At 61.4% G+C, this 57671-nt stretch carries 49 protein-coding genes and 1 pseudogene (2 of these 50 cut by a window edge); 23 read left to right on the forward strand and 27 right to left on the reverse strand.

Going from position 1 to position 57671, the window contains the following annotated elements; all coding sequences use genetic code 11:
• The 4 genes in view from mutL to ACWHVV_RS10850 are tightly spaced (at most 45 nt apart) and all read right to left on the reverse strand, a layout consistent with a single transcriptional unit that may run on beyond the window.
• Positions 1–935 carry the 5' end (the start) of a DNA mismatch repair endonuclease MutL gene (gene mutL / locus ACWHVV_RS10835; RefSeq protein WP_447926251.1) on the reverse strand. The gene continues 988 nt to the left of window position 1, outside the view, so the window shows 935 of its 1923 coding nt (coding positions 1–935); its start codon is at positions 933–935; its stop codon lies beyond the left edge, outside the window.
• A 45-nt stretch (positions 936–980) separates the two neighbouring features.
• Entirely contained in the window at positions 981–2438 is a 1458-nt protein-coding gene (locus tag ACWHVV_RS10840) for an N-acetylmuramoyl-L-alanine amidase (RefSeq protein ID WP_447929139.1), read from the reverse strand.
• Positions 2439–2471: 33 nt separating this feature from the next.
• Positions 2472–2930, reverse strand: a complete 459-nt coding sequence (gene tsaE, locus ACWHVV_RS10845) for a tRNA (adenosine(37)-N6)-threonylcarbamoyltransferase complex ATPase subunit type 1 TsaE (RefSeq protein WP_447926252.1) — start codon at positions 2928–2930, stop codon at positions 2472–2474.
• A gap of 9 nt (positions 2931–2939) precedes the next feature.
• Positions 2940–4385, reverse strand: a complete 1446-nt coding sequence (locus tag ACWHVV_RS10850; protein ID WP_447929140.1) for an NAD(P)H-hydrate dehydratase — start codon at positions 4383–4385, stop codon at positions 2940–2942.
• A 188-nt stretch (positions 4386–4573) separates the two neighbouring features.
• Between ACWHVV_RS10850 and queG the strand changes: the two genes are divergently transcribed.
• Positions 4574–5683, forward strand: coding sequence for a tRNA epoxyqueuosine(34) reductase QueG (gene queG, locus ACWHVV_RS10855; RefSeq protein ID WP_447529088.1), 1110 nt, complete (start codon positions 4574–4576; stop codon positions 5681–5683).
• On the opposite strand, the gene orn is transcribed toward queG, so the two are convergent.
• Entirely contained in the window at positions 5680–6252 is a 573-nt protein-coding gene (gene orn / locus ACWHVV_RS10860; RefSeq protein ID WP_447529089.1) for an oligoribonuclease, read from the reverse strand. The genes queG and orn overlap by 4 nt on opposite strands.
• 115 nt (positions 6253–6367) lie before the next feature.
• Here orn and rsgA point away from each other — a divergent pair, with 115 nt between their 5' ends.
• From rsgA to asd, 3 genes are read left to right on the forward strand one after another with little or no spacing between them, the layout of a single operon-like run.
• The gene (gene rsgA / locus ACWHVV_RS10865; RefSeq protein ID WP_447926253.1) at positions 6368–7387 is read left to right on the forward strand and encodes a small ribosomal subunit biogenesis GTPase RsgA; all 1020 of its coding nucleotides are present in this window, start codon (positions 6368–6370) and stop codon (positions 7385–7387) included.
• A 35-nt stretch (positions 7388–7422) separates the two neighbouring features.
• The gene (locus ACWHVV_RS10870; protein WP_447926254.1) at positions 7423–8265 is read left to right on the forward strand and encodes a sulfurtransferase; all 843 of its coding nucleotides are present in this window, start codon (positions 7423–7425) and stop codon (positions 8263–8265) included.
• A 37-nt stretch (positions 8266–8302) separates the two neighbouring features.
• Positions 8303–9169 carry an archaetidylserine decarboxylase gene (asd, locus tag ACWHVV_RS10875; RefSeq protein WP_447926255.1) on the forward strand — a complete coding sequence of 289 codons (867 nt, stop codon included), beginning with the start codon at positions 8303–8305 and terminating at the stop codon, positions 9167–9169.
• Here asd and ACWHVV_RS10880 read toward each other — a convergent pair.
• On the reverse strand, positions 9147–9806 hold the full coding sequence (locus ACWHVV_RS10880; RefSeq protein WP_447893583.1) for a TetR/AcrR family transcriptional regulator: 660 nt from the start codon (positions 9804–9806) through the stop codon (positions 9147–9149). The genes asd and ACWHVV_RS10880 overlap by 23 nt on opposite strands.
• A gap of 133 nt (positions 9807–9939) precedes the next feature.
• On the opposite strand from ACWHVV_RS10880, the gene ACWHVV_RS10885 reads away from it, so the two are divergent.
• Both ACWHVV_RS10885 and ACWHVV_RS10890 read left to right on the forward strand, forming a co-directional pair.
• Positions 9940–11100 carry an HlyD family secretion protein gene (locus ACWHVV_RS10885; protein WP_447926256.1) on the forward strand — a complete coding sequence of 387 codons (1161 nt, stop codon included), beginning with the start codon at positions 9940–9942 and terminating at the stop codon, positions 11098–11100.
• Positions 11097–12644 carry a DHA2 family efflux MFS transporter permease subunit gene (locus ACWHVV_RS10890; RefSeq protein WP_447926257.1) on the forward strand — a complete coding sequence of 516 codons (1548 nt, stop codon included), beginning with the start codon at positions 11097–11099 and terminating at the stop codon, positions 12642–12644. Before ACWHVV_RS10885 ends, ACWHVV_RS10890 begins: the two co-directional genes overlap by 4 nt.
• Positions 12645–12651: 7 nt before the next feature.
• Here ACWHVV_RS10890 and epmA read toward each other — a convergent pair whose 3' ends face one another.
• Positions 12652–13632, reverse strand: coding sequence for an EF-P lysine aminoacylase EpmA (gene epmA, locus ACWHVV_RS10895; protein WP_447926258.1), 981 nt, complete (start codon positions 13630–13632; stop codon positions 12652–12654).
• A gap of 80 nt (positions 13633–13712) precedes the next feature.
• Positions 13713–14279, reverse strand: a complete 567-nt coding sequence (gene efp / locus ACWHVV_RS10900; protein WP_263584362.1) for an elongation factor P — start codon at positions 14277–14279, stop codon at positions 13713–13715.
• 115 nt (positions 14280–14394) lie between these two features.
• On the opposite strand from efp, the gene epmB reads away from it, so the two are divergent.
• A complete protein-coding gene (gene epmB / locus ACWHVV_RS10905; protein WP_447926259.1) occupies positions 14395–15426 on the forward strand; it encodes an EF-P beta-lysylation protein EpmB in 1032 nt (343 codons plus the stop codon).
• 118 nt (positions 15427–15544) lie between these two features.
• Here the strand turns inward: epmB and ACWHVV_RS10910 are convergent, their stop codons facing one another.
• From ACWHVV_RS10910 to dapA, 5 genes are read right to left on the reverse strand one after another with little or no spacing between them, the layout of a single operon-like run.
• Entirely contained in the window at positions 15545–16315 is a 771-nt protein-coding gene (locus ACWHVV_RS10910) for a DeoR/GlpR family DNA-binding transcription regulator (protein WP_447926260.1), read from the reverse strand.
• Between the two features lie 40 nt (positions 16316–16355).
• Entirely contained in the window at positions 16356–17246 is an 891-nt protein-coding gene (locus ACWHVV_RS10915; RefSeq protein ID WP_447926261.1) for an NAD(P)-dependent oxidoreductase, read from the reverse strand.
• Positions 17246–18277: a 4-hydroxythreonine-4-phosphate dehydrogenase PdxA gene (gene pdxA / locus ACWHVV_RS10920; RefSeq protein WP_447926262.1), complete on the reverse strand. Its 1032-nt coding sequence runs from the start codon at positions 18275–18277 to the stop codon at positions 17246–17248. The genes ACWHVV_RS10915 and pdxA overlap by 1 nt, the downstream gene beginning before the upstream one ends.
• Positions 18278–18311: 34 nt before the next feature.
• The gene (locus tag ACWHVV_RS10925) at positions 18312–19586 is read right to left on the reverse strand and encodes a four-carbon acid sugar kinase family protein (RefSeq protein ID WP_447926263.1); all 1275 of its coding nucleotides are present in this window, start codon (positions 19584–19586) and stop codon (positions 18312–18314) included.
• Positions 19586–20461 (reverse strand): 4-hydroxy-tetrahydrodipicolinate synthase, encoded by an 876-nt coding sequence (gene dapA / locus ACWHVV_RS10930; protein ID WP_447926264.1) that lies wholly within the window; start codon positions 20459–20461, stop codon positions 19586–19588. Before dapA ends, ACWHVV_RS10925 begins: the two co-directional genes overlap by 1 nt.
• 312 nt (positions 20462–20773) lie before the next feature.
• Between dapA and ACWHVV_RS10935 the strand changes: the two genes are divergently transcribed.
• From ACWHVV_RS10935 to ACWHVV_RS10945, 3 genes are all read left to right on the forward strand, one after another.
• Entirely contained in the window at positions 20774–21775 is a 1002-nt protein-coding gene (locus tag ACWHVV_RS10935; protein WP_447926265.1) for a TAXI family TRAP transporter solute-binding subunit, read from the forward strand.
• A gap of 103 nt (positions 21776–21878) precedes the next feature.
• Positions 21879–23771, forward strand: coding sequence for a TRAP transporter permease (locus tag ACWHVV_RS10940; protein ID WP_447926266.1), 1893 nt, complete (start codon positions 21879–21881; stop codon positions 23769–23771).
• A gap of 169 nt (positions 23772–23940) precedes the next feature.
• Positions 23941–25260: an amidohydrolase family protein gene (locus ACWHVV_RS10945; protein ID WP_447926267.1), complete on the forward strand. Its 1320-nt coding sequence runs from the start codon at positions 23941–23943 to the stop codon at positions 25258–25260.
• Here the strand turns inward: ACWHVV_RS10945 and ACWHVV_RS10950 are convergent.
• Together ACWHVV_RS10950 and ACWHVV_RS10955 are read right to left on the reverse strand one after the other, a co-directional pair.
• The gene (locus ACWHVV_RS10950; protein WP_447926268.1) at positions 25257–26408 is read right to left on the reverse strand and encodes a hypothetical protein; all 1152 of its coding nucleotides are present in this window, start codon (positions 26406–26408) and stop codon (positions 25257–25259) included. The genes ACWHVV_RS10945 and ACWHVV_RS10950 overlap by 4 nt on opposite strands.
• A gap of 97 nt (positions 26409–26505) precedes the next feature.
• Positions 26506–28665, reverse strand: coding sequence for a TonB-dependent siderophore receptor (locus ACWHVV_RS10955; RefSeq protein WP_447926269.1), 2160 nt, complete (start codon positions 28663–28665; stop codon positions 26506–26508).
• Between the two features lie 177 nt (positions 28666–28842).
• On the opposite strand from ACWHVV_RS10955, the gene ACWHVV_RS10960 reads away from it, so the two are divergent.
• The 4 genes from ACWHVV_RS10960 to ACWHVV_RS10975 all read left to right on the forward strand — a co-directional run bounded on the left by ACWHVV_RS10960 (position 28843) and on the right by ACWHVV_RS10975 (position 33387).
• Positions 28843–29844 (forward strand): helix-turn-helix transcriptional regulator, encoded by a 1002-nt coding sequence (locus tag ACWHVV_RS10960; protein ID WP_447926270.1) that lies wholly within the window; start codon positions 28843–28845, stop codon positions 29842–29844.
• A 69-nt stretch (positions 29845–29913) separates the two neighbouring features.
• Positions 29914–30276, forward strand: coding sequence for a hypothetical protein (locus tag ACWHVV_RS10965; protein WP_447926271.1), 363 nt, complete (start codon positions 29914–29916; stop codon positions 30274–30276).
• Between the two features lie 8 nt (positions 30277–30284).
• A complete protein-coding gene (locus tag ACWHVV_RS10970; protein WP_447926272.1) occupies positions 30285–32318 on the forward strand; it encodes a pyrroloquinoline quinone-dependent dehydrogenase in 2034 nt (677 codons plus the stop codon).
• 172 nt (positions 32319–32490) lie between these two features.
• A complete protein-coding gene (locus tag ACWHVV_RS10975) occupies positions 32491–33387 on the forward strand; it encodes a ParB/Srx family N-terminal domain-containing protein (RefSeq protein ID WP_447926273.1) in 897 nt (298 codons plus the stop codon).
• Between the two features lie 36 nt (positions 33388–33423).
• On the opposite strand, the gene ACWHVV_RS10980 is transcribed toward ACWHVV_RS10975, so the two are convergent.
• Entirely contained in the window at positions 33424–34278 is an 855-nt protein-coding gene (locus tag ACWHVV_RS10980; RefSeq protein WP_447926274.1) for an ion transporter, read from the reverse strand.
• Between the two features lie 278 nt (positions 34279–34556).
• On the opposite strand from ACWHVV_RS10980, the gene ACWHVV_RS10985 reads away from it, so the two are divergent.
• From ACWHVV_RS10985 to ACWHVV_RS11010, 6 genes are read left to right on the forward strand one after another with little or no spacing between them, the layout of a single operon-like run.
• Positions 34557–37388, forward strand: a complete 2832-nt coding sequence (locus tag ACWHVV_RS10985) for a monovalent cation/H+ antiporter subunit A (RefSeq protein ID WP_447926275.1) — start codon at positions 34557–34559, stop codon at positions 37386–37388.
• Position 37389: 1 nt separating this feature from the next.
• The gene (locus ACWHVV_RS10990) at positions 37390–37722 is read left to right on the forward strand and encodes a Na+/H+ antiporter subunit C (RefSeq protein WP_447529116.1); all 333 of its coding nucleotides are present in this window, start codon (positions 37390–37392) and stop codon (positions 37720–37722) included.
• On the forward strand, positions 37719–39230 hold the full coding sequence (locus ACWHVV_RS10995; RefSeq protein WP_447926276.1) for a monovalent cation/H+ antiporter subunit D: 1512 nt from the start codon (positions 37719–37721) through the stop codon (positions 39228–39230). Before ACWHVV_RS10990 ends, ACWHVV_RS10995 begins: the two co-directional genes overlap by 4 nt.
• On the forward strand, positions 39227–39724 hold the full coding sequence (locus tag ACWHVV_RS11000; RefSeq protein ID WP_447926277.1) for a Na+/H+ antiporter subunit E: 498 nt from the start codon (positions 39227–39229) through the stop codon (positions 39722–39724). Before ACWHVV_RS10995 ends, ACWHVV_RS11000 begins: the two co-directional genes overlap by 4 nt.
• Positions 39718–39987 carry a K+/H+ antiporter subunit F gene (locus tag ACWHVV_RS11005; RefSeq protein ID WP_447529119.1) on the forward strand — a complete coding sequence of 90 codons (270 nt, stop codon included), beginning with the start codon at positions 39718–39720 and terminating at the stop codon, positions 39985–39987. Before ACWHVV_RS11000 ends, ACWHVV_RS11005 begins: the two co-directional genes overlap by 7 nt.
• A 31-nt stretch (positions 39988–40018) precedes the next feature.
• Positions 40019–40405, forward strand: a complete 387-nt coding sequence (locus tag ACWHVV_RS11010) for a Na+/H+ antiporter subunit G (RefSeq protein ID WP_447529120.1) — start codon at positions 40019–40021, stop codon at positions 40403–40405.
• Between the two features lie 56 nt (positions 40406–40461).
• Here the strand turns inward: ACWHVV_RS11010 and serB are convergent, their stop codons facing one another.
• The 4 genes from serB to pgi form a co-directional block, all read right to left on the reverse strand.
• Complete coding sequence (gene serB, locus ACWHVV_RS11015; protein ID WP_447926278.1) at positions 40462–41379, reverse strand: phosphoserine phosphatase SerB; 918 nt, start codon at positions 41377–41379, stop codon at positions 40462–40464.
• 3 nt (positions 41380–41382) lie between these two features.
• Positions 41383–43635, reverse strand: a complete 2253-nt coding sequence (gene parC / locus ACWHVV_RS11020) for a DNA topoisomerase IV subunit A (protein ID WP_447926279.1) — start codon at positions 43633–43635, stop codon at positions 41383–41385.
• 6 nt (positions 43636–43641) lie between these two features.
• Positions 43642–45537, reverse strand: coding sequence for a DNA topoisomerase IV subunit B (parE, locus tag ACWHVV_RS11025; protein WP_447926280.1), 1896 nt, complete (start codon positions 45535–45537; stop codon positions 43642–43644).
• A 158-nt stretch (positions 45538–45695) separates the two neighbouring features.
• A complete protein-coding gene (gene pgi / locus ACWHVV_RS11030; RefSeq protein WP_447926281.1) occupies positions 45696–47387 on the reverse strand; it encodes a glucose-6-phosphate isomerase in 1692 nt (563 codons plus the stop codon).
• Positions 47388–47490: 103 nt separating this feature from the next.
• Here pgi and cmoA point away from each other — a divergent pair, with 103 nt between their 5' ends.
• A complete protein-coding gene (gene cmoA / locus ACWHVV_RS11035; protein ID WP_447926282.1) occupies positions 47491–48234 on the forward strand; it encodes a carboxy-S-adenosyl-L-methionine synthase CmoA in 744 nt (247 codons plus the stop codon).
• Position 48235: 1 nt separating this feature from the next.
• The gene (gene cmoB, locus ACWHVV_RS11040) at positions 48236–49243 is read left to right on the forward strand and encodes a tRNA 5-methoxyuridine(34)/uridine 5-oxyacetic acid(34) synthase CmoB (RefSeq protein ID WP_447926283.1); all 1008 of its coding nucleotides are present in this window, start codon (positions 48236–48238) and stop codon (positions 49241–49243) included.
• A gap of 68 nt (positions 49244–49311) precedes the next feature.
• On the opposite strand, the gene ACWHVV_RS11045 is transcribed toward cmoB, so the two are convergent.
• On the reverse strand, positions 49312–49680 hold the full coding sequence (locus ACWHVV_RS11045) for a hypothetical protein (RefSeq protein WP_447926284.1): 369 nt from the start codon (positions 49678–49680) through the stop codon (positions 49312–49314).
• Between the two features lie 123 nt (positions 49681–49803).
• Between ACWHVV_RS11045 and ACWHVV_RS11050 the strand changes: the two are divergent.
• Positions 49804–50980, forward strand: a pseudogene (locus ACWHVV_RS11050) (transposase); the annotation flags it as partial.
• A 16-nt stretch (positions 50981–50996) separates the two neighbouring features.
• Here ACWHVV_RS11050 and ACWHVV_RS11055 read toward each other — a convergent pair.
• The 6 genes from ACWHVV_RS11055 to ACWHVV_RS11080 form a co-directional block, all read right to left on the reverse strand.
• Positions 50997–51335 (reverse strand): hypothetical protein, encoded by a 339-nt coding sequence (locus ACWHVV_RS11055; RefSeq protein WP_447926285.1) that lies wholly within the window; start codon positions 51333–51335, stop codon positions 50997–50999.
• Positions 51336–51642: 307 nt separating this feature from the next.
• Entirely contained in the window at positions 51643–54651 is a 3009-nt protein-coding gene (locus tag ACWHVV_RS11060) for an RHS repeat-associated core domain-containing protein (protein WP_447926286.1), read from the reverse strand.
• Positions 54652–54744: 93 nt separating this feature from the next.
• On the reverse strand, positions 54745–55149 hold the full coding sequence (locus ACWHVV_RS11065; protein WP_447926287.1) for a hypothetical protein: 405 nt from the start codon (positions 55147–55149) through the stop codon (positions 54745–54747).
• On the reverse strand, positions 55142–56107 hold the full coding sequence (locus tag ACWHVV_RS11070; protein WP_447893623.1) for a type VI immunity family protein: 966 nt from the start codon (positions 56105–56107) through the stop codon (positions 55142–55144). The genes ACWHVV_RS11065 and ACWHVV_RS11070 overlap by 8 nt, the downstream gene beginning before the upstream one ends.
• A 75-nt stretch (positions 56108–56182) precedes the next feature.
• Entirely contained in the window at positions 56183–56926 is a 744-nt protein-coding gene (locus ACWHVV_RS11075) for a hypothetical protein (RefSeq protein ID WP_447926288.1), read from the reverse strand.
• Positions 56923–57671 carry the 3' portion of a DUF4123 domain-containing protein gene (locus ACWHVV_RS11080; protein ID WP_447926289.1) on the reverse strand. Its footprint extends 175 nt past the window's final position, so the window shows 749 of its 924 coding nt (coding positions 176–924); the start codon falls outside the window, past its right edge; it ends in the stop codon at positions 56923–56925. Before ACWHVV_RS11080 ends, ACWHVV_RS11075 begins: the two co-directional genes overlap by 4 nt.

Here is a 57671-nt window from a genome sequence, read left to right on the forward strand (position 1 = left end):
TACTTGGTCGGGTGAACGTTGACGTCGACCACGTCCGGGTCGAGCTCGAGATAGAGCACGAACACCGGATGGCGGCCGTTGTAGAGCACATCGCGGTAGGCCTGGCGCACCGCGTGGGCGACCAGCCGGTCGCGCACCACGCGCCCGTTGACGAAAAAGTACTGCTGGTCCGCCTGGGAGCGCGAGTGGGTCGGCAAGCCTACCCAGCCGCTGAGCCGCAAACCGCCGGCTTCGCGTTCAATATAGCGGGCGTGCTCGATGAAATTCTTGCCTAGAAGCGAGGCGATACGCCGCTCCCGGGCCGCGGCGGCGTCCCCGGCGGGCAATTGGTGAACGGTCTTTTGATTGTGGCGCAGCACCCAGGTCACGTCGTAGCGCGACAGCGCCTGGCGGCGAAACGCCTCTTCGATATGGGCGAACTCGGTCTTCTCGGTGCGCAGAAACTTGCGCCGGGCTGGGGTATTGAAGAACAGATCGCGCACCGCCACGCTGGTGCCCCTGGGGTGCGGCGCGGGTGCAACGCGGGCCTCCATGCCGCGGCCTTCGGCGACCACGCGAAACCCATGGGTCGGGTCTTCGCTTGCGTTGGAAACGAGCTCCAGCCGCGACACCGAGCTGATCGAGGCGAGCGCCTCGCCGCGAAAACCCAGCGAGCTGACGCCTTCCAGGTCCTCGAGACTTCCGATCTTGCTGGTGGCGTGGCGGGCCAGCGCCAGGGGTAAATCCGCTTCGCTGATTCCCACGCCGTCGTCGCGCACCCGCACTAGCCGGGTGCCGCCCTGCTCGACCTCTACCTCGATACGTCGGCTGCCCGCATCGATGGCGTTCTCCATTAGCTCCTTGGTGACCGACGAAGGCCGCTCGACCACCTCGCCGGCGGCAATCTGGTTGGCTAGGCGGGGGTCGAGCACATGGATACGTGTCGTTTCGCTCACATCAGACACTCACTACCTCTCGTTAATTACGCCGCTCGCCCGAGCTTAAGAGCTTGGAATGCGCAGCACCTGGCCGACACGGATAACGTCGCCGTTCAGCTCGTTGGCCTGTTTCAACTGATTGACCGGCACGCCGTGGCGAACGGCGATCGTGGACAGCGTGTCGCCGGACTGGATACGGTACTCGTTGCCCGACGGCGCCCGGCGGTTGTCGCGCTGCCAGGCCAAAAGGCTTGCCGGAGGCGGGTTGCGCTCGAAGTGCGAACGTAGCCCGCTGAAGATCGCCTGGGCCAGCGCCTGCTGATGGGACGGGTCGCGCAGGCGGCGCTCTTCGTCCGGGTTGGAGACGAAGCCGGTCTCGATGAGCAGCGACGGAATGTCCGGTGACTTGAGCACCATGAACCCCGCCTGCTCTACCTGGGACTTGTGCAGCCGGTTGATGCCGCCGAGCCGGTCGAGCACCTCACCGCCGATGGATAGCGAATCGTTGAGCGTGGCGGTCATGGTCAAATCCAGAAGCACGCCGCGCAGCACCTGATCCTTGTCCCGCAGCGACAGCGAACCATCCACGCCACCGATCAGGTCCGAGCGGTTTTCGCTATCGGCGAGCCACTGGGCGGTTTCCGACGTGGCGCCGCGCTGGGAGAGCGCAAATACCGAGCTGCCCTGAGGCCGCGGACTGGAGAAGGCGTCGGCGTGGATGGAGACGAAGAAGTCGGCCTTCTGCTCCCGGGCGAGCTGGGTACGCTGGCGAAGTCCCAGGTAGTAGTCGCCGTCCCGGGTCAGCACCGCCTTGAAGCCCCGCGTGCCGTTGATATCCGAGGCCAGCCGGCGGGCGATATCCAGCACGATGTCCTTCTCTCGCGTCCCGGAAGGGCCGATCGCCCCGGGGTCTTCGCCGCCGTGGCCGGGGTCCACCGCGATAATGATATCGCGCTGGGGGTGTGGCTGGGCGGGCTGAACGGCGGCGGGGGCACGCTCGGCCACCGGCGCCTCTTCCGGCGCGGCCGCTTGGGCCTGGGCGGTCACGCGCTGAGCCTGAATCTCCTGCTCGCGAATCATCGCCTCGATCGGGTCGATGGGGTTTTCGACCGCACTTTCGCCAGGGTACTCCAAGTCTACTACCAGGCGGTGGCCGTACTGGTCGTTGGGTGCAAGCGTGAAGTGACGCGGGGTAATCGCACGATTGAGTTCGAGCACCACTCTAAGCCCACCGCCTTCGAGGCTGCCGGTGCGTACGGCGTCGATGGCGCTGTCGCTAAGCGGCAGAGTCGAGGCATCGGTATCGAGCTCGGTGTCGTCCAGGTCGATGACCAGACGGTCCGGGTTACTCAGCGAAAAAACGTCCGCCGTCGCTGCACCGGAAAGATCGAACACCAGCCGGGCGTGATCCGGCGCCGCCCACAGGCGCATGCTTTCGACCACCGCCGCCTGGGCGGAGGCCGACAGCGCCAAAACGCTCAGCGTGGCCGCGCCGAGCAGGCGTTTAAATGTGCCCCTCATATCCATTGAATCACACCACTCCCCTAGGGTTTATCACGTTGCAGCCTGCAAAGCCGCCAGCACCTGCTGGCCCCACTCGCTTTGCGGCGTTAGCGTTGCTGCTCTTCCCTGGCGGGCAACGCTTAGTTCGACTCGGATATCGGCGGCGGGCAGCCAGCCTGCTCCCCGGCTGGGCCACTCGATGAGGCAAAGCGCCTCGTCGCTCAAAATATCGCGCCCGCCCATGAACTCGAGCTCTTCCGGATCACCAAGGCGGTAAAGGTCCAGATGATAGACACGCTGGTTATCGAGCTCGTAGGGCTCGACCAGCGTGTAGGTGGGACTTTTAACCGCCCCTTCATGGCCGTAGGCGCGCAAAATACCGCGGGTGAGCGTGGTTTTGCCCGCGCCCAGCTCGCCTTCGAGATAGACCCGTCCGCGCCCTTCGAGCGCGCGCCCTAGCGCTTCACCAAACGCAACCTGGGCGGCTTCATCACTCAACTGCACTTGCATGGAATGCCTTCACGGGTTGATCAAAATGCGTGCATAGGATGCCAGATCACTGGCCAGCAAGCCACGCTCACCGTGCTCTTTTGCAGCGGCGTCACCGGCGAGCGCGTGCACCATCACGCCCAAACGCGTGGCAAGCTCGAGATCATCGAACTGCGCGGCCAGCGTACCGAGCATGCCGCTGAGCGCATCGCCCATGCCGCCGCTGGCCATGCCCGGGTTACCAAAGGGGCATACCACCATGCCGCCGGGCCCGACCACCAGACTCCCCGCGCCCTTGAGCACGACGACGCCGCCCCGGGCACGCTGCAGCGCCCGGGCGGCTTCCGGACGATCGGACTGAACATCGGCCACCGAGCAGTTCAAAAGCCTGGCCGCCTCGCCCGGGTGGGGCGTGAGCACCCAGTTATCCCGGACAAGCGTTGGCCAGCGCTTGGCGAGCAGGTTGAGCGCATCGGCGTCGACCACCAGGGGCTTGTCTGTGTGCAGCGCGCTTTGCAGCATGGCCTGACCCCAGGCGCCCTCGCCCATGCCGGGCCCGATCACGATGACATCCGCCGCTTCGGCAAGCTCGCAAGCGTCGGCGCCACCGGAGACGCCGCGAGCCATTACTTCCGGGCAGCGCGTCAGACTTGCGCTAACGTGTTCGGCGGCGGTGGCCAGGCTCACCTTGCCCGCCCCCAGCCGCGCGGCGGTTTGGGAGCTCAAAAGCGCGGCGCCGCCAAAGCCCGGGGCGCCGCCCATTACCAGTACGTGGCCAAAGCGGCCCTTGTGCCCGGCGCGGGGCCTCGGGGCGAACGCCGGCGCCAGCCAGCTCTCTTCCAACCGCCAGGCGGCGGGGACGATATCGAAAAACGCCTGAGCCTTGACGCCCAGTGGGCGAAAGTCGATCTCGCCGGTATAGGCCGGGGCGTCGCCGGTGTGCAGACCGATTTTATCGCCAATGAAGGTGACCGTGCAGTGCGCCTGCACCGCTGCCCCCTGGGCGGCGCCGGTATCGGTGGCGATCCCGGACGGCACGTCCAGCGCCAGCACCGGCTGCTCGGCGCGATTGATATCGTTGATGACCGAGAGCGCCTCGCCTTCTACCTCCCGCGAAAGCCCGGTGCCCAGCAACGCGTCGACGATCACCTCGCCCTCGAAACGAATGCCGGCGCGGTAGCGCTCGCAGCCGACCCCCGCGGCGCTGGCAAGCTCGGCGGCCCGGCCAACATCGTGTTCGAGGGACTCGAGCGCGCGGGTCGAAATACGCTGCACCTTGAGCCCGGACTGCATGGCCAAGGCGGCCAGCACGTGCCCATCGCCGCCGTTATTGCCGCTACCACAAATCACGGTCACGCTTTTGGCCTGGGGCCAGCGCGAACGGAAGCTGTGCCAGGCACTGGAAGCCGCGCGCTGCATCAAGGCAAAGCTCTCGATACCCGCGGCCATGGTGCGCCGCTCGAGCTCGCGTACCATGGCGGCTTTATAGAGCGGGCGTAGCGCCTGAGTGGTCAGCGCCGGGTGATGCGTTGGGCGTTGCGTCGACACAAAAACTCCTTGGTCTTGGGTAGTAAATGCCAGGACGCTTCGTAAGCGCCGGGTGCGTGTAGTGATACCGCCTAATGGGTTAGCATAGCGCGCCTATGCACCAACGTTGACGAACCATGGCGACTTCCACCGCTTTTTCACTTTCTGATGACGAGCTCGAACGCCTGGCGGCGTTGATCAAAACCTGGGGGCGTGAGCTCGGCTTTCAACAGATCGGCATTACCGATACCGAGCTTGGCGAGCACGAAGCGCACCTCGACGCGTGGCTTGCCAAGGGCTACCAGGGCGAGATGAGCTACATGGCCAAACACGGCACCAAGCGCACCCGCCCGGCCGAGCTCGAGCCCGGCACACGGCGGGTGATCAGCGCGCGCATGGACTACCTCCCCCCGGAAGTCGAAACCACCAAAGTGCTGAGTAAGCGCCACCTGGGCTATATCTCGCGCTACGCCCTGGGGCGGGATTACCACAAGCTGATTCGTAAGCGCCTGGCAAGCCTTGCCAAAAAGATCGAGCAGGAAGTGGGCGCCTTCGGCTACCGCGCGTTCGTGGACTCCGCCCCGGTGATGGAGCGGGCGCTGGCGCAAAAGGCAGGCCTTGGCTGGTTCGGCAAAAACGCCATGATATTGAACCCCAAGGCCGGGTCGCTATTCTTTCTTGGCGAGCTCTATACCGATTTACCTTTACCCGTCGATGCGCCGTTCGAGTCCGAGCACTGCGGGCGCTGCAACGCCTGCCAAACCGCCTGCCCGACCGGCGCTATCGTCGATGACAAGATCATCGATTCCAACAAGTGCATCTCGTATCTCACCATCGAACTGCACGGCGCGATCCCGGTCGAATACCGCCGGGCGATGGGCAACCGCATCTACGGCTGCGACGACTGCCAGCTGGTATGCCCGTTCACGCGCTTTACCCGGGCAAGCGCCGAGGAAGACTTCGCGCCGCGCCACGATCTGGACCGCGCCTCGCTTTTGAGCCTTTTCGCCTGGGGCGAAGAGGAGTTTCTGCAAAAGACCGCGGGTAGCGCGATCCGGCGTATCGGTTACGAGCGCTGGCTGCGAAACCTGGCCGTGGGCCTGGGTAATGCCCCCTACAGCCCTGAGGTAGAAGCCGCGCTCAACGCGCGCCGCGCCTACCCCAGTGCGCTCGTGCGCGAACACGTGGCCTGGGCACTCGACGAGCAGCGCCGTAAACGCAGCGCACGTATCGCCACCGCCGTTTAAGCCGGGTCGTCTTGCCCGCGCAGGAAGGTTTTACGGTAGTGGGCAAGCTCGGCGATCGACTCCTTGATATCGTCCATCGCCAGGTGCACGTTTTGCTTGCCAAAGCCTTCAAGGGCTTTCGGATTCCAGCGCTTGGCGAGTTCCTTCACCGTCGAGACATCCAGGTTGCGGTAGTGGAAGAACGCCCACAGTTCTGGCATTTCGCGCTCCAAAAAGCGCCGGTCCTGGTGGATGCTGTTGCCGCACATGGGCGAGGTGCCGGGTTCGACATAGCGGCTCAGAAAATCCAGGGTTTCGCGCTCGGCCTTGGCGGTATCGACCGGGCTATTTTTAACCCGGTTCACAAGTCCGGACTCGCCATGGGTTTTCTGATTCCAGGCATCCATCTGCGCCAGCAGGCTTTCGGGCTGGCTGACCGCGATCACCGGGCCTTCCGCGACGACGTTCAAGTCCGCATCGGTCACCAGTGTCGCGACTTCGATGATGCGCTCTTTCTCCGGGTCCAGACCGGTCATTTCCAGGTCGATCCAAACCAGCAGATCGCTTCTCGGGGCGGTGGTGTCGCTCATGCATTTCTCCAAATGGGCCGGGGCAAGGTGGCTCAAGATAGCGTGACTTAAGATTGTGTTACCCGGGCAACGTTAACAGGTACACTACGACTATTGTACCGAGCATCAGGTGGTCATGAGCAAACGTAAATTAAGCCGCCAGCAGCGCTGGCGCGTCGAGAAGATCCAGGCCGAGCGTACCGAGCGCGCCGAAAAGCGCGAAGTTCAGGATACTCAGAAGCTGGCCGCCGGCGAATACGGCGCGGAGCAGCCCGGGCGCGTGATGGCCCACTTTGGCCGCACCCTGGAAGTGCGCGACAGCGACAACGCCCCGGTGCGCTGCCACCTGCGCGCCAATATGGACGGCCTGGTGACCGGCGACCGGGTGATATGGCGGGCAGGCCAGGAGGGATCCGGCGTGGTCGTGGCGCGGGAGGAGCGCGATAGCGTTTTGAAGCGCCCGGACGCCCGCGGCCAGCTCAAACCCGTGGCCGCCAACATCGACCAGATTCTGATCGTGTTTGCGGTCGAACCCGCGCCGCACCCCAACCTGATCGACCGCTACCTGGTCGCCGCTGAGGCCACGGGCATCGCCCCGGTGCTGGTGCTCAACAAGATCGATCTACTGCCTGACGATGGCGGCGAGCTGGGCGCGCTACTAGAGCGTTACCAACGCCTGGGTTACCCGGTGGTGCGCACCACCACGGATAATGAAGCGGGCCTTGAAGCGCTTCGTGAGCAGCTCGAAGGGCGCACCTCGGTGTTCGTGGGCCAGAGCGGCGTGGGCAAGTCGTCCTTGATCGACCTGCTGCTGCCGGATGAGTCGCTTCGCATCGGGGCGCTCTCCGAGGATTCGCGCAAGGGTACCCATACCACCACCACCGCAAGGCTTTACGCCATGGACCGGGACGAGGTAGCAAACGGCGAGCTGATCGACTCCCCGGGCATCCGCGAGTTTGGCCTGGTGCACCTGACCGAGCAGGAGGTGACCGATGGCTTTATCGAGTTCCGGCCGTTCATCGGCTACTGCCGCTTTCGCGATTGCCGCCATCGCCAGGAGCCGGGCTGCGCTTTACTTGGCGCGGTCGAGGAAGGCAAGATTCATTCCGAGCGTTTTGCCAGCTACCGGCGAATACTCGAAAGTTTGAGCGTTTAAAAAACGCCTAAACGCCTGATTGAAAGGAGCAGTTCATGAGTGCTGATCACCCGTCCAGCGAAGCCAACCTGTTACCGCTGATCGTCGAGCCCGCCGATCTGGAGGCCCAGCTAGGCCACCCCGAGCTTTTGATCGTCGACGTGCCGACCAACCCGGACAGCTACCGCCAGGGCCATGTGCCCGGCGCGGTGTATCTGGATTTTCGCTACCTGTTACGCGGCGAGGGCCCGGTGCCCAACGACGTGCCGGACATCGACTTTCTGTCGAAGCTTTTAAGCGCCCTGGGGCTTACCCGCAACACCCACGTCGTGGCCTATGATGACGAAGGCGGCGGCTGGGCGGCCAGGCTTTTATGGACGCTGGATTATCTTGGCCACACCCGCTACTCCTACTTGAACGGTGGCATTCACGCCTGGCGCGACGCGGGCCTTGCCGAGAACACCGAGCAGACCCTGCCGACCCCTAGCGACTACCACGCCGAGGTACTCAACCCCCAGGCGCTGATTACGGCGGATGAGATCAAGGAGAAGCTCGACGATCGAGGGTTTGCCGTGTGGGATGCCCGCTCGCCGGCGGAGTATGCCGGCGAAAAAGGTAACAACAAGCACCTGGGCCACATTCCGGGCGCGGTGAGCATGGACTGGGTCAATGCCATGGACCATGAGCGGGCGCTGCGCATTCGCGACTACGCGGAACTTGTCACCGAGCTCCAGGCCATGGGCCTGACCCCGGACATGGAAGTCGCCACCCACTGCCAAAGCCACCATCGCAGTAGCTTTACCTGGCTTGTGGGCAAGGCGCTTGGTTTCAACATTCGCGGCTACGCGGGCTCCTGGGGTGAGTGGGGCAATCGCGACGATACGCCGATCGAAAAATAACGCCCCTGCGGGCTTTCCTTGACCAAAAGTAACCAACGTGTCGCTATTTCAAAAAGCTTTTTCACTGATTCAGTACCCGCTGCCCCATCACGGCATTTCGCGCTTGACCGGCTGGTTTGCGCAAAGCGACGTGCCGTGGCTCAAAAACATGCTGATCAAGGCGTTCATCAAACGCTTCGGCGTGGATATGCGCGAGGCGCTGGAGCCCGACCCCACCGCGTACAAACACTTCAACGCATTTTTCACCCGCGCCTTGAAGGCGGATGCCCGACCGCTGGGCGAGGGCCTTTTGAGCCCGGCGGACGGCGCGCTTTCGCGCCACGGTGTGATCGAAGAGGGCCAGCTGATTCAGGCCAAGGGCCACCGCTACTCGGCGCAGACGCTGCTGGGGGGCGACGCGGCGCTGGCCGCCGAATTCGCTGGCGGCAGCTTCGCCACGGTGTACCTCTCACCGAGTGACTACCACCGGGTGCACATGCCCGCTACCGGCACGCTGCGCGAAATGATCTACGTGCCGGGGCGTATCTTTTCGGTCAACCAGGCCACCGCCCGCTACGTGCCGAACCTATTCGCCCGCAACGAGCGGCTGGTGTGCATTTTCGATAGCCCCGAGGGCGCGTTTGCCATGGTGCTGGTCGGCGCCATGGTGGTCGCCGCCATCGAAACCGTGTGGGCCGGTCAAATCACGCCGCTGGCGGGCACGCCTCAGCGCACCCGCTTCGAGCGCCCCGTCACGCTTGCGCGCGGTGAGGAGATGGGGCTTTTCAAACTGGGCTCGACGGTGGTGATGTGCTTTGAAAACCCGGTCGCCTTCGGCGACTACCCGCCGGAAACCAAGGTGCAGATGGGCCAGCCGCTTGGCCGCTATGAACCTTCGCCCGTCACGACGCCGGGGCCCGCGTAACGCCGGCCAAAAAGATCGTGACGCAGCGCCGGGCTCGGGCGCTGCACTGGGCCTCGTCCAGCGCCAGGTCTCGGCCCAGTAGCGCATCCACGTGCCACTCCCCCATCAACATGCCCATGAAGATCCCCGCCGCTTCCCGGGGGTTTTCAAGCTCGAGGGTTTCGCTGGCCACCTGGTCGCTCAAGTAGCGGGCGAGTGCCTGGCGGGTCTGGTCCGGGCCGCGGGTCAAGAAAAGCTCGCCAAGCTCCGGGGCGCGCTCGGCCTCGAAGGCCAGACCGCGCACCAGACGAATAACCCCCGGGTCGAACACCAGCATCAGCATGCGCCGGCCCAGCTCGAACAGTACCTGCCCTGGCGCCTGACGGTCCCGGCGCCCCTCTTCCAGCACCGCCCAGGCGGTTTCGATATGGCGCTCCATCGCCGCGGTAAAGAGCCCCTCTTTATTGCCGAACTGCTTATAAAGCGTGGCCAATGAGCCGCCGGCGCGGGCGACTACATCGTTGACGCTGGCCCCGGCGTAGCCCTGCTCCAAAAAAACGTCCCGGGCGGCATCCAAAAGCCGCTCCCGGCGCGCCACGCCCCGGGAAGTGAGAGGCGTTTCAGCCGTGCTGCTCTGCGCTGTGGATTTTTGAACCATTGCCCCTCCAGGGCTCATCGGCGTTTCGTACCTTTCGTCAACGCCGGGATAGCTATGTAGTGTAACCTTCATTACACTATAGGCAGATTTTGTGACCAGCTCAATGCCGGATGCGACCCGGCGAGGAATCCCCATGGCCAGCGGTGAACAGCAAAACGCGCCTCTTGAACCTTCAGTCAACGCCCTCGATGAGCCGGCACCGGCCAAAAAGACGGGCCGTAAGCTACTTTTGGCGGTAATCGCCGTTATCCTGTTGGCGCTACTCGCCTGGTGGGCGTTGGGCTGGTGGCAGGTGGGCCGGTTCATCGAATCCACGGACAATGCCTATGTGCGCACCGATAGCGTCGCCGTCCGCGCCGAGCTTGCGGCGCGGGTGATCGATGTCGCCGTGGATGAGAACCAGGCCGTCAAACGCGGCGACCTGCTCATTCAGCTCGACGACGCCAGCTACCGCGACCAGCTCGAACAAGCTCGGGCCCAGCAAGCGGTCGCGGCGGCCTCCTTCACCCAGGCCCAGCGCCAGGTGGCACTCCAGCAGGCGGGCATCAACCAGGCCACCAGCCAGGTCGATGCGGCCCAGGCGGATGTCGACCGCACCCGCCAGCACGTGCAGCGCTCGCAATCACTTGCCGCCAACAACTACGGCTCGCGCCAGCAAAGCGAAGATGACCAGAGCGCGCTGCGCGTAGCCGAGGCCCACCTGGCCACTCAGCGCGCCGCCGTAGTGTCCGCCCAGCGCCAGCTGGCGGTGGCCGAAAGCGACGTAACCCGCGCCGAGGCCAACCAGCAAGCGGCGGCGGCGGATTTAGCTTACGCCCAGCACCAGCTGGATAAAACGCGAGTGACCGCGCCGCGGGACGGCGTCATTGGTAATTTACGCGTCGAGGCCGGTACACTCGCGCAGCCGTCGCTGACGCTCATGCAGCTCGTCCCCCTCGACTCGGCCTACATCACCGCCAACTACAAGGAAACCCAGCTCGAGCGCATTCGCCTGGGGCAGCCGGTGGCCGTCCATCTCGACGCTTACCCCAACACGACGTTCAGCGGCGTGGTCGAAAGCCTCTCCCCCGCCACCGGCACCGAGTTCAGCCTGCTGCCCCAGGACAACGCCACCGGCAACTTCAACAAGATCGTCCAGCGGGTGCCGGTCAGAATTCGCGTCACCGGCCCTAATGAGTCCATGAGGCTTCTGCGCGCGGGCCTGTCCGCGGTTCCCGATATCGACACTCGCGAACTCGACCCGGCGCAGGAAGGGCCGGCCAATACCGCTGACGCTGATCCCGCGCCGCTATGAGCCAGACCCCAAGCCCTGCGGCGGGCGTGAGCGACATGCCGCCCTGGCCGCAGCGCATCGGTTTTATCGCGGCGGTGTTCGGCATGTTCATGGCCATTCTGGATATCCAGATCGTGGCCAGCTCGCTCAACGAGATCCAATCCGGGCTTTCGGCAAGCCAGGACCAAATCTCCTGGGTGCAGACCGCCTATCTGGTGGCCGAGATCGTGATGATTCCGCTCTCGGGTATGCTGATGCGCATTCTCTCCACCCGGGGCGTTTTCACCCTCTCCTGCGCGGGCTTTACCCTGGCGAGTCTGGGCTGCGCCATGGCCAACTCCATCGAGCAGTTGATCGTGCTGCGCGCCCTTCAGGGCTTTATGGGCGGGGCGATGATTCCCGTTACCCAGGCGATCAGCTTCTCGATCTTCCCCCGGCGGGTGATGGGCAGCGTGCAGGCGGTGATTGGCATGGTGGTCACCATGGCGCCGTCGATCGGTCCTACCGTGGGCGGCTATATCACCGAAACCCAAGGCTGGCACTGGCTGTTTCTGGCCAACGTGATTCCCGGCATATTGGTGTGCTGGGCGGCGTGGAGCTTTCTGGATATCGATAAACCCAACCACGCGCTAGCACGCCGGCTGGATATCATCGGCCTGACGCTCATGGCGCTATTTCTGGGCTCGCTGGAGTTCGTGCTGGAAGAAGGCCCGGGCGAGGACTGGTTCGCAAGCCAGGAAATCACCCTTTTCAGCCTGCTGTGTTTGACCACCGGGGTCGGGTTTTTCGTTCGCACGCTGAAAAGCGCCCACCCGATTGTCGACCTGCGCGCCTTCGCCAACCGCAACTTCGCCATCGGCGCGGGCATGGGGTTTATCATCGGCATCGCGCTTTACGGGCTGGTCTACATCATGCCGCTGTTTTTCGGCTATGTGCGCGGCTACTCGAGCCTGCAGATCGGCCAGGTGATGTTCGTCACGGGGCTGACCATGTTCTTTTGCGCCCCGCTGGTGGGCAAGGCGACCAACCATCTCGACCTGAGAGTCATGCTGTTTGTGGGGTTCTTGCTGGTGGGCGTGGGCACGATGATGAACGCCAACCTCACCGTGGAGTCCGGCTTCTGGCAGTTCTGCGTTCCTCAGATCGTGCGCGGCATGGGGCTGATCATGTGCATCATCCCGGCCTCACGCATCGCCCTGGGCACGCTTGCGCCCAGCGAGGTGGGTAATGCCAGCGGGCTTTTCAACGTGATGCGCAACCTGGGCGGCGCCATGGGCCTGGCGCTGCTCGATACGGTGCGCGATATTCGCGAGGATTTTCACTGGAACCAGCTGATTCCGGCGATCGACACTGGCCGCGAGGTGGTGGTGGCGGAGATCGCTAAATACGAGGCGATGCTGAGTGGCTCGGTGGCCGACGCCCACCAGGCCGCCGTCGGGCTCATCGCCCAGCGGGTGGCCCAGCAGGCCCAGGTGCTCGCCTTCAACGACATTTTCACCTGGCTTGGGCTTATCTACATCGCCACGGTGCCGCTGGTGTTTTTGCTCAAGCGTATCAAGGCCTGACAAGGCATCAGCAGTTGGGCGTCGCGAAGGCCAGCACGTCTTCAAGGCGCGACTTGCCAAGCGCCAGCTGAATCAACCGGTCGACCCCCAGCGCCACCCCGGCGCCTTCCGGCATGCCGTGCTCAAGGGCCGCCAGCAAACGCTCGTCGATCGCCACCTGGGGCAGGTTCAGCCGCGCGCGTTCGGCGTTATCCGCCTCGAAGCGCGCGCGCTGCTCGCTGGCATCGGTCAGCTCGTCGTAGCCGTTGGCAAGCTCGATGCCGTCAAGATAAAGCTCGAAGCGCGAGGCCAGCCACTGGCCGTCATCGTCCTGGTGGCGCTTGGCAAGCGCGGCCTGGCTTGCCGGGTAGTCCACCACCAGGCTGAGCTCCCCTTTGCCAAGCGCGGGCTCGATGACCGTACTCATCAATAGATCGAGACAGGTTTCGCGGCTTTCGCGAGCTAGGCTTTCCAGCGGCATGTGGGCGCGCTGCCCGGCCAGACGTTTGAGCACCTCGAGCGAGGTCGTGAACGGGTCCACGGTAAGATGGGTGTGAAAAAGCTCCCGGTAGCGGTAGCGCACGACCTTTTGGCCCGCCCCGGGCATTATCGCGTCCACGAGTTCCGCGGTTTCATCGATCAGCGCGTCGAGGGAAAAGCCGGGGCGGTACCACTCGAGCATGGTGAACTCGATGTTGTGGCGTCGACCCACCTCGTTGTCGCGAAAGCTCTTCGCAAGCTGAAAAATCGGCCCGCTGTCCGCAGCCAGCAGCCGCTTCATGTGAAATTCCGGCGAGGTTTGCAGCCAAAGCATTCGCTGTCCCTTGTCGGTACGCGCTTTGGTGGCAAGGGATGCCAGGTGCACATCGGTACTGCCGCCCTGGCCCAGCACCGGCGTTTCTACTTCCAGCACCTGGCGGGCGGCAAAAAAGGCGCGCACCCGGGCCAGCAGGCGGGCACGCTCGATCAGGGTTGCCATATCGGCATTGGGGCGCCAGGTGGGCGACATTGCCTTCCTCGATCTAAAAAGCCACGCGTGAGCGTGGCTTGAACCATTCGGGACGCGACAGCCAAGCGGCTGCCCAGGAATCACGCGCGGGAGACGTACTCACCAGAGCGGGTATCTACTTTTAACACTTCCCCCTGGTTGATGAACAGCGGCACGCGTACCACCGCACCGGATGAAAGCGTTGCCGGCTTGGAGCCACCCTGGGCGGTGTCGCCCTTAAGGCCCGGGTCGGTTTCTACCACTTCCAGCTCGATGAAATTCGGGGCCGAGACGGCAATGGCTTTGTCGTTCCACAAGGTAACGGTATAAGCTACCTGCTCTTTTAGCCACTTGGCGGTGTCACCCAGGGCTTTCTTCTCGACCGCGTACTGCTCGAAGGAGCCGTCGGTTTTCATGAAGTGCCACATGTCACCGTCGGTATAGAGATACTCCATCTCGAGTTCCATGACATCGGCGCCTTCCAACGACTCGCCGGACTTGAACGTACGCTCCCAGACACGGCCGGTCATCAGGTTACGCAGCTTCACGCGGTTGAAGGCCTGCCCTTTGCCTGGCTTGACCAGCTCGTTATCGACGATCGAACACGGGTCGCCGTCGAGCATTACTTTCAAACCGCCCTTGAATTCGTTGGTAGAATAGTTCGCCATAATGCCTCTCACTAATCAGTTGCTGAATAAAGCAGGTGATAAACGCTGTGATGAAGCGCCTTTATGAATAGCGCTTTTATCGAGTGCGCGCATGATAACCCGAAGGAGGGCTTTTTTGCAGGAGAACATGATGATTGCCGCCGTTAACGAAGGCGACGCGCCGGCAAGCGCCCCGCCGAGCTGGCAGCGTCAGCTTTCCGGGGCTATTCGCGACCCCCAAACGTTGTTGACACGCCTTGGCCTGGAGCCTGCGTTGCTCGGCGGCGCCCGCGCCGGCCACGCCCTTTTCGAAGTGCGCGTGCCCGAAGCGTATCTGTCGCGCATCGCCCCGCATACGCTAGATGACCCGCTGCTCAAGCAGGTATTGCCGCTGGGTGACGAAGTGCTCACGCCCCAGGGGTTCGTGTTCGACCCGCTCAAGGAGGCCGAGCACCGCCCCGTCAAGGGGCTCATTCACAAATACGCCGGGCGCGTGCTCTTGATCGCAAGCCCGACCTGCGCGGTGAACTGCCGCTACTGCTTTCGCCGCCACTTCCCCTACAGCGACAACGCGCCGTCGCGCGCGCAGTGGCAGGACACACTCGACTATTTACGCCGCGATACGAGCATCCAGGAGGCGATTTTATCCGGCGGTGACCCGCTGGCGGCAAGCGACCGCCAGCTTGCCTGGCTTGCGGCCGAGCTCGACGCCATACCGCACCTCAAGCGCCTGCGCATCCACACCCGCCTACCCGTAGTGATCCCCGACCGCGTGGATGACGCACTGCTCGGCTGGCTAGGTCAAACGCGCCTGCAAAAGGTCGTGGTGCTGCACATCAACCACGCCAACGAAATCGACCAGGCCGTCATCGATGCCTGTAGGCGTTTAAAACAGGCCGGGGTGACGCTTTTGAATCAGAGCGTGCTACTGCGCAGTGTGAATGACAGCGTCGAAGCCCTCGCCACGCTTTCCGAACGGCTGTTCGAGGCCGGTATACTGCCCTACTACCTGCACGTACTGGACCCGGTACAGGGCGCGGCGCACTTCGACGTACCGGATCACGAGGCACGTGGGCTGGTCGATGCACTACGCCACCACCTGCCCGGCTTTTTGATGCCCCGGCTGGTGCGCGAAATCCCCGGCGAGGCGAGCAAGACGCCGCTTTGAGAGATTGATATTCAAAGCGAAACCCGTCCAGGCCAGCGGTCGATTTCCGCTTTAAATCAACGCAAGCGCCGCATCAGGCTCGCTCGAACGCGCCTGATGCGATTTTCCTGCCGCCTCTTTAGACTTCAATCGCCTCGAGCGTGACCCCACGGCGCCGCTTGAACGCCTCGAGGCGATCGTCACTCGCTTGATTATCGGTGATTAGAGTCCAGTGGCTTAGCATGGGCGTCCAGTGCTGCTGGCTCGGGTTGCCAAGCTTACTGGAATCGGCGATCACGACCACTTTCAAGGCGCGGCGCATCATCATTTCTTTCAGGTAAGCCTGCTCGGCGCTCGCCTCACAAAGCCCTAGATCCGCCACCACGCCATCGGCACTCATAAAGAGCTTATCGACTGAAAGCCTTTCGAGAGCGGCCTGAGCAGCAACGCCATACGTCGTCATACTGGCTGGACGCAAATCTCCGCCGAGCAGCGTAACGCGGCAATCCTTGATAGCTGCAAGCGCCGGCAACGCGGCCAGGTTATTGGTAAAAACGTGCAGCCCCCGGCGCTTGCCCAGTAGCGTGGCGAGCTCGGCGGTAGTGGAGCCACCGTCGAGCAGCACCGAGTCGCCGTCTTCGATATGCGCCAACGCGGCCGCCGCCAAACGCGCTTTCACATCGCCACGCTCGTGCTGGCGCTGAGTCAACGATAGCTCTGGCTCGCGTCTGCCTACCACCGCCGCAGCCCCGCCGTAGGTACGTACGATATGTCCGTCGTCGGCCAAAGCGGAAAGATCTCGCCGCACCGTGGCCTCGGAAATATTGAAACGCTCACAAAGCGTTTCGACATCGGTCATACCATTATGCACGGCCTCCAGCATGGCTTTTCGGCGATTAGTAACTTTCATGACCTCTCCTGCCAGCACCGGGAAAACGCGGGGTTGGCTATTACGATGAAAAAGAGACGCCGTGGCGCTTGGCGACGATATCGGAAAGCTCGGGAACAAAATTATCGCCGGCTCCTTCGTCGAGAGCGCTTGCATAAAGCGCTTCGATCGCGTGGGCGACCCCTGCCTGTACATTCAAGTCGTCGGCCAGGTTCGCTACATAGCGGATGTCCTTGCCCGCGTTGGCAAGCGAGAACCGATGAGCATTGCGGTCGCGCTCCAGCACGTATTGAAAAAACGTCTGGTAGAAGCCGCTATCCATCCGGCTACCACGAATGACGCTATCGAACACTTCAGGGGTCACACCGGCCTTCGCGCCAATGGTCAGTGCCTCCGAATAGATAGCGCCATAGCCCATGGCCAAAAATTGGTTCAAAAGCTTCATGGTATGGCCGGCACCCGCTGGGCCAACGTGAAGGATTTTGCTTGCCCAGCAGGCGAGCACCGGGCGCACGGCTTCGAGTGTGGCATCATCGGCACCCACAATCGCCTGCAGCTCACCGGTTTCGGCCTGAGTGGGCGTGCCGCCCAGTGCCGCATCGATAAACGTAACACCCTTGGCCGCCAGGCTTTCGTTTAACCGCTGGGTCAGCGTGGGTGCCGAAGTAGAGCAGTCCACGATGATCAAGCCTTCGTGAGCACCCTGCGCCAGCCCCTGCTCCCCCTCGACCGTCGCCTCGACCTGAGGCGCACCGGGTACGCAGATAAAGACGATATCCGAGCGCTCGGCGACTGCCTTGGGAGAATCGGCCGCTTCGCCACCCTGCTCCAAAAGCGGCGCCATGTTGTCATGGTTTGGGTCAAAGAGTGTCATGGCGTAGCCGCCCTGCAGGATATTACGAGCGATATTGGCCCCCATGAGCCCTAAACCGATAAAACCGATACGTTTCATTAGACATTCTCCTTTATGGTCGGCTGGCCCGACTTCTCACGGCGATTGGCAAGATCGATTGCTTGTTTCAACGCTTCGAGCAGGCTTCGCTCGTCGGCGATGCCTTGGCCGGCAATATCGAAGGCCGTACCGTGATCCACCGAGGTGCGGATCACCGGCAAGCCCACCGTCACGTTGACCCCGGCTTCGAGCCCCATCACTTTTACCGGGCCATGGCCCTGGTCGTGATACATCGCAACGACCACGTCGAAATCACCTCGCCCGGCTCGGAAAAACAGCGTATCGGCAGGGAGAGGCCCTTGAACGTCCCAACCCCGCGCGGCAAGCGTTTCGATAGCCGGCACGATTTTCTCTTCCTCTTCGCCATAACCGAACAGGCCATTCTCACCTGCGTGAGGATTGATTCCACAGACGCCGATACGCGGGTTATCGATACCGGCACGCACCAGTGTTTCGTGGGCGCGTTCGATAGTGCGGGTCACAAGCCCCGGCTCGATTCGATTGATCGCATCGATGAGCCCCATATGGGTCGTTACGTGAATAACGCGCAGATTGGGCGTCACCAGCATCATCGAGACTTCGTCGATACCGGTCAGGTGTGCCAGCATTTCGGTATGACCCGGAAAGATATGGCCGCCGGCATGCAGCGCTTCTTTATTGAGCGGCGCGGTGCAGATGGCGTCGAGCATACCGCCGTGGGTGAGTTCGACGGTTCGCGCAATGAATTGGTAGGCGGCGTTACCGGCCACCGGTGATACTTCACCGTAAGGTAATTCCTCGGGGATCAACGCCAGATCGATACAATCGAGCGTCCCCGTACTAAACCTGGCCTCTTCTACACGCTCGATAACGTTAAGTTCAAGCTGGCTGCCGACGATATTACCCGCCTTTTTCAACCGCCCTGCATCGCCAATCACCAGCGGACGGCAGCTTTGGTAGACACTGTCGTGGGCAAGCGCTTTCATGATGACCTCGGGGCCAATGCCTGCGGCATCCCCCATGGTGATACCTACAACTGGAAGGTAGCTCATCGTTGTTGGACTCCGAAGTAAGTAGTTCTGTGCGTCAATCGAGGGTGCGTGATTCGTCGACGAAAGAATCGCCATCACGCTGCTGCACCAAATAGCGCCAAGCCTGGTAGAGCGAGGAAGTCTCACCAAAACCGCCAGCTTTGGTCACCACGGGCAAGCCACTCGGGCCCAGCGATAGCACCACGCCGGGTTCGAGCTCATCTACGAGGCGCAACCGATCGATGCCAGCGGCGCTTAAAAGCGCTTTCGCCGTCTCGCCTCCCGTGGCGACCAGCCCGCCCAAACCATCGAGCTGGGGTCCCAGATAGTGCGCCAAACGACTCGATAGCGCGTAGCCGTTGATGGAGGGATCCGGTGTTTGCTGAGCAAGCGTTACCAGCACGTCCTCGCCCCGACCGAGCGCCATTTGCGCCATGAGTATCGCCTCGGGCGGCGTTGGGGAATTCAGTAACGCATGGATATCCACTCTAAATACGGCAAGCGCGCCGTTGGCCTGCTCGGCCAGATGATCGATCTGGCGATGGGAGATGGGCGACATGCTCCCCACGACCGTGAGTACTGGTCCGTTAACGCGCACTGGCACGGTGACGGGCGCTTCGCTGGTCACATATGCGCTCAAGGCTTGGGAAAGGCCCGCCGAGCCGACCCAAAACACCCTTTCAAGGGACTGGCTTGCCTGGGCGATGCGGTCAAGGTCGCCACTGGTTTGCGCATCGCACACGAGCGCCTCTACACCGTTTTCCTGCTGCGCAACGAGCCAATCGATCAGTACGTTCAGCGAGCAATCGCGCAGGGCGGCGAGCGTCAGGTGGGCGGTTTTAATCTTTTGCTGGGCGAGCATCCAAACGATGTCAGCCTTGCCAGCACGCTGTTCGTTGCGCCATACCTCGCTCTTTTCGACCGGCGTCTGATCGATGTACTGCCGGCCGTCACGTGTTACGCGTTGCATGGCGGGCATTGCAGGCGCGACGATTGCCATGCCGACATCGGGTATGAGTGCGGCGACCTCTTCGACCCAGTTACCGCGAAGGGTGGAGTCGATCTTTTTGTAAAGCTTGAGCTGCGGTGCAGCGACTCGTCGCCAGGCCTCGAGACATACAGAAGCTGCCTGAGCGGACGGCAAATGGCGCGAGTCGGTATCCACCACCAGGACTTGGCTCTGGGGCCGATCGGTTTGGGCAAGCTCGATCGAGGTGGGTAGATTCCTCCTGGCGTAGCTCACCGCACAGTCCGCCGCACCGGATAGATCGTCCGCTAAAATGGCCAGCCGGATCTCATGTGGCTGCGCTGACGAAACCTGTCCCGCCATTAACGGTACACCTGTAGCAGTTCGTCGAGACGCTGACGCTCCTGATGAGTCAATGGCAGCGCCGGCGCGCGTGTTGGCCCCGCGGGCATGCCTAAAAGCTCGGCGGCTGCCTTTAGCACCACCGGCATGGTCGCCATACCGAAGGCGTTGCGCAGCACGCGCAGTTTTTCCTGGGCCTGCCGGGCGGTGTCCATGTCTCCTGCCTGATAAGCGTTATAGATCGTCATGACGACGTCCGGCACGGCATTGGTCGTAGCGGCTACCGCGCCGTCCGCTCCGGCCAAAAGCCCCCAAAGGATGAGCGAATCCGTGCCCGTAAAGACCGCAAAATCATCACGCTTCAAACCGATCAACTGCGTTAACCGGTCGAAATCGCCTCCACTATCCTTAATGCCCTGCACCATCGGCAGGTGCGAAAGCTCCGCCACGGTATCGATGGCGATCGTGCCGCCGGTCTTGGCCGGAATGTTGTAGAGCATGAAGGGCAAGGCGGCTTCTTTGTCGATCGCCGTGTAGTGGGCGATCAACTCACGCTGTGAAACGGCATTGAAATACGGGGTGATAATCGAACAGGCATCGATACCTACCTGCGCCATACGCGCGTTCAGCTCGATGACACCCCGTGTCGTAAATCCACCGGTGCCTGCGATGACCGGCACGCGGCCTGCCGCCTGGTCGACGACTATTTGGGCCACCTTGAGCTTTTCATCATCCGTTAAAGCAAAAAACTCCCCGTTCGTGCCCAGCGCGAAGAGCCCGTGAACGCCCTTTTCGATCAGAATATCTACCAGGCTACGCAGCGCGGGTTCATCAACGGCCTGCTGGTCGTTCATGGGAGTAATGAGCGCGGGGATGATGCCTTTAAATAGCGTCATGGGGCTGGCTTCCTTAACGAATATGAACACGCATTTCGATCAAAACGATCACAAAAATGATCGATTCGATAAAAAACTGCAAGTTTCTATACTCAAAATCATTAGCTATTTCGTTCTAAAAACATATAAAAATTTGATTTTAATATATTTAATTAAAAGCAAACTTTGGTATATAAGACAAAAGTGTAAATGCATAAATTGATCGTTACGATCATTTTATAGTCATTAAAGGTCAGGCTGTGTCCGCTATCTGGCCTTCAATACCGCTCTCATTCTTTAATGCACATCACAATAAAAAAACCGGAGATCACTATGACGGTACGTAAATCACTCGGAGCACTTTTCGCCTCCTCGCTACTCCTTCCCATGACCGCGTGGGCCCAGGACGCCACGGTGCGCATCATCTCCCAGGACCCGGGTACCGGCTGGTACGCCTACGGCTCGGAGGTGGGCAAGATCATCAATCAGTCCGAAGGCGAGCTTGATCTAAATGCCGACGTTTTGCCCCGCGGCGGCGGCATGATGAACCCACTGGCCGTGGGTCAAGGCTCCGCCGACCTGGGCTTCGCTACCGCCAACGCCGCCCTCTGGGCCCGCGATGGCATCGGCGAAGAGTTCGAAGGTCGCGCCGCGGAAAACCTGCGCACGCTGGTCGGCGGCCTGCAGGCGGCCTACACCACCGTGGTCGCCCGCCGTGCCTATGTAGAGCGCACCGGCCAGCAGACCTTCGAAGAAATGGTCAACGCCGACAACCCGCCGAGCTTCGTGCTCAAGCCCACAGGGTCGCAGGTGCCGATCCTTGCCGACCACATGTTCGAAGCCCTCGGCACCAGCCTCGACGAGATGCGCGACCGGGGCGCTATCAACCAGATCAGCACCGCCCAGATTGCGCAAATGATGCGCGACGGCACCGCGGACGTTTATATCGAGAACGCCCCGCTTGGCCAGGCCACCATGCAGGAGCTGGCGCTGACCACCGACCTCTTCTTCGCGCCCATGTCCGACGACGTGCTCGATCATATGACCGAGGTAGGCGTGCCGCGTATTACCCTTCCTGAAGGCAGTTACGAGGGCATGGAGGGCGACTACGCCACCTCCAACACGCCGACCATCCTGATCGTCAGCGCCGAAATGGATGACGACGTCGCCTACCAGGTTACCAAGGCCATGGTGGAAGCACGTGATCGGCTCGCCGATTCTTTCCCGCCGCTGGCCGGCTGGGATCCGGAAGCCGGCGCTCAAGCCGACCAGGCGGTGCTCGACCTGCACCCGGGTGCCGCCCGCTACTACCGCGAGCGCGGCTGGATCGAGTAAGCGCCGACCCGGGAGCCATCACTTTTAAACTTCGTGGCGCCGCCGCAAAGACTTGCGGCGGCGCGCGGTCATCAATACGGCCATCAATTTCGGGGTACGTGTCTTGAAACCGTCCGACCTGCTCTCCTTTTCGATGCTACTGCGCGTCATCCAGATAGGGCTCTCCTTTACCTACGTCGCCTATCTATTGCGGCACTTCTTCGACCCGGCATCGCCGCTCGCGGCGGTGTCGTTTCACGTCTACATGGCCGTGGCGCTGGTCTTTGCCTTCAATCCGCTGAACTGGCAGTCGGGGCTGATGCGCTGGCTGGGCCGCGTGATCGATCTTGGCGGCATTGCGATGTCGATCGCCTTCGTGTGGGTCTATCAAAGTGAAATGAGACGTCTCGAGCGCCACCTCGAAATGATCGATCCGGTCCTCACCCTCGATATCTTCCTGCATATTGCGGGCTTGATCCTGATCTTCGAAGCAGTCCGGCGCGCCGTGGGCTGGTCGCTTCTCGTCGTGGTGCTGGGCTTTCTCGCCTACGCCTACCTGGGCCCCTACTTTCCGGGGTGGATGGCGTTCCCCGGCTTCTCGCTGTCGACGATGACCGAACTGATCAGCATGAAGACCGACGGTATCTTCGGCGTCACCGCGACGGCGGCAATCAACTTCGTGTTCTACTTCGTGTTGTTCGGCACGGTCTTTACCCTGACCGGCGGCGGTGCGCTGTTCATCGACCTGGCCATGCGTATGACCGCCCGACTGAAAGGCGGCGCGGCCAAGATGTCGCTGGTCGGCTCGGCACTGTTCGGCATGGTCTCGGGCTCGGCCATCGCCAACACCACCTCGACCGGGGCACTGACCATCCCGATCATGGGCCGCGCCGGCTACTCGAAGGACCAGGCCGCCGCGACGGAAGCCATCGCCTCTACCGGTGGACAGCTCATGCCGCCCATCATGGGGGTGGCCGCCTTCGTCATGGCGGATCTTCTCGGTATTCCCTACGGCACCATTGCGGCGGCGGCGCTGATTCCTTCAGCGGCGTTCTATTTCGCGCTCTATGTGATCGTCGACCTGCGCGCCCGGCGCTACGGCATCGGCAACGTGCCTTCGGAGCTTCTCGATATCGACCCCGTCATGCCCCGCGCGCATCTGCTGGCCTCTCCCGTCGCCATGATCGCCTGTCTGATCATCGGCTACTCCGCGCCTTATGCGGCGCTGGTGGGCACGGTCACGGCGCTGGTGGTGCCGTTTCTACGTAAGTCGACCCACTATGACCCGCGCAAGCTCTTCGACGCCGTGCTGGACGCGGCCAAGCAGATGGCGTGGATATCGGCGCCGCTAGCGGCGGTGGGTATCGTCATGGTGGTGGCCACCCAGTCGAACCTGGCGCTCAATTTCGTGAGCCTTTTGTCGGATGCTGGCACGGGGCAGCTCTATCTTTCGCTGCTGCTGGTCATTCTGGGCTGTATCATCATGGGCATGGGCTTGCCCACGGTGGCGGCCTACATCATCGGCTCGCTGGTCTTCGTGCCCGCGCTGATGGACCTGGGCGTGGATCGTCTAGCGGCGAATCTGTTCGTGCTTTACTACTGCGTGCTCTCGATGGTCACGCCGCCGGTGGCGCTTTGCTCCTACGCCGCTGCCGGTATCGCCCGCTCCGATGCCAACAAGACAGGGCTTCTGGCCTTCGCCTATTCGTTGGTGATCTTCCTCGTGCCCTTCGGCTTCATCAACGACCCGCACGTACTGTGGCAAGGCACGGGGCTGGAAATTTTCGTCGGTGCCGTAGGCATGCTGCTAGCTACGTTCTGCTGGGCGGTGTTCCTGATGGGCTGGATGAACGGCAAGCTCTCCTGGCTTGAACGGGGGATCTTCCTGGCGATCAGCCTGGCGTTGATTTTGTCACCGACGCTCTCGTCGGTCTGGAGTATCAGCGTGGCGGGCGCCGTGGCGCTGCTGCTTTGGTGTTTCACCCTGCGCCCGCGCTTGGTGCCGGTAAGCGCTTAGCCTACGCCCGGTTTTCCCGCTCGATGTATCCAGCCATTACAAGCTCCGCCACGGCGGAGTTTTTTTATGGGCAGCCGTCGTTGCCAGAGCCTTCTCGCTGAATGCGTCGATTTATCTACACTGACACAAACGATTCGTTTCCATGAGACCCTCGATTCGGGAGATGAGTATGAACGCTTTCCGTTTGCCCCTGACCGCCGGTCTGGCCTGCTCGCTGGCCGCCCTTCCCGCCCTGGCTCAGGAGGTCGTGATCGACGCCGGCAAGGTGTTCGACGGCCAGCAGATCATCGAGGACGCCCGCATTCTGGTCGAGAATGGCCGCGTGATGGCCATCGGCCCGCAATCCGAGATCGCAAGCCCCGAAGGCGCCACCCGGGTCGACCACGCCGCGCATTTCATCATGCCCGAGCTGATCGCCGGGCATAGCCACGCAGGTACCGTACAGGGCATGGAGCACGGAGGGGAGCACTACGCCCGCGAGACGGTCGAGCGCGACCTTAACCAGTTCGCGGATTTCGGTATTGCCGCGGTCAACGCCCTGGGCATGAGCCCGCCGCTTTTTTACGAGCTGCGTAGTGAGCTGCGCGGGCGGGATCACGAAGGCGCGGACCTGTACGGCGCGGGCCCGGGCATCGGCGTGCCCGACGGCGCCCCGCCGGCAGAGGAGATGAGCGTGGTCGACGGCCAGGTACTGCGTCCGAGCACCGCCGAGCAGGCCCGGGAGGCCGTGCGGGAAATGGCCGAGGCCGGGGTCGATGTGATCAAGGTGTGGATCGATGACATGGGCGGCAGTGCTCCCAAAATGGCCCCGGAGGTCTACACCGCCGCCGCAGAAGAGGCCCACGCGCAGGGGCTCAAGATCGCCGCGCACATCCACGACGCCGAGGACGCCGAAGCCGCCCTCGAGGCCGACATCGACATTCTCGCCCACGGCATTCGCGACGCAGAAATCGACGACGCGCTGGTCGAGCGCATGGCCCAGCAGCGCGTGTGGTACATCCCCACCATCAACATCGACGAAGCCGCGTATATTTACGCCGAGCACCCGGAATGGCTGGAAGATGACTTCTTCGCCCAAGGGATCAGCGACGAACTGCGCGAACGAATCGAGGACGAGCAGTGGCGCGAGCAGACGCTCGACGATAGCGACACCCAACAGGCGCGGGACGCCGTGGCCACCAACATGGCCAACCTGGCGCGCCTGTATGAGCACGGCGGTATCCGCATCGTGATGGGCACTGATTCGGGTGCCACGGCCCTGCGCGTACCCGGCATCGCCGAGCACCGCGAACTCGAGCTGATGGTCGAGGCCGGCATGGAGCCGCTCGACGTGTTGATCACCGCCACCTCCGCCGGTGCCGACATGCTGGAGATCGAGGATCTCGGGCGTATCGAAAAAGGCGCCCGGGCACAGTTTCTGGTGCTTAAAGAGGACCCTACCGAAGAGATTACCAACACGCGCCACATCCTGGAGATTTTGCGCTATTAAGGCTCTTGAGCCCCGCCACGGGGCCTGTCTCGCGTGGCGGGCTCCCGAGCGGCTTTGGACGGGCGCGTTTTAGCCAAGGCGTTCACCCCGGCCCGCGCGAGCGGCAGCAACAGCCACAAAAGCGGCGTCACCACCCAGCGCCAGATGAACCGCGTCACAATCAACACCGGCAGCAACACGATCAACCAAAGCAAAAACTGGCCAAGCCAGGCCGGTAACCCAAGCCACTGGGCCACGTTCGCCCCCAGCGCGCTGATCAGTGAGGGGTGGCGAATCACTACGTAGGCGGTGGTGGTGAGCGCGGCGATTTTGGCGATCCGGGGGAGCGTGGCGAAGCGCGCGGTACCACCGAGGGCGGCGGAGCGCACACCGGTCTGGGCACCCCGGGCTTCTACTCCAGCGACCCGGGCCCCGCGGGCGGCGCGACCGGCGCGCAGCACCTTCACCGTACTCGCCATCAACAGAAGATCGACCCCGGCCCAACCTACGTCCGCCGCACCGATCGCCTCGTCCCGGCGCCACTGGTTCTCCAGGTTGCGTACACCGCTGGTGAAGAAATCGCCCACGCCCGTCACCACTCGCTCGCCCTGCAGCCAGTGAATGTCGCCTTGTGCGTCTTGCACGAACTGATTCAAAAGCGCGTGCCCTTCATCGAGTAGCAGCGCGATGCCCATCTGTCCGCGGGTGTCTGGCCCCCACTCGGGCGCCTCGCTCTGTTCGTCGTCGGCGTCGTTCCACCAGCGGCTGGCCGCCTGGTAGCGCTCCCCCAGCCAGTGCCGGGCTTTGAGCGTGGCGATATCGTGTTCGCGATAGTAGGCGATGGGCAGCACGGCATCCGGCCCGTAACGTGCGAGCACTTCCTGAAAGGCGGGAAGAAAAGCGTAGGTCGAGAGTGTCTCGCGGGCGATGTCCCCGTAGCGCGCCAGCGCCAGGTGCGCGTTCATCCAAAGGGCGGGATTATCGGCGTAGTGAAGAAAGACGGCATTGACCGCGGCGCTCTCTTCATCCAGCGATGTCTGGAGCGAAGGCAGCGCCCGCTGGGCCTCCAGGCGTACCAGGCGCGGCTCGAAGGCGTCGCTAGAGGCAAGCGTTGCCAGCAGCCCGGCCGTGACGACGGCTAACGCGATAATCACCGGTACAACGCGCATACGGCCTCCTTGAGCGATGACAAAGGAGTTCATTAAAGCGCAACGCCCGCAAAACTCAAGGTTTGCGGGCGTTGTCAGGCACTCGGCGCCGTACCGGTTAGAAATCGTAGCTTAGGGTGGCCATCACGTTGGCGGGCGCACCTGGCATGTTGAAGGTGTTCGCCCCGCCCACCCGGTTGTAGTACTCCCGGTCGAAGACGTTGTTGAAGTTGAGCTGACCGCTGACGCTTTCGCTGAAGTCATAGCCGACCATCGCGTCGAACACCGCGTAACCCGGCGCATCGACGCCGCTGCTGGAGCCGAAGTCGCTCATCGCCGTCATGCCGGCGCCTACCCGCAGGCCACCCAGCGCCTCACCGGCGAAGTCGTACTGGGTCCAGAGGTTGACGATGTTCTTCGGCATCAGCAGGAAGATGGCGTCCTCGCGGGCATCGCCGCTTTGCTGCACCTCGGTGTCCAGATACGTATAGCCGGCGATCACGTCCCATTGATCGGTGACGCTGCCGGTCACCTCGAACTCGGCGCCCTGAATGCGCATCTTGCCGATCGGCACCGAGTAGCTGGCCCCGGTATCCGGCGAGGTACCCGCGCGGTTATCGTCGTACAGGCGGAAGGCGCTAAGGCGGGCGTTCAAGTCACCGTTCATGTAGCTACCCTTCACGCCTACTTCGTACTGGTCGCCCTCGCGCGGCTCGATCAGGTTGGCGTCCGGGCCCTCGGCGGTCTGCGGCTTGAAGACCTGGGAGTAGCTTGCGTAGAGCGAGTGGTTCTCGTCCAGGTCGAACACCACGCCGGCGTAGGGGGTCACTTTGGTATCGCTTCGATCCTGATAGGTATCGGCGGCCTTGTCCTCGAAATCGATATCGTAACGGCTCACCCGGGTACCGGCGATCAGCGCCAGCGGGTCGATCGGGCGTAGGGTCAACTTGCCATAAAGCCCGGATTCTTCCAGCCGGGTATCGGTATGGGCGTAGCCCGAACCGGTTGCCCGGGAAGCCCCCAGCACGTCCACAAAAGCCAGCTCGTTCAACTCGTCCCGGGTGACCCGGCGCCCGGCCAGGCTGCGCGAACGCCCGGACTCGGTCTCGGTGTCGAAGCGCTTGTAGTCGCCGCCCACTACGAATTCGCTGACGCTATCGAAGGCGGCGAAGGGTTGGCTGTAGCTTGCATCCAGCGCCAGCGCTTGCTGATCGATCCGGCTGCCGATCGCCGCCACCGTCAAGCGGTCATCCGCATCCAGGGCGCTGCCGCCGAAGGCGTAGTTGTAGTTGGCATTACGGTCCGAATAGCGCGCCGCGACCCGCCCAAAGCCGCCGGTATCGAAGCGGTGGGTCAGCTCGGCGATCCAGTCGTTCGAATAGCTGTCGAAGTCGTTCCAACCGGCGCCGAAGAAATCCGAACGCGACCCATACAGAAGCTCGTTGTCGGGGCCTACCGGATGGCCGTTGTTGACGCGGATGTCCTTGCTGTTATGGATGTAGCCAAGCCCGAAGGTGGTCGAATCGTCGAGGTCGACGTCGATGGCGGCGTAAATATCGTTTTGCTGGTTGGTGTTGCGATCGACGAACTCACCGTGATGGGCGCGGTCGAGCACCAACCGCCCGCGCACCCGGCCATCATCGCCATCGAGTGGGCCGGAAACATCGACCTGAGCCGAGCGCTGCTGATCCGTTCCCGCGCCTACGCTGATGCGCCCCTGGGGGTCGTAGGTAGGCCGCTTACGCACCAGGTTGACGATGCCGCCCATTTCGCTGGTGCTATCGAAAAGCCCGGAGGGGCCGCGCATGATCTCGACGCGGTCGAACGCCGAAAGCGTCGGCACCGAGCCCGTGATGCTGGTCATCGGTGCGGGCAAGCCGTCGATACTGTACTCGTCGTACTCGAAACCGCGGGCGTAAATCGAGGAGCGGCCGTTGTCGTTGGAGAGCACGCGCATGCCCGGCGTGCGGCGGCCAAGCTCGTCCAGGGTGGTGAAGTTTTGATCTTCGATCGCCTCACGCGTCACCACACTGACCGACTGGGGAATATCGCGCAGGGAGGCCGGGGTTTTGGTCCCCACGGTCGCCGCGTCCACCCCGTAGCCACCGGTCACCTCGGAAGGCAGCATTTCGTACAGGCGGTTGCCTTCCACGGTCACGGTCTCGAGTCGCATGGCCTCGCCGGTGGCCTGCGCCAGTACGTTCGGCGTAAAGCCGAGCAGCAGCGCCGCACTCCCCACCGCGGCCGCGTTTTGATAAGTACGCCGTTTGACCAACATCGCTCCCTCCCCTTTTGATATCTGTTTCGCGCCTGCTTTGCGAATGAGAATCCATTACAATAAAATTCAAGGCAGCGGATTATGGCATCTTGCGGGGCGCGCCACCTTTGCCAAGGCGTCGCTTTGCTATGCAAACGCTGCAAATACGATAAGCAGGCTTATTTACAGGAGCCTCACGTGGACGGTTCACGCGACAAGCACGTCATTAGCACGACCGACCTGCAACGGTTGTCGGCACATCTGGTAAAACATCAGCGCCTGGAGGCGCCAGCCTGGGACAAACGCTCGGCGCCGCTTTCGGGAAAAATGTGGGTGAGCGAGCGGGAACCGGGCATGCAGCTGCGCCTGGCGGACATCGAGGACCGCTTCGGGCTCAAAAGCCAGGCGCTGCTCCCGGCGGGGGTCAAAATCGCGCTGGTCGTCCAGGGCAGCGCCCAGGTGCGCTACGGCCATCACGAAACACTGCTGGGCCCGGAAGAGCCGCACTCTGCGCTGATCGCCACTCTTCCCGATAAAACGCCCTTCGTGCGCACCGGTCGGCCGGGCACTTTCGAGCGTACACTGACGCTCTCGCTCTCCCCGCGCTGGCTAGCGCGCCACGGCTACCAGGCCCTGGCCGAGCCCCCTTCGCCTGCGGTTCACCACTTTACCCCCTCGTCCGGCCTCTTGGCCCTGGCCAAGAGCCTCTTCGAGACCGGTAGCGAAGAACCCACGCCGGCCACGCGTTTGATCATCGACGGCTTCGCTACCCTTTTGGCCGGCGAGGCACTAAAGCACGCGCCGCAAAAGCCCCCCGCTTTGGCCCCGGGCCGGGTACGCCTGGCAAGGCTCATGGCGCTCATCGACCGGGGAGAAGCGCGCGGGCTCAGCCAAAAAGCGCTGGCCCGGCGGCTAGGCATGAGCCTAAGTGCGCTGCAAAGAAGTTTTTCCAGCGAACGCGGTGAGCCGCTGGGCCAGTTTTTACGCCGCCACCATTTGGATAGGGCGCGAAAGGCGCTGGAGCGGGAGGCAATCAGCATCGAACAAGCGGCGATGCTGGCGGGCTACACCAGCGCCACCAACTTCGCCACGGCCTTCAAACGCGAATTTGGTATAGCGCCCAGCGATTACCGTAGCCAGCGCAGGGACTCAAAACGCGCCCGCCGCGACATTTCACCGCACAAGCGCGGCGTCTGCTAGGCTTAATCGGCACACGGCTAATCCATCGAACCGCTATCTATAAAATCCAATTAGGGAGCAATCATTGCCATGGCTACGTTACACGGGAGCCGACCGGGCGTTTGGTTACTGCTGATCGCCGCACTTATCGGGGGAGCGTTAGCGCTTTACGCTTATTTGACACCTTTGACCGGCGTTACCGGAACCCTTGGCGCGCTGGTGGCCATGCTGGGCTGCGCGATACTGGCAGCGGCGGCGGCAGGGCTTTTCAAGCTCCATCAGGGCGCCGGGCTCATCGTACTTCGCGTGCTTATTTTACTGGGGTTGGCGGGTACATTTTTTGCCGCCCTGCTACTTCATCAGTGGCTGCTGGCCGCAGTACTGGTGATCGGCCTTGTGGGGCTGGTCGTCGACGTCGCCCGCGCTTCTTCTCGTACACCCGGCCATCCTTGAGGCGCATCATGTCAAACGATCACGGTTTTTCCTCGCGCCCTGCCCTGCGCCTTTTCCCCGGCATGACGCCGCTTGCGCTCTCGACGCTGCTCCTAGCGCCGCTACCGCTGCTGGCTCAACCAACGCAAGCGCCTGACGAGGCGCCGGATGCGCAAGCGCGTCCCGAGAACAGCGCCGCACCCATTCCCCTGGTGCCCGAAGGCGGCGTTTGGGACGGCTTTCATGGCCAGCTCAACGCGCAAAAATATAGCCCGCTTGACCAGATCAACGTCGACAATGTCGGCGAGCTCGAAAAAGCCTGGGAATTTCATACCGGGGACGTCTCCGATGGCTCCGGCGACATCGCGCCCACGGTCTGGTCGGCCACGCCGGTGTTTGCCAACGATACGGTTTATATCGGCACGCCGTTTTATCGGGTGTTCGCCCTCGACCCGGCCACCGGCGAAGAGCGCTGGCGCTTCGATACCGCCTCGAGCCAGGAGCCGCTAACCCAGCCGGCGCTCAAAAGCCGCGGCGTGGCCTACTGGGAGGCCGACGACCCCGTCGAGGGGGAAGCCTGCCAGAAGATCGTCTACTTCGGCACCATGGATGCCCAGCTCTTTGCGCTGGACGCCGATAGCGGCGAGCTGTGCGAAGGCTTCGCCGACGGCGGCGTATTGAACGTCGACGAGTGGAACAACATGCCCGAGAACTGGCCGCTGTCGCTTTTACAGCCCCCCACCGTGGTGGGCGACCGGTTGATTCTGGGCTGGGCGGGCAAGGATTGGGAGGAGAGCGAGGCGCCGGCGGGCACGGTGTTCGGTCTCAACGCGCGCACCGGCGAGCGCGAGTGGACCTTCGAGGCGCTAACCCAAGAGATGCGCGAACGCAGCGGCACCGCCAACGTCTGGACCCACATGAGCGCCGACGAAGAGCTAGGGCTCGTTTACCTGCCCGTGGCCTCGCCCTCGCCCAACTTCTGGGGCGGCAACCGCACCGAGGAAGTGCCGCTGGCGACTTCGACCACTGCACTGGATATCGAAACCGGCGAGGTGGTCTGGTCGCGTCAGTGGGTGCATCACGACATCTGGGATTACGACATCAACGCAGCGCCGACGCTGATGGACATCACCGTCGATGGTGAAGAGATTCCCGCCTTGATGCAGGCCACCAAAATGGGCTTTCTATTCGTGGTCAACCGCGAAACCGGCGAGGACGTCTGGCCGATCGAGGAGCGCGAAGTGCCCGGCGGCGATGGCAATGTAGAGGGTGAGGTGTATGCGCCTACCCAACCTTTCCCCACCCTGCCCGCGCCGCTTCTGGACCAGTCCCAGAAACCCAAGGTATGGGCACTGGCGGATGCGGTCAGCTTCGGCCAGTGTTCGGCGCTTTGGGACGATCTTTGGTACGAGGGTATGTACACCCCGCCCACCACCGAAGGCGAAGGGACGCTGGCCTACCCGGACAGCGCCGGCGGCGTGCAATGGGGCGGCGTGGCGTTCGACCCGCAAAGCCAAACCGCGGTGGTGAACACCTCGCATATCGTGCAGTACATCAAGCTTTTCGATCGCGATACGTATATCGAAGCGGATAGCGGCTCGGGCAACGAGAGCGGCTTTGCGCCCCAGGAAGGCGCGCCCTACGGTATGCGTTTGGAAGTGGCGCTGAACTGGCTGGGTATGCCCTGCTGGGAGCCGCCCTTTGGCGAGCTCGTTGCGCTGGACATGACCAGCGGCGAGGTCAAATGGCGTCGTCCGGTGGGCGCCTCGCAGCAGTTCGGGTTCTTCATGCCGGAGCGCTGGGGCTCGCCGACCATCGGCGGCCCGGCGGTCACCGCCGGGGGCCTGATCTTCATCGGCGCCTCCATGGATGCCAAGGTACGCGCCTATTCGCTGGAAACCGGCGAGCAGCTCTGGTCGGACCAGGCCCAGGCGCCGGTGGTTTCCAACCCGTCGGTGTATGAGTACCAGGGTCGCCAGTACGTGGCCTTCGTCGCCGGGGGTAATACCATCCTGAAAGACCACGTGGGCGACCAGGTCTTCGTGTACGCGCTCCCCGAGTAACTGCATGCAGCGCTATCGAGGCGGCCTCAAAGGCCGCCTTTTTAGTGAGTAGCACTTGGGAGCAGCACTTGGGAATAGCACTTGAGAGTAGCGCTTGGCGTCAACGCAGTGTCATCTTCGACGAGTAGGCTCACTCCCCGGTTACCGATGCCGATAACGTTTGGGGAGTTAAATGAAAAAAGTAACGACACTGGTTTTGCTGTTCACGCCGGCGCTGGCCCTGGCCGGCGAAGAGGCCTCACGGCCGGTGATTGAACACCTGACGTTGGGCGAACTGCGCCCGACCCAGCCGGCGCTGGGGTATCGTCAGATGGATTACAAGCAGGGGCGTTTTGCCCTCGATCGCGAAAAACTGTTCGACGAATACTGCGAAACCGCCGGGCAAGGCGAAATCGCCACCTTCGATGACGCCTCGATGCTCGCGGATATCGAAAGCTTTCGCTGCCAGGACGAGGTCGGCACGCATACCGGCGACATGAAAACGGCGGTGGTCGCGCCCAACGGCGAGCGCTACCTGACCGACGGCCATCACACCTTCAGCAATTTCATTACCCAGCAAGGGCAGGCGTTTGAGATGCCGGTGCTGATCACCGACGACTACAGCGAGCTGGCGGATATGCAGCGCTTTTGGGACACCCTGCAAAACGAGCGCCAGGTGTGGCTCGACGCCCCGAATGGCACCATCACGCCGGACGAGCTACCCACCGCATTGGGCCGGGAGCATCAGATGGACGACGCCTGGCGTTCACTGGTCTACTTCACTCGCGGCGTGGGCTACGTCAAGCCCGCCACGCCACCGCCCTTTCTGGAGTTTTACTGGGGGCAGTGGCTTGCCGAGCGACTATCGATGGACGCGCTCGATTTGACCACTCAAGAAGGTTACGCCGAGGCCGTGGCCCAGGCGGCGCGGCTCATGGTCGACACCCCAAGCGACACGGTGATCGCCGAGACGGCTCAGGGGCCGCTAACCGCCAGGGCGATGGGCCAGCTCGACGCCTTCGACCAAAGCGCGCTCGATAAACTTTCAAGCGAGCGCGGCAAGCTCACCTACGCGTTCTCCCAGGAGTAAAAAGCCGGACCTCGCGCCTGTTGCCCGGGCGCGGGGTCAACGACGCCTTGAAGTCTCGGCCGCCTCGCCCTGCCTGGTCAGCGCGGCTTCCATACGATCTAGCTGCGCTTGTAAATTGCGTACGTCGCCGCGCAGCGCGCTCAGCTCCGCCTCCTCGCCTTCGCCGTTATCCAGCGCCATCTGGGCGCTCTCCTTTTGCATCACGTCCAGCACGATGCCGATCATCATGTTCAAAAAAACGAAGGCGTTCAAAAAGATGAACGTGAGAAAGTAGATCCAGGCGTAGGGAAACTGCTCCATGGTTGGGTACAACACCGCCGTGGCCCAGCTCTCGAACGTGGCGACCTGAAAGAGCGTTAGCATGGCCAGCGCAATGTTGCCCCAGAGCTGTTCGTCGACGGTGTGAAACAAGAAACTACCGATCGCCGCGTAAATATAAAAGATGATGAACATCAAAAGCGCCACGTAGCCCATGCGCGGGATCGACTTCAAAAGCGCCGAGAGCAGCATTTGAAGCTCCGGGATCATCGACACCAGGCGCAGCACGCGGAAAATACGCAGAAGCCTGGCCAGCAGCACCATCTCGGACTCATCCATGGGGATGAGGCTAGCGGTGACGATCAAAAAGTCGAATATGTTCCAGCCCTTCTTGAAGAAGTCTCTAAGCCGGGGCTCGGCGGCCATACGAATGAGCACTTCGACCAAAAAGAAGACCGTCACCGCTACATCCAGATACCCCAGCCACTGCTCGAACCGGCTCACCTCATCGTAGGTGCGCGCGCCGATCACCAGCGCCGAGATGACGATGATCGCGATCACGACGGTCTCGAAGATTTTATTGCTGCGCAGCTGCTCGAAACGGGCCTGCCAGGTGCTAAACGAAGTGCTCATGACTCAAAGGGTCTCTCGTACGCGATAGCGTGAATCCGGGGGTAAAGCCTGGGCATTATTCCTTTGGAGGTGCCGGCAACGCAAACCCTGGCGCGCATTTAAACGCGGGCCGCCATGGAAGTGATAGAATGAGGGCTTCCCTTTTTAATTAACCCACTACGACTAAAGCCGCAAACCCCCTCGACAAATGGTATTCTCCCGCGGTCTGTTTACACTGTTTCAGCTGGAAAGCGCCTAGCGCGCAATGCCACGTTCTATACCTTGTGCTGGATGCCCCAATGACACTGCTTTGGATTGTTTTACTCCCCTTACTGGGCGTGCTGATGCCGGTCATCGCTGGTAAACGCTCGCGTTTGACGTGCTCGCTTGCCACCGCTATCGCGCCGGCCATTGCGCTGGGCCTGACGCTTTGGCAGATCCCGGCACTCGGTGAAGGCCAGCCGCTGCGGTTTTTCGCCGAGTGGCTGCCCGAGCTTGGCCTGGCACTGGCCTTTCGCCTGGACGGGTTGTCGCTGCTCTTCAATCTCTTGATTTTGGGCATTGGACTACTGATTCTGCTCTACGCTCACTTCTATCTTTCGAAAGAGGAGCCGGTGGGGCGTTTTTACAGCTTCTTGATGCTGTTCATGGCGTCGATGGTGGGGATTTCGCTCTCCAATAACTTATTGCTGCTGTGGCTCTTTTGGGAGCTTACGAGCCTATCGTCGTTTCTTTTGATCGGCTTTTGGTCCCACCGCAACGATGCCCGTAAAGGCGCGCGCATGGCGCTGACCGTGACCGGCGCCGGCGGGCTTGCCCTGCTCGCCGGGCTTTTGCTGCTGGGCAGTATCGCCGGCAGTTTCGACATGGACACGGTACTGGCAAGTGGCGCGATGATCGTCGAGGACCCGCGCTATCCGGTCATGCTCGGGCTGATTCTGCTCGGCGCGTTTACCAAATCCGCGCAGTTTCCGTTTCATTTCTGGCTGCCCAACGCCATGGCCGCGCCCACGCCGGTCTCGGCATACCTGCACTCGGCCACCATGGTCAAGGCGGGTATATTTTTGATGGCGCGCCTGCACCCGGCGCTCGCGGATAGCACCCTGTGGCAGCTCGTGGTTCCCGTGGTGGGCATGATCACGCTGATTTACGGCGCCTGGTTCGCGTTTTTCAAAACCGACTTGAAGGGCATACTCGCCTACTCGACGATCAGTCATTTGGGCCTGATCACGGTGCTTTTGGGTATCGGCAGCCCCATGGCGGTACTAGCGGCGCTTTTCCATATCATCAACCACGCGGCCTTCAAGGCGGCGCTTTTCATGATTGCCGGTATCATCGACCACGAAGCGGGTACCCGCGAGCTCAAGCAGCTTGGGCGGCTAAGAAAAAGCATGCCAGTCACCGCGCTGCTTCTGACGCTGGCCGCCGCCGCCATGGCCGGGGTGCCGCTATTCAACGGCTTCATTTCCAAGGAAATGTTCTTTACCGAGACCCTGGAGAGCCCGCTTTTGGGTGGGCTTAGCTGGCTAATACCGGCGCTGGCGACGCTTGGCGGTATTTTGTCGGTCGGATACTCGGTGCGTTTGGTGGTGGCGGTATGCCATAAAGAGCCGCGTCAGGCGTCGCCCAAGACGCCGCACGAGCCGCCCTACTTGATGCGCCTGCCGGTGGAAATCCTCGTGGGCATCTGCCTGCTGGTGGGTATCCTGCCCGCCTTCATGGCGACCGGGCTGCTGGATCTGGCCACGCAAGCAGTACTGCAAGCGCCGCTCGATTTTCATCTATCGCTCTGGCACGGCTTTAACCTGCCGCTATTGATGAGTGTGATCGCCTTTATAGTCGGCGCGGCGCTTTACTGGCGTCATCACGATCTACGCCGCTTTACCAGCGGCTTCGCGCCCATGGATGCTAGCCGTATTTTCGAGCGCACCGTGGTTAGCCTGGCGCACCGCTGCGAGCTTTTGATCACCGCCTGGGACGGCCAGTCGCTTCAGCGCTATATGGGCTGGCTGCTGCTGGCGACCCTGGTCATGGGCGCGATGGGGCTTTCGCAAATCACCGAGCTGACTGGCGAGCTTGGCAACCAGCCGGTGGACGGCATCGTGCTGTTCGGCGCCTTGATGCTGATTTTTGGCGGCCTGGCCACCGCCGTAACCCACCGCTACCGGCTGATATCGCTTTTGATGCTCTCGGTAGTCGGGCTTTTCGTGGCACTGACCTTCGCGCGTTTTTCGGCGCCGGACCTGGCCCTGACCCAGCTCTCGGTCGAGGTCGTGACCATGATCCTTTTGATGTTGGCGCTTTTTTTCCTGCCGCAAAAAACCCCGCCGGAATCCAGCCCCAAACGTAACCTGCGCGATATCGTGCTGGCCGGCGCGGTTGGCGGCGTGGTGGCGAGCCTCAACTACGCGGTGATGACCCGCGAAACGCTCTCGATTTCGCAGTTTTTCATGGAGAACAGCGTACCCGGCGGCGGTGGCCATAACGTGGTCAACGTCATTCTGGTCGATTTCCGCGGCTTCGATACCCTGGGTGAAATCACCGTGCTGGCGCTGGCCGGTCTTGCCATTTTCAAACTGTTGAATCGGCTTAGGCTGTTCATTCCGCACAGCGACAGCGAAGGTCGCCTCTGGTCGCCGGACCGCTACCCGGCGATTCTTACCTCGATTTCGCTGGCGCTTTTACCGCTGGCCCTGCTGGTGTCGGCGTTCATCTTCATTCGCGGGCACAACGAGCCCGGCGGCGGCTTTATTGCCGGTTTGATTACCGCGGTCGCGCTCATTCTGCTTTATATGGCCCGTGGCGTGGAGTGGGCGCAAGAGCGCCTGGACTTCCCCTTCCAGCCCGTGGCCGTGGTGGGCGTGGCCGTTGCCACCCTGACCGGCCTGGGGAGCTGGCTGTTCGGCCACCCGTTCTTAACCTCTGCCTTTAGCTATTTCAGCCTGCCATTGGTGGGCAAGTTCGAGCTGGCCACGGCGCTTTTATTCGATCTAGGGGTGTACCTGGCCGTGGTCGGGGCAACGCTGATGATTCTGGCGAACCTGGGCAAGGTGACCACCGCGCACCGCCCGGTGGTCAATGCCACGAAAGACGACAACACCGCGGCGGCAATCAACAAGGAGACGCCCTGATATGGAAACGCTCTACGCAATCACCACCGGCGTTCTCAGCGCCAGCGGGCTCTATCTAACGCTTAGAGGGCGTACCTTTCCCGTAGTGGTCGGCCTGACCCTTTTATCCTACGCGGTGAACCTGTTTTTGTTCTCGATGGGCGGGCTGACCTCCGATGGAGCCACCATCGTTCACGGTGAAGGCACCTATGCCGACCCGCTGCCCCAGGCACTGGTTCTCACCGCTATCGTGATCGGCTTTGCGATGACCGCGTTCGTGGTGATTTTGGCGATGCGCGCGCGCAGCGAGCTGGGTAACGACCAGGTAGACGGCAAGAAGGAAGACCGCGAATGATGCAACACCTTGTAGTTTTTCCCATCGTGGTGCCGTTGATCGCGGGCATTTTGATGCTTTATCAGCGTCAGGGGCTGGTGCGCTTCAAACGCGTGGTCAGCGTAGGCGCCACTGCGCTTCTGGTGGTGGTGGCCGCCGCCCTGGTCGGGCGTGTCTCCAGCGGCGAGATCCTCTACTACGCGCTGGGCGACTGGCAGCCGCCGTTTGGCATCGTGCTGGTGCTGGACCGCCTCTCTGCGCTGATGCTGCTGCTGACCTCCGTGCTCGCCCTGGGCGCGGTGGTGTTCGCCTGCGCCGGCGACGATGAAAAAGGCAGCAACTTCCACGGCCTGTTTCAGTGGCAGCTTTTGGGTATCAACGGCGCCTTTTTGACCGGCGACCTGTTCAACCTGTTCGTGTTTTTCGAGGTGCTGCTGCTGGCCTCCTACGCGCTGCTACTGCACGGCGGCGGCAAGGCGCGCATTCAGTCCGGGGTGTATTACGTCGTGCTGAACCTGGCGGGGTCGTCGCTTTTTTTGATTGCCGCGGGCATCCTTTATGGCGCCACCGGCACGCTGAACATGGCTGATATGGCGATTCGCGTCGCCGAGCTTCCCGCCGAGCGCCAGGGTATCGTGACCGCAGGGGCGCTGATGCTGCTGGTGGTATTTGGCCTGAAAGCCGCGATCTTGCCGCTCTACTTCTGGCTGCCCCGCGCCTACTCGGTAGCGCCGGCGCCGGTGGCGGCGCTGTTCGCCATCATGACCAAGGTGGGCATCTACGCCATTCTGCGCGTTTACCTCTTGGTATTCGGTGAAAGTGCCGGCGCGCTTGCCGCCCTGGAGCAGGCCTGGGTGTGGTGGCTCGGCCTTGCCACCCTCGTCGCATCGCTGGTGGGTATTATGGCCGCCCAGGATCTTCGCCTGCTCGTTTCGTATCTTGTGCTGCTGTCGGTGGGTACGCTTTTGGTCAGCGCAGGAATGCGCAGCGAAGCGGGGGTCTCGGCGCTACTTTACTACCTGATTCATACCACCCTGATCACCGGCGGGCTCTTTTTGCTGGCCGAGATGATTGGCATGCAGCGGGGCAAGGCCGGCACGCGGCTGGTGAAGGCACGCCCTTTGGTACAGGGCAAAGCGCTGGGGCTTTTGTTTCTTATCGGCGCGGTGGCCGTGGTCGGCGTGCCGCCGCTTTCCGGTGCCATTGGCAAGGCGCTGGTACTTAACGCCGCCGAAGGCGCCCAGCGCCTGTGGCTCTGGCCGACGTTGCTGATCGCGAGCCTGGCATCGCTGATCGCGCTTTCCCGCGCGGGCTCGACGCTTTTCTGGCGCAGCGCCCAGGGAAGCCCGAGTGGCGCTAAACTTTCCGGGTTTCAGTGGTTCGGTGTGGTGTGGCTATTGAGTGCGGCGCCGCTTTTGGTGGTATTCGCCCATCCGGTGAGCGTCTACACTCAAGCCACTGCCGAGCAGCTCGCCAACCCCGAACGTTTGACCGACACGCTTATTTCTGAATCGCGAGGCCGCTTATGATACCGCCGCGTAGATGGCTACCCACGCCGGTCTTATCACTTTTGCTGCTGTTCGTGTGGCTTTTGATGGCGCGCAGCTACGCCCCCGGGCAGATACTGCTGGGTGGCATACTGGCGATCATCATTCCGCTGGTGACCTACCGCTTTTGGGATACGCAGCTTCGCATCAAAAAGCCCTGGATGCTGGTGCGCTTCATCCTTCGCGTGCTCAAGGATATCGTGGTGGCCAACTTCGAAGTGGCGCGCCTGGTCATCAACCCCTGGAAGCGGCTCAAACCGCACTTCATCGAGTACCCGCTGATGCTGGAGGAGCGCTTCACCATCACATTGCTGGCCAGTACTATCAGCCTGACGCCGGGTACGGTGTCCGCCAACCTGCGCCTGGACGGCCAATCGCTTTTGATCCATGCGCTGGATGTCGAGGACGAGCAGGCGCTGATCGACCAGATTCGCGAGCGTTACGAGCGCCCTCTCAAGGAGATTTACGAATGTTGAGCGTGGCTTTATACCTCACCTCGACCCTGGTGGTCATCGCGCTTTTGCTGAACCTGTTCCGGCTGATCATCGGGCCGGACCTGCCCGATCGGGTGCTAGCGCTGGACACCATGTACGTCAATTCGATCGCGCTGATCGTGCTACTGGGGCTTTGGCTGGGCACCAAGACCTACTTCGAGTCGGCGCTTTTGATCGCCATGCTCGGTTTTATCAGCACGGTGGCGGTGTGCAAATACATTCTGCGCGGGGATATCATCGAATGAGCCTGTCAACGACTCACAAAGGAGCGCTTGCATGTCGTTTTTAGCCGAGGCGTTCGTCTCTGTTCTACTGCTTACCGGCGGCATTTTCGTGTTTATCGGCTCATTAGGCATGGCCCACCTGCGCGACTTTTATATGCGCCTGCACGGGCCTACCAAGGCCTCTACCCTGGGGATCGGCTGCATGCTGGTCGCCTCGATGGGCTATTTTTGGGGGACGGATGGCCATATCGATATTCAGGAAATGCTGATCACGCTGTTTTTGTTCATCACCGCGCCGGTCAGCGCCCACCTGCTCGCCAAGACGGGCCTGCACCTGCGCGTCAGGCACGCACAGAAAACCGGCGGCGTGCCCTTCGAGCTTCGCGACGAGGAAGTCGGCAAAAAGCCGGTGCCCCATCCGGACAAGGGCCACGGCTAAGCCTGATTCAGGCACAAAAAAAGCGGCGCTCGGCGCCGCTTTTTTTATAAGGCGTTTTAGCCCACCAGCTCCTCTTCCGAGTGACCCAGAAGATAAAGCAAACCATCGAGCCCGGCGGTGGTCAGCGCTTGGCGGGCCTGGGCACGCACCACGGGCTTGGCACGAAACGCCACGCCCATGCCGGCCTGGGCCAACATCTTAAGATCGTTGGCCCCGTCGCCCACCGCCACGGTTCGAGCAAGCGGCCACCCCTGGCGGCTGGCGATCTCGGTCAGCAGCGCAGCCTTGCGCTCGGCGTCCACGATCGGTTCTTGCGTAGCGCCGGTCACCTTGCCCGCCTCGACCACCAGCGCATTGGCATGCACCTCGTCAAAGCCCAAGGCGCGCTGCAGGTAGTCGGCAAAGTAGGTGAAGCCGCCGGAGAGAATCGCCGTGCGGTAGCCCAGTCGTTTGAGGTTGGTTATCAGCCGCTCGACACCCTGCATCAGCACAAGCTCATCGGCGATGCCTTGCAGCACCGACTCGTCAAGACCTTCGAGCTTGCTCATGCGCGCGCGAAAGCTCGCCTTGAAATCGAGCTCGCCCCGCATGGCGCGCTCGGTCACTTCCGCCACGGCTTCGCCCACGCCGTGGCGCTTGGCCAGCTCGTCGATCACCTCGGCCTGAATCAGGGTAGAGTCCATATCGAAGCAGACGAGCTTGAACGGCGCCTCGGGTTGAGTGTGAACGACGATATCCACCGGGTGGGCTTCACTCACCGCCAGCGCTGCCTCGCGAAACGCCTCCCACTGCGTGCTATCGCCCTCGACCAGGTACTCGAGCGCGTCCTGGCTATCGCCATGGGCGGTATCCGCCAGGCGCCTGGCGCTCTGCTCATGCAGACCGAACCGCTCTTTGAGCTCGGCCACTGCGGATTCGATGGCCGGCGTCAAACGCGGCGCCAATACGGTCAAAAGCTTCTCACTCGATGCCACGACTCACTCCCCTGCCTCTAAACGGTCTACCTTTTGAAACCCACGGGGAAGCTTACTGCCTCGCCGTCCGCGCTCGCCGCGGTAGTACGCCAAATCGCTCGCTTTCAACGTGAGCTTGCGCTTGCCGGCATGGATGACCAGCTCGGCGTTTTCGCCCACCACGGTGATGTCGCGCACGAACTCCTCGCGCCGCGCGGCCCGGGCGCCGGGGATATCGAGCATTTTGTTGCCCTTGCCTTTACTCATTTCCGGCAATTGTTCGAGCGGGAAGAGCAGCAGCCGCCCTTCGTTGGAAACCAGCGCCACCCAAAGCGCCTCGCCTTCCGGCACGGCGATGGGCGCCATGACGTTGCACCCCTTGGGCAGGCTGAGCACCGCCTTGCCGGCCTTGTTCTTGCCGGTCAAATCGTCCAGTTTAGCCATGAAACCGTAGCCGCCGTCGCTTGCCATCAGGTAGCGCTGGGTAGGCGGGGCAAGCATCATGCCGGCCATCTGGGCGCCGGCGGCGACGTTCGCCCGCCCGGTAATCGGCTCGCCCTGGCCTCTAGCGCTTGGCAGGTTGTGGGCGCTCAGGGTATAGGCGCGCCCGGTGTCGTCGATCAGTACCAGCGGCTGGTTGGTCTTGCCCCGGCTTGCCAGCTGGTAGCGGTCGCCGGCCTTGAACGAGAGCCCGGCGGGGTCGATGTCGTGGCCCTTGGCGGCGCGAATCCAGCCTTTTTCGGAGACCACCACGGTAATCGGGTCGGCGCCGAGTAGCTCGACTTCCGAAAGCGCCCTGGCCTCGCTTCGCTCGACCAGCGGCGAGCGGCGGGCGTCGCCGTGCTCCTTGCCGGCGGCGCGAATCTCGTTCTCGATCAGCGTGGTCAGCTTGGCTTCGCTGCCCAGCAGGCCTTGCAGGGTCTTGCGCTCTTTTTCGAGCTCTTCCTGCTCGCCGCGAATCTTCATCTCTTCGAGCTTGGCCAGGTGGCGCAGGCGAAGCTCCAGAATCGCCTCGGCCTGGCGCTCGGAAAGCGCAAAGGCCTCGATCAGGGCGGCCTTTGGCTCGTCCTCTTCGCGGATGATGCGAATCACTTCGTCGAGGTTGAGATATGCCGTCAGCAGGCCTTCGAGAATGTGCAGGCGGTCTTCCACCTTGCCCAGCCGGTGTTCCAGGCGCCGGCGCACCGTGGCGCGACGGAAAGTAAGCCACTCGGCCAGCATGTCCGGTAGCGCCATGACCCGCGGGCGGCCGTCCAGGCCGATCACGTTCATGTTCACGCGCACGTTCTTTTCGAGATCCGTGGTGGCGAACAGGTGCGCCATCAGGGATTCGACGTCTACGCGGCTCGAGCGCGGCTCGATCACCAGGCGCGTTGGCTCTTCGTGGGTCGACTCGTCGCGCAGGTCCGCCACCATGGGCAGTTTTTTGGCCTGCATTTGGGCGGCAATCTGCTCGAGCACCTTGGCGCCGCTCACTTGATACGGCACCGCGGTGATGACGATATTCGCCTCTTCGCGCACGTACCGGGCGCGAAGTTTGACCGAGCCGCGCCCGGACTCGTAGAGCTTACGCAGATCCGCCGCCGGGGTGATGATCTCGGCATCCGTCGGAAAGTCCGGCGCCGGGATGAATTCCATCAGGTCCGTGGTGGTGGCACCGGGGTTGCGTAGCAGATGGCAGGTGGCCTCGACGACTTCGCTCACGTTGTGCGGCGGAATATCGGTGGCCATGCCCACGGCAATGCCGGTACCACCGTTGAGCAGCACATGAGGCAGGCGCGCCGGCAGCACGACGGGTTCTTGCATGGTGCCATCGAAATTGGGCGCCCACTCGACGGTGCCCTGGCCAAGCTCGCCCAGCAGCATCTCGGCGAATTTGGAAAGCTTGGCCTCGGTGTAGCGCATGGCCGCAAAGGATTTGGGGTCGTCCGGGCTTCCCCAGTTGCCCTGGCCGTCCACCAGCGGGTAGCGGTAGCTAAAGGGCTGCGCCATGAGCACCATGGCTTCGTAACAGGCGCTGTCGCCATGCGGGTGGAATTTACCCAGTACATCGCCCACGGTACGCGCGGACTTCTTGTACTTGGCGTTGGCGTTCAACGCCAGTTCGCGCATGGCGTAGATGATGCGCCGCTGCACGGGCTTCATGCCGTCGCCGATGTTGGGCAGCGCGCGATCCAGAATCACGTACATCGAGTAGTCGAGGTACGCTTTTTCGGTGTAGTCGCGAAGGGACAGGCGCTCGACGTCGCCCTCCGCCACTTGAATATCCATGGTCATCGGGGGTTATACCTCAATGTCTGCGAGGTTGCCGTAATTTTCCAGCCACTGCTTGCGGTCGCCGGCGCGCTTCTTGGCCAACAGCATGTCCATCATTTCCATGGTGCCGTCGCCTTCACTGAGAGTGAGTTGGACCAGCCGGCGGGTTTCGACCGCCATGGTGGTCTCTCGAAGCTGCAGCGGGCTCATCTCACCCAGACCCTTGAAGCGCTGTACGTTCGGTGTGCCGCGCTTTTTGGCGAGCTGCTTGAGAATCGCCGCCTTCTCGCTTTCATCCAGGGCGTAGTGCACTTCCTTGCCCAGGTCGATGCGATAAAGCGGCGGCATGGCCACGAACACGTGACCGGCGTCCACCAGTGACGGGAAATGGCGCACGAACAGCGCACACAAGAGCGTGGCGATGTGCAGGCCGTCCGAGTCGGCGTCGGCGAGAATACAAATCTTGTGATAACGAAGCTTCTCGAGATCGGCGCTTCCCGGGTCGGCGCCGATCGCCACGGCGATATCGTGCACCTCCTGGGAGCCGTAGATATCGTGGGTTTCCACCTCCCAGGTGTTCAGAATCTTACCGCGCAGGGGCAAGATTGCCTGGGTTTCGCGGTTACGCGCCTGCTTGGCGCTGCCGCCGGCGGAATCCCCCTCGACCAGGAAAAGCTCGCTTTGCGAGGGGTCCTGGCCGGAGCAGTCGGCAAGCTTGCCGGGCAAAGCCGGCCCGGAGGTGACCTTCTTGCGCGCGACCTTCTTGGCCTTTTTCTGGCGGCTTTGCGCGGCGCTGATCACCAGCTCCGCGAGCTGCTCGGCCTGATCCACGTGGTGGTTCAGCCATAGCGAGAAGGCGTCCTTCACCACGTTGGAGACGAACGCCGCAATGGTGCGCGAAGAGAGGCGCTCCTTGGTTTGCCCGGCGAACTGCGGGTCGAGCATCTTCACCGAGAGCACGAAGGAGGCACGCTCCCAAAGATCATCAGCGGTGAGCTTGATGCCCCGGGGCAGCAGGCTTCGGTATTCGCAAAATTCGCGCAGCGCGTCCAAAAGCCCGGAGCGAAAGCCGTTGACGTGGGTGCCGCCCTGGGGCGTGGGAATCAGGTTGACGTAGCTTTCCAAGAGCGCCTCGCCGCCTTCCGGCAGCCACTGGATCGCCCAGTCGACGCCGTGCTCGTCGTCGCTGAAGTGGCCGATGAAAGGCTCGGCGGGTAGTACCTCGTAGCCGTCAGTGGCCTGGGCGAGGTAATCACGCAGGCCGTCCGCGTAGGCCCACTCGGTTTGGGTGCCGTCGGGCTCGACCAGGTTAACCTTGAGCCCCGGGCAGAGCACCGCTTTGGCGCGCAAAAGGTGTTTTAGCCGGCCCACCGCGAGTTTCGGGCTATCGAAGTAGCTCTCATCCGGCCAGAAGCGCACCAGCGTACCGGTGGCCCGCTTGGCCGCCTTGCCGATCTCGTGAAGCTCGTCGGCCTTTTCGCCGTGTTCGAAAGCGATCGCGTGACGCAAGCCGTCGCGGGTGACTTCGACCTCCAAACGACGTGAAAGCGCGTTGACCACCGACACCCCGACTCCGTGCAACCCGCCGGAGAAGCGGTAGCTCGACGCCGAGAACTTACCGCCGGCGTGCAGTTTGGTCAGAATCAGCTCGACGCCGGACACGCCGTGTTCCGGGTGAATATCGATCGGCATGCCACGGCCGTTATCCATGACTTCGATCGCGCCGTCATCGAACAAAACGACATTGATGGCCGTGGCGTGGCCGGCCAGCGCCTCGTCGACGCTGTTATCGATGACCTCCTGAACCAGATGGTTGGGCCGGGAGGTGTCGGTGTACATACCGGGACGCTTACGCACCGGCTCGAGCCCGGACAGGACCTCGATAGAACTCGCGCCGTACTGGGAGGCATCAAACTGGGTCATGTAACGTCGATTCCTGAGAAACAGTGCTAAGGCCGCGCCCAGGTGAACGGGCGCGGCGAAAAAAGGCACAGCATAGCGTAAAAGCAAACTACTGTATATCCAGCCATATCTAGCGCGGCGTTAAAGCCGGCGGCGAGTAATCACACACCCGTGGGCGTTTACTCCCCGCCCTGCTCTGCCGCCCAAAAGGCCTTGATGAGCCCCTGGCTTGAGGCGTCCAGGCGGCTAACATCGCCCTTGCCTTCCATGGTCGCCAGGGTGTCCTTGGCGATCTCCTTGCCAAGCTCTACCCCCCACTGGTCGAACGGGTTGATGTCCCAAATCACCGCTTGAACGAACACCTTGTGCTCGTAAAGCGCGATCAGCGCGCCCAGGGTTTTGGGCGTCAGCTCGTCCATCAACACCGTGGTGGAGGGCTGATTCCCCCGGTAGCGCTTGTGCGCCGGGGGGGTGCCGTCTTCGTCGACGGCGTCGTCACCCAGCATCAACACCCGCGACTGCGCGAAGCAGTTGGCCAGCGACAGGCGGTGCTGCGCCTTGAGCAGGCGCTTCGTGTCCGGGTCTTCGACCTCGTCGTAGCGCTTGAGCGGGGCGATAAAGTCGCACACCACCGGCTGAGTGCCTTGGTGCAAGAGCTGGTAAAACGCGTGCTGGGCGTTCGGCCCAAGCTGGCCCCAAAGGACCGGGCAGGTGGAGTAGTTCACACTTTCGCCCTGGCGCGTGACGGACTTGCCGTTGGATTCCATCTCGAGCTGCTCGAGATAGGCGGCGAAGTACTCAAGACGCCCGTCATAAGGCAGAATCGAGTGGGCGCGAATATCCAGAAAGTTGACGTTCCAGATGCCGGCCAGCCCCAGCATGACCGGCAGGTTTTGCTCGAGCGGCGCGTCGCGAAAATGACGATCCATCTCGTGGGCGCCGGCCAGCAGCGCGCGAAAGTTTTCCATCCCGACGATCAACGCAATAGGAAGCCCGATCGTGCCCCAGAGCGAATAGCGCCCGCCGACCCACTCCCAAAACATCAACTGGTGATCCGCCGCGATCCCCCACTCGCACATCTTCTCCGGGCTTGCCGAGACGCCGATGAAGTGTTGGCGAACGATCAATTCAGCGCTCAAGGGCTTGGCGCCGATCATTTCATCGTGTTCGGCCAAACGGCCCAGCAGCCAGTCCCTGGCGGTGTTGGCATTGGAAAGCGTGTCGATGGTGGTGAACGACTTCGACGACAAAATGAACAGCGTGGTTTCCGGATTGAAGCGGGCGAGATAATCCGCCAACTGCGAGCCATCCATGGTCGAGGCAAAGTGAACCTCGACCGGGTGAATGTCATCGGGCCGGTAGTCGGCTAGCGCGTGGGTGACCATCAGCGGGCCCAAATCCGAGCCGCCTACTCCCAAGTTGACCACGTGACGAATCGGTTTGCCGGTCGCGCCCCGCCACTGGCCCGCGTGTAGCCTTGACACCAGCCGCTCCATCGCATCGAGGCTTTCGTGCACGGCGGTGACGACGTTGTCGCCCTCGACCTCAAGCGTGGCATCCGCGGGCAAACGCAGCGCGGTGTGCAGCGCCGGGCGGTTTTCGCTGGTATTGACCCGTTTGCCGCTTAAAAGCGCGTCGATCGCGCCGGGCACGCCCGCCTCGTCCGCCAGCGCCAAAAGGTGCTCCAGGGTGTCGTCGTCCCAGCGCTGCTTGGAGAGATCCAGCGTTAGCCCGTTGACCTCACGGGTGAACGTTCGAGAGCGGCTCGCCTCGCCAAAAAGATCCTTCAAGTGCACGTTTTCGAGCGCTCGAGCATGGCGGGTCAGCGCTTGCCACGCGGGTAGCGTGTCGGGAGTGTCGTGTTTTGCCAAAGCCGTTTCCCTCTTTTTGGCGGGTATCCTAAAGCCTGGGACTGTTGTGTTGTGCCGGGGCCGCGTAAACTACGCCCCCTCCACTTTTTAGCCTGGCTTGCCCATGAGTAACGCATCTTACCGTGACGCTATCTTTTCGACACCCCTTGACCGCGTAGCGCGCTTCTCTTTCGACGAGCAGGTAGTCGCGTGCTTCCCCGACATGATCCGCCGATCAGTGCCGGGGTACGGCCAGATTTTGGGCATGTTGAGCCTGATTGCACAGCGCCACCTGCGCCACGGCGCCCACGTGTACGACCTGGGCTGCTCGCTGGGCGCCTCGGGCCTGGCGTTGGCCGGCGCACTTCCCGCGGATGCGTTTCGCTATACCGGGGTCGATGTCTCCCCGGCCATGGCCGAGAAAGCCCGCCAGACGTTTCTGAACGAATGCCCCGACCACGCCATGACGGTGATCGAAGACGATATTCGAACACTGGAGTATGCACCTTCGGGCATGATCATTTTGAACTTCACGCTGCAGTTTTTACCCCCGGCGGACCGCGATGCGCTGCTCGCCCGCCTTTATGCCGCACTGGAGCCCGGCGGCGTTTTGATTCTCTCGGAAAAAACCGTCGACCCGGACGAGCGTGACAACGCCTGGCGAGTCGAGCGCTACCATGATTTCAAGCGCGCCAACGGCTACAGTGATATGGAAATCAGCCAAAAGCGCACCGCCCTCGAGAACGTGCTGATTCCGGACTCCCTGGACGTGCTCCATCAGCGCCTGCAAACCGCCGGCTTTCCCAGGTCGATGACCTGGTTTCAATATCTGAATTTCGCCTCATTGATCGCGTTCAAGGAGGCTTGAGGTGCCATTACCCGAGGATCACCGAGCACTCTACCAGGCGTTTCTGGATCAGGCGGCGCTGGACGACGCGCTGCTTCCCTGGCTTGCCCGCCTGCCCGAACAGCTCGCCCAGGGGCTCGATAAAAAGCGCCACGGCGACCTTTCCGCCTGGGAAAAAGCGGTCAAGAAGCTGCCGCAGTTGCCCGAGCCGCGCGAGGTATCGCTGACGAGCGACACGGTCACCGTGGACATGGCACTGGATGAGAGCCAGAGGCGCCAGTGCTTCAACCTGCTCAAAAAGCTCGCGCCCTGGCGCAAGGGGCCGTTCAATCTGGGCGGCATCGAGATCGACACCGAATGGCGCTCGGACTGGAAGTGGCAGCGCGTGGCGCCGCACCTGGCGCCCTTGAAGTATCGCAAGGTGCTGGACGTAGGCGGCAGCAGCGGCTACCACGCCTGGCGGATGGCCGGTCTTGGCGCCGCGTTCGTGCTGGTGATCGACCCCTCGCCGCGGTTTTATTGGCAGTTTCAGGCGGTGCGCCATTTCGTCGGCGACGCCGATCATCAGCGCACCCACTTTCTACCGGTGGGCATCGAGGACGTGCCGGAGAACCTGGCCTTTTTCGATACCGTCTTCTCCATGGGCGTGCTCTACCACCGGGTTTCCCCTTTCGAGCACCTGAATCAGTTGAAAGCAGCCTTGGCCCCGGGCGGCGAGCTGGTACTGGAAACCCTGGTGGTCGAAGGCGACGAGCAAACGGTGTTCGTACCCGGCGAGCGCTACGCCGCGATGCCCAACGTCTACTTCCTGCCCTCCTCCAAAGCGCTCTGCCACTGGCTAGAGCGTTGCGGCTTCACCAACGTGCGCGTGGTAGACGAAGCGGTTACGACGCTGGAAGAGCAGCGCAGCACGGCGTGGATGACCTACCAGTCGCTTTCAGATTTCCTCGACCCCGATGATCGTAGTCGCACTATTGAAGGCTACCCCGCGCCGCGGCGCGCGGTAGTAATCGCTAACAAAGCCGGCTAAAGGCTCAACCAGTGCCTCGCTTCAAGGAAGAGCGAGGCACGGGGGCTTGGGGCGCTCTTTCTAAAAGCTCAGAATTCGGCGAAGGCGGTTGTATTAGCAGACGCGAGATAATGACGTAGTTTCTGACGCTGAAGCGTCTTTATCATGGGCAGGTTCAGTAGGCTTGCCGGCGCCGTGACCAGCATGCCAACGCCCATCATGATCATTCCCGTTAAAGCTCCCCCTTTTGACTGGCCAGGCTCGAGATTACGCGACAGAGTGTAAAGGCCCGCCAGGCTCGTACCGACCGCGGCAAGCAAGACAGGATAAATATACATAGCCTGGTTATCGAAGCTATAAAGCAGCCCTCCCCCCAATACCAGCAAAACATACAGCGCCACCCATACCATGGGCGTATCAAAAGAAACCTCTTCCTGATCGAAGCCACGGCTTTTCAAGAAGGCCGCGAGGGGTATAGTCAGCTTTCCCGCTTTATCGAAGTGGACAACTGTAGTGGCATAGTGAATTCGGCCACCTAATTAGAGGTGCTAATATGCACCAAGACATCATTAGGTGGCAGCATGGCAACAAGACCAAAACGTAACTTTAGCCCTGAATTTCGACTCGAAGCAGCACAGCTAGTCGTCGATCAACATTACACGGTTCGTGAAGCGGCTGAAGCCATGAATGTGGGGTATTCGAGCATGGATAAATGGGTACGTCAGTTACGCCAGGAGCGTGATGACCAAAGCCCTAAAGCAACGCCCATGACAGCCGATCAGCTCAGGATTCGCGAGCTTGAAAAGCGCATCCGTGACATTGAGATGGAAAAAGACATCCTAAAAAAGGCTACCGCTCTCTTGATGTCGGACTCCCTGAACACTTCTCGCTAATCGAGAAACTCAAGACGAGCTACCCGGTAAAAAAGCTGTGTGACGTGTTTGGCGTGCATCGCAGCAGCTTTAAATACTGGAGACAACGTTCAAAAGACCTGTGTGTGCCACGAAGACCAAGGAAATAGCCAAGGTCAGAGAGCTATTTCGCGAGAGCGAAGGCTCTGCAGGGGCGCGCAGCATCGCAGAGATGGCGACAAGGCAGGATGTGCCGTTAAGTCGCTATCGCGCTGGCCGCCTGATGGAAAAGCTTGGCCTGATTAGCTGCCAAGTGTCTGGGCACACCTACAAGAAAACAGGTGATGAACATGTTGAGGTACCGAACCACTTAGCGCATCAGTTTAACGTTGAGGTGCCCAACCGCGTTCGGTGTGGCGACGTCACATATATCTGGACTGGCAAACGCTGGGCTTATCTAGCCGTTGTCATGGACTTATTTGCCAGGAAAACGATTGGCTGGTCGATGTCGTTGTCGCCCGATAGCGAACTCACCAGCAGCGCATTGAAAATGGCTTATGAGAGCCGTGGGCGGCCAAAAGGGGTTATGTTCCACAGCGACCAGGGCAGTCATTACAAGAGCCGTAAGTTCCGTCAGACACTTTGGAAATGCCAGGTAAAACAAAGCCTGAGTCGACGTGGTAATTGCTGGGATAATGCGCCAATGGAGCGTTTCTTCAGGAGCTTAAAGGTTGAATGGGTGCCAACGTATGGCTATCGATCATTCTTGCAGGGGCAGCATCATATCGTGAACTGTTTAATCGGGTATTACAGCCAGCTTAGGCCTCACCAGCATAACGGTGGTATGAGTCCGAACCAGGTAGAGAAAAAGTACTGGGTTAACTATAAAGCGGTGGCCAGTTTTACTTGACCACTACATGCCCTCACTTTCCAGCATGAAAAATAGTAATATCGTCTATCGCATCTTCAACCCTTCCTTTCAACTCGGCATCGTTCAGCAATGGCTCCAGAGCGCGAAGCAATTCACTTTTATTCCCTCCTCCCAATCTGGCAATGTGACCAATGCAAGCTATGGCGGCACCTCGGACTTCTGGATCTGGATGTTGAAGACAAAAAACACAGTTCTCTAAATACCATTCGCGATCATCGATATGGTGCACACCCCTAACCAAAGCGTCACATAAATCCGAACTGTTTCCTTGGTTAAGCAACCTAGAAAATTCTTGTTTATCTATTTTCTTTATCTCTTCATATATATTCATCTTTCACTCCTTGGCACGATCCTTCCCCTGTTATTAACAACCCCGGCCCGCCTCAGTGCATTTTTCATCTGTGTTGTAAGATCATCCCAACTCCTGACATGCCCATGAAAAACCCCCTTCATAAGTTTGATCGAAAACAACTATTTCTCCTGCGACCTCATCCACACCTACTCGACGAGGAGAGGTTTCTTTCACCTGAACTGAAGAGTCAAGCACATCTTGCCCATTTGCTGAGGCTCTACTCTTAACGGAATTATCAAAACGTCCATGATAAGGAGCTGACTGATACTCTCTGTCACTTCCCTCACTATACACCGCCCCGCCAATCATATCTGTGCCGGCAGGCTGATACCCCCCCAATCATATTGTCACCTTGCAACGGCTCAGCAATGGGGTGTTCACTGCGACAGCCACCCGGCTGAAGGCTTGGTCGCTCAGTGGTCCAGCCATGCTGGTCAACGATAGGCGTGTCATAACGCCCCGGGCGGTCGGTAGGCGTATCAGGGCGGCCCTCGCGGTCAATAGGGTTGTTATCGTCTTCCAGGCGATCAGTAGGCGAAAATACGGTTCCCGTGTACCAGGGGCCTGCTTTCGTTCCGTTGCCCATTCGTGCGGGCCACATGCCTGAAATAAATGCCCCCACCGGGTTTAGGTAGGGTATTCGTCCGCCAAGAGCAGCGGCACGGCCCGCTACCGCTGAGCCCCCAGCCGCACTTGTTGCTGCAGCCGCTCCTGCCAAACCCAACGGATCCACCATCCCCGTCGGGTTAGTCACGTAGCCGTACAGGTTCGTGCCTCCCTTGAGCCCTATCGGGTCCTGGCTGATGTACCTTCCCTGTTGCGGGTCGTAATAGCGATGGCGGTTGTAGTAAAGCCCGCTCTCTTCGTCGTGCCATTGGCCCTGGAACCGGATTGACTGGGTGACGTTGCGCACGGCGCGTTGATTTTTGACGGCTGCCCAGTCATCAGGTTCGGCGAACCAGCGGAGTTGGCCGTTGGGGGTGATCAACTGCATCGGTGTGCCCAGGGCATCGGTGATATAGGCGCTGACTAATTGGCCTTCCTGGGTGTCATCAATGCGCAGCATGGGTACGAAGCTGCCCGGCTCATAGACGATGGTCGAGTGCTGGTTGTCACTTTCTTCCCGCACGATGCGGTCGCCGTCCCAGCCGTAGTGGATGGTGGCGGTGGTGCCGTTTTCGTGGCGCACGGTTTTGCTGATGCGGCGACCCAGGCCGTCGTAGCGGTAGGTGGCATCGACCGTACGGCCCCGCTCGCTTGCGCGGGTGAGCTGGACCAGCCGATTGGCACCATCAAAACCGAGTGTCAGGCAGTCGCCGTTGGCGGCCTGCCTTTCGATCATGTTGCCTGCGCCGTCGAAGCGGTGGCGGGCACCGTCCAGGTGGTCGAGGCGGTTGTCGGTGATGGCCCGTTGGCCGTCCAGGCGGTTACCGGCGGCATCGAGGGCGTAGCGGTGGGCCTGGTCGCCGTGCTGGCTGCCGGTCAGGCGGCCGGCGGCATCAAAACTGTACGCAATAACGCTGGAGGCCTGATCACTCTGCACGCTTCTGAAACTCATCCGGCCCAGGGCGTCGTACTGGTACTGCTGCCCGCCGCCGTTCTGCGCGCCGCGCAGCGTAAGGTGATCGAGCTGGCCGAGGTTCGTGTAGCCGCGCTCCAGAATCAGGGGCTGTACCTGGTCACCCGCTGCCAGGGTCAGGCGGCGCCGGGTCTCCCGGTGCAGGACGTCCGGCTCCAGGTCGATCTCCAGGTTCAGCCCCGGGGCGCTCAACCCGTGCAGGTGCCCGCTGCCGTAGGTGTGCCAGTTGAGCGCGGGTAGCTCGCCGAACTGGCTCGCTTGCGGGGCGCCGTTGGCGGTGAGTGTGTGCTGCTGCTGCCACTGCCAGCCGCTACCGCCTTCGATACCGGCGTGGCGCTGTTGCTCGCCGACCAGCCGCTGGGCGTCATCATATTGAAACGCGACGTCGCCGTGCTCGTTGGTGACGCTCATGAGCTGGCCGTTGGCGCCCCAGCGGTACTGCTCCTGGCTTGCCGGGGCGTGCTCGGTGGCGGGTAAATGGCGCGCCGCGAGGCGTCCGGCAGCGTCGTACTCATAGCGCGTGGCAAGCGGCTGGCCGTCCGGGCCGGGGCGGCTGGCTTCGATGCGCTCGACCAGTTGGCCCGCCTCATCGTAGCGGTACTGCTGTTCGCGGCCGTCCGGGCCGGTCTCGCTGGCCAGGCGGTCCATGTCGTCGTAGGCGAAGCGGTAGACCGCGCCGTTGCCCAGGGTCAGCTCACTCAGGCGGCCCACGTCGTCGAAGGCGGTGAACTGCTGGCTGCCGTCGGCTTCAGTGCGCTGGGCCGGGCGGCCGTGTTCGTCGAAGAAGAACTGCTGGCGGAAACCCTGGGGGCCTTCCACTTCGACCAGCCGCCCTTGCGGATCAAAATGCTGGTGCCAGTAAAGGCCGTTGGACAGTTGGGTGGCGGTGCGCCGGCCCAGCTCGTCGTGCTGGGTGCGCGTGGTCCCTCCCTGGGCGTTGGTGGCACTGGCCAGATACCCGCGGCGATCGTACTCAAACTCGGTGCGCTGCTCGGAGCAGTCGATCTCGGCGGTGACCAGGCCCTGGGCGTTCCACTCGCGCTGATGGGTAGCGCCCACCGGGTCGGCGACCGTGGTAGCGCGGTCGGGCAGGCGCTCGTCGTCGTAAGCAAACGCCGTGGTGCCTGTCGGCCCCGCCACTTCCACCGGCTGACCACGTTCGTTACGAGTGATCTGCCAGTGCTGGCTCTCCGGCCCTTCTATGCTCACCGTGTCGCCCAACGCATCGCGCTCGATGCGCCAGCGCTGGCCGTCCGGTGTTACCTGGCCGATGACCTGGCCACTTTCGTTACGCTCGATCCTTGTTTCCCGGCCCAGTGGGTCGACCGTGGCAATTTTTTGCCCGGCGCGGTCATAGCGAAATTCGATACGCGAGCCGTTGGCGCGGGTGTGCGCCGTCCAGCGCTTGCCGGGGCCGCTGCCCACGAAGTGGTAACGCTCTTCGCGGCCCAGGTGGTCGGTGACCTGGGTGTGATCGACGTGATACTCAAAGCGCCGCGCCAGGCCGCCGGCTTCCTGCTGACCTATTACGCGGCCGTCCGGCGCATGGCGGTCCCAGGTGTAGTGGGCTTCCAACCCGCCGGGCACCCGGTGGGCGGTCAGCATGTGATCCTGCCACTCGAACTCACTCACCACCTCGCCGTGGCGCTGGCGCTGGCGCTGGCGCTGGCGCGCATTGTGGGCTGTTGAACCGGGTAGCGCGCCATGGATTTTCAAACCGCATGGCGTTGCTCGTGCTTACTGCGAACCATTAGCTCATGGCAGTATCATTAAAGCAGATATCGCTATCACGCAGCCTTTCACACGTACTCAGGCCCCTTCTGGATACCAGGTAATATTGATTACTTTCGCCTGCAGCTCAACAATGGCGTTGCGGTCGCCCGCCCGAAAACGTAATCGCCAAGGGTCGCCGCGCTCGATTACTTCCAGCGTGTGGAGATAAGGAATCAGTTTTTCCTGCGCCACTGCAGGGTCGACCAGAGGCCAGCGCTCTCCTTCCTGGATATGTACGAACGTATCGCCTTCAACCTCAAACACCATGGTGCCCGGTCCCCAGAAGGGAGTAATATCCGACTGTATCGACCAGTCGCCATCGCTGCACACGATGCGGATTGCCTGCTCGTTAACGTCCACCCGCTCCAGCTCGATGTCGGGAAATAGCTGCATTGGCATCCACGTCAGATCGAAAACTTCACCGTTCGTTGGCTCACTCATTGCTCCCCCCTTGAAGGCTGAAGCGTGCCAGCCAGGCTTGGTATTCAGCTTCATTAAAATAGGGCTCATTTCTATTGCGAGGCAGAAGCGGGGAGTGAATGCCTGGATGATCCTTGATACGGATAGGCTCAATGATCCCGGCTACGCGGCGATAATCCACTAACGCGTCATTAACTTCTGGGTTTTCGTTATCACCCAACTGCGGCATGGAACCTGCGCGCAAAATGGCACCTCCACTGTATTCGAGCACTGACAAATCATCCATTTGCGCTTTGAGATGCTCAACACCGCCGAGTCGAGCAAGCCAGTCATTTGACAGAATCGTTAACCAATCAACCCCTTTTGGACCTCGATGTAGATTGAGTGAGTGGGTGGTGAACTTATTGATTTGAAGGCCTGGAAAGCGCTGCCCAAATTTATATTCCAGTATTTTGGCCTCATCTTCTCGTTCATAACCATACGACTGCCCTAACCAAAACCCAGAGTATCCGTGTTCAGGCTTGAGCTTCTCACACCACCGCTGTACTAGCTCAGGCAGTTTTTGATCACGCTCCATAAAGAAATCGATAGGAAAATAACAGTATAGCCTGCTTATTCGTTCATCTTGCCCTTTTCCAAGCACAACGATACCGCAAGCATCTGCATCACTACGCCGCTGACCGCCGTGATAAACAAATTCCCACTCTCCGGGGCCATAGCTAGGCAACCAGTCAAATGGGGTTATATAACTATCGAATCCCTTAAGCTTCTTCCAACGACCAGTCGTAGGATTCGTGGTCCACGTCAGTCGATCACCAACCAAGTCGCGGTAGTCAGCGAGGATATCCAACACAGCCTGGCGCTTTTCTTCCTGCTGAGAGCCAGTAAAAAAAAACGCCACCCCCAAACATATTTTAAACAGTACGCCGTTATCGGTTTCGACGGTCAGCAGGTTGTCAAAATCTTGCGATGCATCCACTACCACTCTCCTTAACAGCTAAAATATTATTGCAATTTATGAGCACGTTTTTAACACTATCAATCATACTCTCAGTTATGTACCGCCAATGGCAGTGACTACTCCCACGGCAGCTCTGAAAGCGAATCCGCCCACCCTTGTGGCGATAAGCCCCCAATTTATCCCTCTTTCATCCAATCGATCTTCGTAAGTTACCGTGGCAGGTTGAATCTCGGGAGCATATTCAGTCTGTCGCGGGCCGTCACAGCCACAACGCCCAGGAGTAAGTAGCCTTAATTTATGATCTGCGCCTACAATTTGCTCATAAGCCTCTTCTTGCCCCGCTCCCCAATCATCAGGCGGAAACTTTACCTCCACGACTCCCAGCAGATTATCCTGAGTAGGCTTGTCATTGGGATCTCGCAGTACGACCGCATCGGGTATGCGCATATCGCCCCGGGTATAGCCCTCTGCTCGGTTTTTGGCCGATTCCGTCAGCAATATGCCCTGCGCTCTATCGCGTTTGATTTTTATGATACGGTTAATCGCGTGGCCAAAACTGGGAATCTGATCCGTGGTTTCCTGGCCGCCCTCATCTTTGACCAGCAGCGGTGAAGGGGGCGTATCCCTCATATAGTAGGGCACCTGAACCCGTATTCCCGTATCACAGCTTTCGTTATATTGCTGCAGCCCTCTATCCACGCAGCTCTGTTTGAGGTTAATGCCGTTTTGGCCGCGATTAGGCACTTCCTCGCAGGTGCATACAAAACTACAAACGACTGCAAGACGACTCTCGATATCATCACCTATTGGGCATGCTTGGGCACTTGTACCGCTCATGGTGTGGTTCCTTCCCTTGCTGATAACGTTAACATTTGCGGGTCGTCGGGCAGCCACTGAACATCATGATGGGTACGATCAGGCAGTTGCCCATAAGCACAGGCCTGCCACTGGATTAGCGCTTTAGCGATGCCGTGAGTATCCACTGCTCGTTGAAAATCCTCCCGCTTCTCCAAATGGGAACAACTGGTAAACACCAAAAGGCAAAAGTGCTCGGCCATTTCGATACTGGGTAACTCGCCTTGATTGAGAGCAGTCAAGCGGTCAATGGCTTCTTCAAGGCGGGCATCAATCGCAGGTGAGTCCAGATGCATTAACCACGACCATGCAGCGAGTAATAAGCGCTGACGCGCATCGGAGATCAATTCCTTGCGCATCAGTGGGCGAAGCAGGGTGATATGTTGTTGCGTAATACGCCACCAAGGGGCATCAGGTAATGATGGAAGCGATACATCGTGCGCCTTTTCCGGCTCTCGGCGTAGCGTTTCTTTTGGTGTCCGGCAATGAACAGCGGTACAGGGTCCGAACCACTCTTGGCGCTCCTGATCACTAAAAGCATCAAGAAAAAAGGGCAGTACCTCAGGATCATAAAAACGCCATAGCACCTCATCGCCGTGGTCGTTATAGATCGTTAACCAGTGCCGAAAATGCCTTACCAACGCATGGCTGCTTTCCTTGCTTTCCAGAAGTATTCCCCAACGCAGATGGGGGCGCCGAGTGCTGACCCACTGCAGGAAAGGATCCG

It is taken from the genome of Vreelandella sp. EE27, assembly GCF_968206495.1.

What these genes read in the sequence shown, in the direction of transcription:
- rsgA (WP_447926253.1), top strand. Translation starts at nt 6,368, where the DNA reads ATGAGCAAACGTAAATTAAGCCGCCAGCAGCGCTGGCGCGTCGAGAAG.
- ACWHVV_RS11010 (WP_447529120.1), top strand. Translation starts at nt 40,019, where the DNA reads ATGTCGTTTTTAGCCGAGGCGTTCGTCTCTGTTCTACTGCTTACCGGC.
- ACWHVV_RS10935 (WP_447926265.1), top strand. Translation starts at nt 20,774, where the DNA reads ATGACGGTACGTAAATCACTCGGAGCACTTTTCGCCTCCTCGCTACTC.
- ACWHVV_RS10910 (WP_447926260.1), bottom strand. Translation starts at nt 16,315, where the DNA reads ATGAAAGTTACTAATCGCCGAAAAGCCATGCTGGAGGCCGTGCATAAT.
- ACWHVV_RS10955 (WP_447926269.1), bottom strand. Translation starts at nt 28,665, where the DNA reads ATGTTGGTCAAACGGCGTACTTATCAAAACGCGGCCGCGGTGGGGAGT.
- ACWHVV_RS10945 (WP_447926267.1), top strand. Translation starts at nt 23,941, where the DNA reads ATGAACGCTTTCCGTTTGCCCCTGACCGCCGGTCTGGCCTGCTCGCTG.
- orn (WP_447529089.1), bottom strand. Translation starts at nt 6,252, where the DNA reads ATGAGCGACACCACCGCCCCGAGAAGCGATCTGCTGGTTTGGATCGAC.
- efp (WP_263584362.1), bottom strand. Translation starts at nt 14,279, where the DNA reads ATGGCGAACTATTCTACCAACGAATTCAAGGGCGGTTTGAAAGTAATG.
- ACWHVV_RS10885 (WP_447926256.1), top strand. Translation starts at nt 9,940, where the DNA reads ATGGCCAGCGGTGAACAGCAAAACGCGCCTCTTGAACCTTCAGTCAAC.
- ACWHVV_RS10970 (WP_447926272.1), top strand. Translation starts at nt 30,285, where the DNA reads ATGTCAAACGATCACGGTTTTTCCTCGCGCCCTGCCCTGCGCCTTTTC.
- ACWHVV_RS11000 (WP_447926277.1), top strand. Translation starts at nt 39,227, where the DNA reads ATGATACCGCCGCGTAGATGGCTACCCACGCCGGTCTTATCACTTTTG.
- ACWHVV_RS11075 (WP_447926288.1), bottom strand. Translation starts at nt 56,926, where the DNA reads ATGAGCGGTACAAGTGCCCAAGCATGCCCAATAGGTGATGATATCGAG.
- ACWHVV_RS10890 (WP_447926257.1), top strand. Translation starts at nt 11,097, where the DNA reads ATGAGCCAGACCCCAAGCCCTGCGGCGGGCGTGAGCGACATGCCGCCC.
- dapA (WP_447926264.1), bottom strand. Translation starts at nt 20,461, where the DNA reads ATGACGCTATTTAAAGGCATCATCCCCGCGCTCATTACTCCCATGAAC.
- ACWHVV_RS10880 (WP_447893583.1), bottom strand. Translation starts at nt 9,806, where the DNA reads ATGGTTCAAAAATCCACAGCGCAGAGCAGCACGGCTGAAACGCCTCTC.
- tsaE (WP_447926252.1), bottom strand. Translation starts at nt 2,930, where the DNA reads ATGCAAGTGCAGTTGAGTGATGAAGCCGCCCAGGTTGCGTTTGGTGAA.
- ACWHVV_RS10980 (WP_447926274.1), bottom strand. Translation starts at nt 34,278, where the DNA reads ATGAGCACTTCGTTTAGCACCTGGCAGGCCCGTTTCGAGCAGCTGCGC.
- ACWHVV_RS10975 (WP_447926273.1), top strand. Translation starts at nt 32,491, where the DNA reads ATGAAAAAAGTAACGACACTGGTTTTGCTGTTCACGCCGGCGCTGGCC.
- ACWHVV_RS10870 (WP_447926254.1), top strand. Translation starts at nt 7,423, where the DNA reads ATGAGTGCTGATCACCCGTCCAGCGAAGCCAACCTGTTACCGCTGATC.
- ACWHVV_RS11055 (WP_447926285.1), bottom strand. Translation starts at nt 51,335, where the DNA reads ATGAATATATATGAAGAGATAAAGAAAATAGATAAACAAGAATTTTCT.
- ACWHVV_RS10990 (WP_447529116.1), top strand. Translation starts at nt 37,390, where the DNA reads ATGGAAACGCTCTACGCAATCACCACCGGCGTTCTCAGCGCCAGCGGG.
- parC (WP_447926279.1), bottom strand. Translation starts at nt 43,635, where the DNA reads ATGACCATGGATATTCAAGTGGCGGAGGGCGACGTCGAGCGCCTGTCC.
- parE (WP_447926280.1), bottom strand. Translation starts at nt 45,537, where the DNA reads ATGACCCAGTTTGATGCCTCCCAGTACGGCGCGAGTTCTATCGAGGTC.
- ACWHVV_RS10915 (WP_447926261.1), bottom strand. Translation starts at nt 17,246, where the DNA reads ATGAAACGTATCGGTTTTATCGGTTTAGGGCTCATGGGGGCCAATATC.
- ACWHVV_RS10925 (WP_447926263.1), bottom strand. Translation starts at nt 19,586, where the DNA reads ATGGCGGGACAGGTTTCGTCAGCGCAGCCACATGAGATCCGGCTGGCC.
- ACWHVV_RS11065 (WP_447926287.1), bottom strand. Translation starts at nt 55,149, where the DNA reads ATGAGTGAGCCAACGAACGGTGAAGTTTTCGATCTGACGTGGATGCCA.
- pdxA (WP_447926262.1), bottom strand. Translation starts at nt 18,277, where the DNA reads ATGAGCTACCTTCCAGTTGTAGGTATCACCATGGGGGATGCCGCAGGC.
- queG (WP_447529088.1), top strand. Translation starts at nt 4,574, where the DNA reads ATGGCGACTTCCACCGCTTTTTCACTTTCTGATGACGAGCTCGAACGC.
- cmoA (WP_447926282.1), top strand. Translation starts at nt 47,491, where the DNA reads ATGAGTAACGCATCTTACCGTGACGCTATCTTTTCGACACCCCTTGAC.
- ACWHVV_RS10965 (WP_447926271.1), top strand. Translation starts at nt 29,914, where the DNA reads ATGGCTACGTTACACGGGAGCCGACCGGGCGTTTGGTTACTGCTGATC.
- epmA (WP_447926258.1), bottom strand. Translation starts at nt 13,632, where the DNA reads ATGTCGCCCACCTGGCGCCCCAATGCCGATATGGCAACCCTGATCGAG.
- ACWHVV_RS10995 (WP_447926276.1), top strand. Translation starts at nt 37,719, where the DNA reads ATGATGCAACACCTTGTAGTTTTTCCCATCGTGGTGCCGTTGATCGCG.
- ACWHVV_RS10850 (WP_447929140.1), bottom strand. Translation starts at nt 4,385, where the DNA reads ATGGTACGCGAGCTCGAGCGGCGCACCATGGCCGCGGGTATCGAGAGC.
- ACWHVV_RS11005 (WP_447529119.1), top strand. Translation starts at nt 39,718, where the DNA reads ATGTTGAGCGTGGCTTTATACCTCACCTCGACCCTGGTGGTCATCGCG.
- ACWHVV_RS10950 (WP_447926268.1), bottom strand. Translation starts at nt 26,408, where the DNA reads ATGCGCGTTGTACCGGTGATTATCGCGTTAGCCGTCGTCACGGCCGGG.
- ACWHVV_RS10985 (WP_447926275.1), top strand. Translation starts at nt 34,557, where the DNA reads ATGACACTGCTTTGGATTGTTTTACTCCCCTTACTGGGCGTGCTGATG.
- ACWHVV_RS10840 (WP_447929139.1), bottom strand. Translation starts at nt 2,438, where the DNA reads ATGAGGGGCACATTTAAACGCCTGCTCGGCGCGGCCACGCTGAGCGTT.